Source organism: Actinotignum sp. usb-actsch-rep-73, assembly GCF_059082735.1.
This window is the reverse complement of the sequence record NZ_JBHNPV010000084.1, coordinates 1-57,671: the sequence shown is the minus strand read 5'-3', so window position 1 is coordinate 57,671 and position 57,671 is coordinate 1. Positions and strand designations below refer to the sequence as shown.

At 56.1% G+C, this 57,671-nt stretch carries 51 protein-coding genes and 5 tRNA genes (1 of these 56 running past the window's edge); 52 read left to right on the top strand and 4 right to left on the bottom strand.

Features of this window, described 5'->3' with window-relative positions; translation table 11 throughout:
* Positions 1-12: the 5' end (the start) of a DUF3000 domain-containing protein gene (locus AC5RE1_RS08670; RefSeq protein ID WP_219585867.1), read on the bottom strand. 522 nt of this gene lie to the left of the window's left edge; 12 of the gene's 534 nt are visible here — the first part of the coding sequence; it begins with the start codon at positions 10-12; its stop codon lies beyond the left edge, outside the window.
* A gap of 419 nt (positions 13-431) precedes the next feature.
* On the opposite strand from AC5RE1_RS08670, the gene AC5RE1_RS08665 reads away from it, so the two are divergent.
* The 12 genes from AC5RE1_RS08665 (at position 432) to AC5RE1_RS08610 (ending at position 8,602) form a co-directional block, all read left to right on the top strand.
* Positions 432-504 (top strand) — tRNA-Gly (locus AC5RE1_RS08665).
* Between the two features lies 1 nt (position 505).
* Positions 506-577 (top strand) — tRNA-Val (locus AC5RE1_RS08660).
* Between the two features lie 70 nt (positions 578-647).
* A tRNA-Gly gene (locus AC5RE1_RS08655) sits at positions 648-720 on the top strand.
* A gap of 40 nt (positions 721-760) precedes the next feature.
* A tRNA-Cys gene (locus AC5RE1_RS08650) sits at positions 761-831 on the top strand.
* 1 nt (position 832) lies between these two features.
* Positions 833-904, top strand: a tRNA-Val gene (locus AC5RE1_RS08645).
* 141 nt (positions 905-1,045) lie between these two features.
* Positions 1,046-2,293 carry a carboxylate--amine ligase gene (locus tag AC5RE1_RS08640; protein ID WP_285084233.1) on the top strand — a complete coding sequence of 416 codons (1,248 nt, stop codon included), beginning with the start codon at positions 1,046-1,048 and terminating at the stop codon, positions 2,291-2,293.
* A gap of 43 nt (positions 2,294-2,336) precedes the next feature.
* Complete coding sequence (locus AC5RE1_RS08635; RefSeq protein ID WP_285084234.1) at positions 2,337-3,374, top strand: lipid II:glycine glycyltransferase FemX; 1,038 nt, start codon at positions 2,337-2,339, stop codon at positions 3,372-3,374.
* Between the two features lie 146 nt (positions 3,375-3,520).
* Positions 3,521-5,548, top strand: a complete 2,028-nt coding sequence (gene thrS / locus AC5RE1_RS08630; RefSeq protein ID WP_006681126.1) for a threonine--tRNA ligase — start codon at positions 3,521-3,523, stop codon at positions 5,546-5,548.
* Positions 5,549-5,553: 5 nt separating this feature from the next.
* On the top strand, positions 5,554-6,114 hold the full coding sequence (locus tag AC5RE1_RS08625) for an HIT family protein (RefSeq protein WP_006681125.1): 561 nt from the start codon (positions 5,554-5,556) through the stop codon (positions 6,112-6,114).
* Complete coding sequence (gene pgsA, locus AC5RE1_RS08620; protein WP_285084235.1) at positions 6,114-6,746, top strand: phosphatidylinositol phosphate synthase; 633 nt, start codon at positions 6,114-6,116, stop codon at positions 6,744-6,746. Before AC5RE1_RS08625 ends, pgsA begins: the two co-directional genes overlap by 1 nt.
* 38 nt (positions 6,747-6,784) lie before the next feature.
* Positions 6,785-8,041: a PrsW family intramembrane metalloprotease gene (locus tag AC5RE1_RS08615; RefSeq protein WP_285084236.1), complete on the top strand. Its 1,257-nt coding sequence runs from the start codon at positions 6,785-6,787 to the stop codon at positions 8,039-8,041.
* Between the two features lie 3 nt (positions 8,042-8,044).
* Positions 8,045-8,602: an NUDIX hydrolase gene (locus tag AC5RE1_RS08610; protein WP_006681122.1), complete on the top strand. Its 558-nt coding sequence runs from the start codon at positions 8,045-8,047 to the stop codon at positions 8,600-8,602.
* An 89-nt stretch (positions 8,603-8,691) separates the two neighbouring features.
* Here AC5RE1_RS08610 and serB read toward each other — a convergent pair whose 3' ends face one another.
* Both serB and glgC read right to left on the bottom strand, forming a co-directional pair.
* The gene (gene serB / locus AC5RE1_RS08605) at positions 8,692-9,402 is read right to left on the bottom strand and encodes a phosphoserine phosphatase SerB (protein ID WP_465245946.1); all 711 of its coding nucleotides are present in this window, start codon (positions 9,400-9,402) and stop codon (positions 8,692-8,694) included.
* Entirely contained in the window at positions 9,399-10,637 is a 1,239-nt protein-coding gene (gene glgC, locus AC5RE1_RS08600) for a glucose-1-phosphate adenylyltransferase (RefSeq protein WP_285084237.1), read from the bottom strand. The genes serB and glgC overlap by 4 nt, the downstream gene beginning before the upstream one ends.
* A 176-nt stretch (positions 10,638-10,813) precedes the next feature.
* Between glgC and glgA the strand changes: the two genes are divergently transcribed.
* The 23 genes from glgA (at position 10,814) to AC5RE1_RS08485 (ending at position 37,596) form a co-directional block, all read left to right on the top strand.
* The gene (gene glgA, locus AC5RE1_RS08595; protein WP_285084238.1) at positions 10,814-12,037 is read left to right on the top strand and encodes a glycogen synthase; all 1,224 of its coding nucleotides are present in this window, start codon (positions 10,814-10,816) and stop codon (positions 12,035-12,037) included.
* Positions 12,038-12,079: 42 nt separating this feature from the next.
* Positions 12,080-12,865, top strand: a complete 786-nt coding sequence (locus AC5RE1_RS08590; protein WP_006681118.1) for an ABC transporter ATP-binding protein — start codon at positions 12,080-12,082, stop codon at positions 12,863-12,865.
* A gap of 49 nt (positions 12,866-12,914) precedes the next feature.
* Positions 12,915-13,379 carry an NfeD family protein gene (locus AC5RE1_RS08585; protein ID WP_006681117.1) on the top strand — a complete coding sequence of 155 codons (465 nt, stop codon included), beginning with the start codon at positions 12,915-12,917 and terminating at the stop codon, positions 13,377-13,379.
* A gap of 14 nt (positions 13,380-13,393) precedes the next feature.
* Positions 13,394-14,266: an SPFH domain-containing protein gene (locus AC5RE1_RS08580; RefSeq protein WP_040318606.1), complete on the top strand. Its 873-nt coding sequence runs from the start codon at positions 13,394-13,396 to the stop codon at positions 14,264-14,266.
* 71 nt (positions 14,267-14,337) lie between these two features.
* Complete coding sequence (locus AC5RE1_RS08575; RefSeq protein WP_103632571.1) at positions 14,338-15,672, top strand: glutamine synthetase family protein; 1,335 nt, start codon at positions 14,338-14,340, stop codon at positions 15,670-15,672.
* Positions 15,672-18,611, top strand: coding sequence for a bifunctional [glutamine synthetase] adenylyltransferase/[glutamine synthetase]-adenylyl-L-tyrosine phosphorylase (locus tag AC5RE1_RS08570; protein ID WP_493938669.1), 2,940 nt, complete (start codon positions 15,672-15,674; stop codon positions 18,609-18,611). Before AC5RE1_RS08575 ends, AC5RE1_RS08570 begins: the two co-directional genes overlap by 1 nt.
* A gap of 47 nt (positions 18,612-18,658) precedes the next feature.
* Positions 18,659-19,348, top strand: coding sequence for a histidine phosphatase family protein (locus AC5RE1_RS08565; RefSeq protein ID WP_103632573.1), 690 nt, complete (start codon positions 18,659-18,661; stop codon positions 19,346-19,348).
* A gap of 224 nt (positions 19,349-19,572) precedes the next feature.
* Positions 19,573-20,067, top strand: coding sequence for a SixA phosphatase family protein (locus AC5RE1_RS08560; RefSeq protein WP_103632575.1), 495 nt, complete (start codon positions 19,573-19,575; stop codon positions 20,065-20,067).
* A 134-nt stretch (positions 20,068-20,201) separates the two neighbouring features.
* On the top strand, positions 20,202-20,963 hold the full coding sequence (locus AC5RE1_RS08555; protein ID WP_006681110.1) for a YebC/PmpR family DNA-binding transcriptional regulator: 762 nt from the start codon (positions 20,202-20,204) through the stop codon (positions 20,961-20,963).
* 2 nt (positions 20,964-20,965) lie between these two features.
* Positions 20,966-21,868, top strand: a complete 903-nt coding sequence (gene pdxS / locus AC5RE1_RS08550) for a pyridoxal 5'-phosphate synthase lyase subunit PdxS (protein WP_103632576.1) — start codon at positions 20,966-20,968, stop codon at positions 21,866-21,868.
* Complete coding sequence (gene pdxT, locus AC5RE1_RS08545) at positions 21,862-22,455, top strand: pyridoxal 5'-phosphate synthase glutaminase subunit PdxT (RefSeq protein WP_006681108.1); 594 nt, start codon at positions 21,862-21,864, stop codon at positions 22,453-22,455. The genes pdxS and pdxT overlap by 7 nt, the downstream gene beginning before the upstream one ends.
* A 3-nt stretch (positions 22,456-22,458) precedes the next feature.
* Positions 22,459-23,088 carry a crossover junction endodeoxyribonuclease RuvC gene (gene ruvC / locus AC5RE1_RS08540; RefSeq protein ID WP_006681107.1) on the top strand — a complete coding sequence of 210 codons (630 nt, stop codon included), beginning with the start codon at positions 22,459-22,461 and terminating at the stop codon, positions 23,086-23,088.
* A gap of 57 nt (positions 23,089-23,145) precedes the next feature.
* Positions 23,146-23,745: a Holliday junction branch migration protein RuvA gene (gene ruvA, locus AC5RE1_RS08535; RefSeq protein ID WP_103632577.1), complete on the top strand. Its 600-nt coding sequence runs from the start codon at positions 23,146-23,148 to the stop codon at positions 23,743-23,745.
* 25 nt (positions 23,746-23,770) lie between these two features.
* Positions 23,771-24,781 (top strand): Holliday junction branch migration DNA helicase RuvB, encoded by a 1,011-nt coding sequence (gene ruvB / locus AC5RE1_RS08530; RefSeq protein WP_103632618.1) that lies wholly within the window; start codon positions 23,771-23,773, stop codon positions 24,779-24,781.
* A 139-nt stretch (positions 24,782-24,920) separates the two neighbouring features.
* A complete protein-coding gene (gene yajC / locus AC5RE1_RS08525; RefSeq protein ID WP_257878402.1) occupies positions 24,921-25,295 on the top strand; it encodes a preprotein translocase subunit YajC in 375 nt (124 codons plus the stop codon).
* A 33-nt stretch (positions 25,296-25,328) separates the two neighbouring features.
* Positions 25,329-27,338, top strand: coding sequence for a protein translocase subunit SecD (gene secD / locus AC5RE1_RS08520; RefSeq protein WP_493938665.1), 2,010 nt, complete (start codon positions 25,329-25,331; stop codon positions 27,336-27,338).
* Positions 27,335-28,423, top strand: coding sequence for a protein translocase subunit SecF (gene secF / locus AC5RE1_RS08515; RefSeq protein ID WP_103632580.1), 1,089 nt, complete (start codon positions 27,335-27,337; stop codon positions 28,421-28,423). The genes secD and secF overlap by 4 nt, the downstream gene beginning before the upstream one ends.
* Positions 28,420-28,965, top strand: coding sequence for an adenine phosphoribosyltransferase (locus tag AC5RE1_RS08510; RefSeq protein ID WP_103632581.1), 546 nt, complete (start codon positions 28,420-28,422; stop codon positions 28,963-28,965). Before secF ends, AC5RE1_RS08510 begins: the two co-directional genes overlap by 4 nt.
* Positions 28,966-29,031: 66 nt before the next feature.
* On the top strand, positions 29,032-31,323 hold the full coding sequence (locus tag AC5RE1_RS08505; protein WP_006681100.1) for a RelA/SpoT family protein: 2,292 nt from the start codon (positions 29,032-29,034) through the stop codon (positions 31,321-31,323).
* A 197-nt stretch (positions 31,324-31,520) separates the two neighbouring features.
* Positions 31,521-32,858, top strand: a complete 1,338-nt coding sequence (locus AC5RE1_RS08500) for a DUF349 domain-containing protein (RefSeq protein WP_006681099.1) — start codon at positions 31,521-31,523, stop codon at positions 32,856-32,858.
* A gap of 3 nt (positions 32,859-32,861) precedes the next feature.
* On the top strand, positions 32,862-33,578 hold the full coding sequence (locus tag AC5RE1_RS08495; protein WP_006681098.1) for an MBL fold metallo-hydrolase: 717 nt from the start codon (positions 32,862-32,864) through the stop codon (positions 33,576-33,578).
* Positions 33,579-33,740: 162 nt separating this feature from the next.
* The gene (gene hisS / locus AC5RE1_RS08490; RefSeq protein ID WP_006681097.1) at positions 33,741-35,093 is read left to right on the top strand and encodes a histidine--tRNA ligase; all 1,353 of its coding nucleotides are present in this window, start codon (positions 33,741-33,743) and stop codon (positions 35,091-35,093) included.
* Positions 35,094-35,334: 241 nt separating this feature from the next.
* A complete protein-coding gene (locus tag AC5RE1_RS08485; protein ID WP_006681095.1) occupies positions 35,335-37,596 on the top strand; it encodes a DEAD/DEAH box helicase in 2,262 nt (753 codons plus the stop codon).
* Positions 37,597-37,745: 149 nt separating this feature from the next.
* Here AC5RE1_RS08485 and AC5RE1_RS08480 read toward each other — a convergent pair whose 3' ends face one another.
* Entirely contained in the window at positions 37,746-39,122 is a 1,377-nt protein-coding gene (locus tag AC5RE1_RS08480; protein WP_006681094.1) for an MFS transporter, read from the bottom strand.
* 121 nt (positions 39,123-39,243) lie between these two features.
* Here AC5RE1_RS08480 and aspS point away from each other — a divergent pair, with 121 nt between their 5' ends.
* The 17 genes from aspS to AC5RE1_RS08395 all read left to right on the top strand — a co-directional run bounded on the left by aspS (position 39,244) and on the right by AC5RE1_RS08395 (position 57,623).
* On the top strand, positions 39,244-41,061 hold the full coding sequence (gene aspS, locus AC5RE1_RS08475; RefSeq protein WP_493938659.1) for an aspartate--tRNA ligase: 1,818 nt from the start codon (positions 39,244-39,246) through the stop codon (positions 41,059-41,061).
* Between the two features lie 221 nt (positions 41,062-41,282).
* On the top strand, positions 41,283-41,900 hold the full coding sequence (locus tag AC5RE1_RS08470) for an L-threonylcarbamoyladenylate synthase (protein WP_103632586.1): 618 nt from the start codon (positions 41,283-41,285) through the stop codon (positions 41,898-41,900).
* Between the two features lie 72 nt (positions 41,901-41,972).
* Positions 41,973-42,992, top strand: coding sequence for a hypothetical protein (locus AC5RE1_RS08465; protein WP_480939147.1), 1,020 nt, complete (start codon positions 41,973-41,975; stop codon positions 42,990-42,992).
* A 5-nt stretch (positions 42,993-42,997) separates the two neighbouring features.
* The gene (locus AC5RE1_RS08460; protein WP_493938656.1) at positions 42,998-44,341 is read left to right on the top strand and encodes a replication-associated recombination protein A; all 1,344 of its coding nucleotides are present in this window, start codon (positions 42,998-43,000) and stop codon (positions 44,339-44,341) included.
* Between the two features lie 123 nt (positions 44,342-44,464).
* The gene (rpsD, locus tag AC5RE1_RS08455; protein WP_040318548.1) at positions 44,465-45,088 is read left to right on the top strand and encodes a 30S ribosomal protein S4; all 624 of its coding nucleotides are present in this window, start codon (positions 44,465-44,467) and stop codon (positions 45,086-45,088) included.
* A 107-nt stretch (positions 45,089-45,195) separates the two neighbouring features.
* Complete coding sequence (gene alaS, locus AC5RE1_RS08450; protein WP_493938653.1) at positions 45,196-47,898, top strand: alanine--tRNA ligase; 2,703 nt, start codon at positions 45,196-45,198, stop codon at positions 47,896-47,898.
* The gene (gene ruvX, locus AC5RE1_RS08445) at positions 47,895-48,377 is read left to right on the top strand and encodes a Holliday junction resolvase RuvX (protein WP_103632589.1); all 483 of its coding nucleotides are present in this window, start codon (positions 47,895-47,897) and stop codon (positions 48,375-48,377) included. The genes alaS and ruvX overlap by 4 nt, the downstream gene beginning before the upstream one ends.
* Positions 48,374-49,651 carry an endolytic transglycosylase MltG gene (mltG, locus tag AC5RE1_RS08440; RefSeq protein ID WP_103632590.1) on the top strand — a complete coding sequence of 426 codons (1,278 nt, stop codon included), beginning with the start codon at positions 48,374-48,376 and terminating at the stop codon, positions 49,649-49,651. Before ruvX ends, mltG begins: the two co-directional genes overlap by 4 nt.
* Positions 49,652-49,655: 4 nt before the next feature.
* Positions 49,656-50,483 carry a shikimate dehydrogenase gene (locus AC5RE1_RS08435; protein ID WP_006681085.1) on the top strand — a complete coding sequence of 276 codons (828 nt, stop codon included), beginning with the start codon at positions 49,656-49,658 and terminating at the stop codon, positions 50,481-50,483.
* On the top strand, positions 50,480-51,187 hold the full coding sequence (locus AC5RE1_RS08430; protein ID WP_006681084.1) for a prepilin peptidase: 708 nt from the start codon (positions 50,480-50,482) through the stop codon (positions 51,185-51,187). The genes AC5RE1_RS08435 and AC5RE1_RS08430 overlap by 4 nt, the downstream gene beginning before the upstream one ends.
* Positions 51,188-51,323: 136 nt before the next feature.
* Positions 51,324-51,689: a phosphoribosyl-AMP cyclohydrolase gene (hisI, locus tag AC5RE1_RS08425; RefSeq protein ID WP_103632591.1), complete on the top strand. Its 366-nt coding sequence runs from the start codon at positions 51,324-51,326 to the stop codon at positions 51,687-51,689.
* Between the two features lie 84 nt (positions 51,690-51,773).
* Entirely contained in the window at positions 51,774-52,619 is an 846-nt protein-coding gene (gene trpC / locus AC5RE1_RS08420; protein WP_103632592.1) for an indole-3-glycerol phosphate synthase TrpC, read from the top strand.
* Position 52,620: 1 nt separating this feature from the next.
* Positions 52,621-53,922 (top strand): tryptophan synthase subunit beta, encoded by a 1,302-nt coding sequence (gene trpB / locus AC5RE1_RS08415; protein WP_103632593.1) that lies wholly within the window; start codon positions 52,621-52,623, stop codon positions 53,920-53,922.
* Positions 53,919-54,728 carry a tryptophan synthase subunit alpha gene (gene trpA, locus AC5RE1_RS08410; RefSeq protein WP_006681080.1) on the top strand — a complete coding sequence of 270 codons (810 nt, stop codon included), beginning with the start codon at positions 53,919-53,921 and terminating at the stop codon, positions 54,726-54,728. Before trpB ends, trpA begins: the two co-directional genes overlap by 4 nt.
* The gene (gene lgt, locus AC5RE1_RS08405; RefSeq protein WP_103632594.1) at positions 54,725-55,654 is read left to right on the top strand and encodes a prolipoprotein diacylglyceryl transferase; all 930 of its coding nucleotides are present in this window, start codon (positions 54,725-54,727) and stop codon (positions 55,652-55,654) included. Before trpA ends, lgt begins: the two co-directional genes overlap by 4 nt.
* Positions 55,655-55,663: 9 nt before the next feature.
* Positions 55,664-57,109, top strand: a complete 1,446-nt coding sequence (gene pyk / locus AC5RE1_RS08400) for a pyruvate kinase (RefSeq protein ID WP_006681078.1) — start codon at positions 55,664-55,666, stop codon at positions 57,107-57,109.
* Positions 57,110-57,407: 298 nt separating this feature from the next.
* Complete coding sequence (locus AC5RE1_RS08395) at positions 57,408-57,623, top strand: hypothetical protein (RefSeq protein WP_006681077.1); 216 nt, start codon at positions 57,408-57,410, stop codon at positions 57,621-57,623.
* Positions 57,624-57,671: the final 48 nt, after the last annotated feature.

Genomic DNA, 57,671 nt, shown 5'->3' with positions numbered 1-57,671 from the left:
GAACTCTTCCATGCCAGCGCGATTATCCACGCACTTAGGCTAAGTGAGTGAAAGCAACCCCTTTGCTGGGCACGCCGTCCACTGCGAAAATGACCCGCCACGATTCACGTCACACTGAGCAATGACGTTGTTTTTCTTCACGCATCGCATCCGATAGTAGTTCTGTCACTTATAGAGTAAAAACATGCACATTCGGAAAAGATACTGCCCACCTCTTCGCGGGGCGTATCGATGAGGAACTCGTTGCTGGTCCATCGTGCGTATCTAAGGAAGCCTGTACGCTCACCGAGGCTCTGAGTAATCTTTTCGCAAAATACTGCGGAAAACAGTGGCTGTGACGCGCGCAACGTTCGTTCGATTTCGCTTTTTGCGTGATTCCCTGTTAGTGTTTTCCCTGTTCGAAATGAACGCGTAAGTGTTCGAAGAGATACGCGGATGTGGCTCAGTTGGTAGAGCATCACCTTGCCAAGGTGAGGGTCGCGGGTTCGAGTCCCGTCATCCGCTCGGGCGATTGGCGCAGCGGGAGCGCGCTTCCCTGACACGGAAGAGGTCACTGGTTCGATCCCAGTATCGCCCACTCATTGTCTCTCAATACTTTTTGGGACACGACGGGTAAATCCCAGTTCCAGATCAGTTGGGACAAGTTCGCGGATGTGGCTCAGTTGGTAGAGCATCACCTTGCCAAGGTGAGGGTCGCGGGTTCGAGTCCCGTCATCCGCTCGTTGAGCCCCGGATTCAACCTTTCCGATGGGTCAAGCGTGGTGGGTTGGCCGAGAGGCGAGGCAGCGGCCTGCAAAGCCGTATACACGGGTTCGAATCCCGTACCCACCTCGGGCGATTGGCGCAGGGGTAGCGCGCTTCCTTCACACGGAAGAGGTCACTGGTTCGATCCCAGTATCGCCCACTCAATGATTTCGTCTTTCCTGCGGGAAAGACGTTTTTTGTTACCTCGTGGCAGGTCACCCAGTAATGAGGGTTTCCCTTATATCCTTGAAAGAGCAAAACAGGTAGGCTGATCGGGCGCGCACAAAGGTGGTTTGAATTCATGGTCTCTTCTCGCTCACGAGTGATTCTTCCCGTGATCTTGGGTGGCGATTTTGGTGTTTACGGAATCGGTCGCTCTTTCAACGAGGCCTTTGGATGTCGATGCCTGTGCGTATCAAACGAGCCCACCGTGTCCATCACGGGCTCGAACTTCTTCGACGTTCATCACATCGAAGCAGACGCATCTGACGACGTTCTTCTTCACGAACTTTGTGCAATTGCCAAAGAAAACGCTGATAAAGCATTGATTCTGATGGCAAACCATGACCTGCATTCAACCTTCATTGCTCGCAACTACGACCAGCTCGGCGAATACTACGCGCTCCCGTTCCCATCCCTGGAAACGATTGAGCTTCTTACAGACAAAGTCGCTTTTGCGCAGGCATGTGAAGACGCTGGCATTGATGCGCCTCGAGGCATCGGCGTCGACATGTCTGACTATTCCGATCAGTGGGTTGCACCTTCGATTCCCTTCGACTTCCCGATTGTTGCCAAGGCTGCCAGAGCAGATGCCTACGATCGTCTGCACTTTGAAGGCAAACGCAAGATTTGGTTCCTCGAAGATGAGGTCGAATTGGCGCAGATGTGGAGAACGCTCGGAGAAGCCGGATTCCGCGATCTTTTTCTTGTCCAGGAACTGATCCCTGGCGACAACACCGCAATGCGTTCCATCACCGCATACGTCGATAGCCACGGCGAGGTGACGTTGATCGGCTCGGCGCGAGTGCTTCTTGAAGATCATGCACCGACCATGATCGGTAATCCGGTTGCCATGATCACCGAAGAATTCCCTGAACTGTGGCAACAAGCTGAACGCCTGCTGACACGTGCCGGATATCGCGGTTTTGCCAACTTTGACGTGAAGATCGATCCACGTGATAACCGCGCCGTATTCTTCGAAGTGAATCCTCGAATTGGACGCAACAATTGGTACATGACCGCAGGTGGAGCCAATCCGATGCTCGTCATGGTAGGCGATTTGATCGATGGGAAGCGCATGGAACACAAGCGCATTTCGCGTGAAATTCTCTATTCGATGGTTCCAGACCGACTGCTGTTGCGATACTTGCGAGATGAACCTTTGAAGAAGCGCGTGAAATCGTTGATCAAGAACCATCGTCGCTTTGATCCGCTGATCAATCCGCACGAGGACAATGCAAAGCGGAACATAATTGTTCGCTTGCAACGTTTGAACCACTTCCGAAAATTTGCTCGCTACTATCCGCGACCGACTGACCGCTCATTCTGAGCCCGTGACTACTTGCTGGGTGAACAGAGACGAAAGGCTTTACATGACTTCCACGAGTCTGCGACCGATTAGCGCACGCGACATGCAACATGCTGTTTCCGGCGTGGGTGGACTGCCCATCGAACAGTCGCAGCAGTGGGAAGAGTTTTCAGCTGCACAAGGACATCCTCTCTGGGCGGGGGAGCTCGGTCGCCTTGCTTGGTATGAGAACGACAAATGCATCGCTGTCATCGCGCTGTTTGAATACAAGCTTCGCGCGTTGCGCTACTTGTGGGCAAAATCAGGTCCCGTCTGGATCCGCGAGGCCACTCCTGAACGCGAAGAACGCCTGCGCCAGGACCTACTGAAGTTTGTTCGCAGTCGCGATCGCGGAATTGTCTTCATCCGTCTGCATTCGTGGTTTGCCGCCAAGGATCTTGAAGAACCGTTGCAGATCGTGACATATGACCGCACCGTCATCATCGAAACCGGACGCGGGGATCGCGATGCAGTGCTCGAATCATTGACCAATGATGGCAGGCGCACGCTTCGTCGTTCAACGAAGAAAGCCGATGAGTTCGGCGTTCAGATCCACGAGGAAACCGAGGCTGCATCAGTTGATTTTTCACCGTACTACGAGGTCCTGAAGCAAACAGCGGAGCGTGATGGATTCCGTCCACACCCCATCGGCTATTACCAGTCTCTGTTGCGCATCCTAGGGTCACAGCACGCTCGCGTATTCACTGCTCGTACGCAGGACAACGAGATCCTCTGTTGGGATCTGGTGTTGCTGAACGGTAAGAATGCTCAAGCTGAGTACGGCGCTTCTTCGGATCGCGGTCGCCGCTTGGGAAGTCCTGCGTTCTTGGATGTTGAGGTTGCACTCCTCCTTGGTAGCGAAGGATTTAAAGGGTTCGATCTTCGAGGCATTCATTCTCCGCGTAATTCAACGCTGTTCCACGTTGGCCGCTACAAGCTTGCTTTCGCGACTTCATACACGGATGTTGCTGGCGCTTGGGATTTGCCTGTGTCGCGCCCGCAGTACATCACGGTGCGTTCGTTGCTGAATGTGAAACGAAAGTTGCGTCGAGTTTCCCGTTAGTCACCTCTTTCGTCTCCGTCAGATGTACGCACGTGCGTCGAGATTTGTCCGTTGGTTGGTTCACTGAGGGGGTCGGGTGCGGTGATGAGGCGACTGGGCGAGTAGACTGTCAGCGGTATATTCATCGTTTGATCAAGGAGACATTCGTGTCCAGCATCGACCTCGTCATCGACCAAGAGAAGCAGACCGTGGAAAGTGGAACCACGGGTACTACTTGGTATGAGCAGCGTCGTGAGGTTGTTGCCCTCATGATTGACGGCACTCCTCGCGACCTGTTCACTGAATTTAAAGAGGGAATGACGGTCGAGGCAATCACTATTGATTCGCCCGCTGGCTTGGACATTCTTCGCCACAGCGCCACTCACGTGCTGGCTCAGGCAGTTCAGGACACCTTCCCGGATGTCAACCTTGGTATTGGCCCGTTCATTACCGATGGCTTCTATTACGACTTCGGCAATATCGATTCGGTGACCCCCGAACTGATGCGTGAACTCGAAAAGAAGATGAAGCGCATCGTGAAGGAAGGCCAGTCGTTCGTCCGTCGCGTCATTTCTGAGGACGAGGCGCGTGTTGAGCTCGCAGACCAGCCGTACAAGCTGGAACTTGTCACCACGAAGGGCTCGGGTGCAGAAGGTGCTTCAGTTGAGGTCGGTGGCCACGAGCTCACCATGTACGACAACGTTCGCAGAGACGGCACCGTTGCATGGAAAGACCTCTGTCGCGGACCACACCTGCCGAACACCCGCCTGATCGGCAACGGCTTTGCGCTCACCAAGGCATCAGCCGCCTATTGGAAGGGCGACCAGTCCGGAGATCACCTGCAGCGTATCTACGGCACTGCGTGGGCCTCGAAGGACGATCTCGTCGCCTACCAGGAGCGTATCAAGGAAGCCGAACGCCGCGATCACCGTCGCCTGGGCGCAGAACTTGATCTGTTCTCCTTCCCGGAGGAAATTGGCCCCGGCCTTGTCGTCTTCCACCCCAAGGGGGGCATCCTGCGTCACGAGATTGAGAAGTATGTGATCGAACGCCACGAGCAGTTTGGCTTCGATTTCGTTCACACCCCCGAGATCTCTAAGGGCGGCCTGTTCCACACTTCCGGCCACCTGCCGTACTACGCGGACACGATGTTCCCACCCATGCAGGTTGACGAGGAACGCGACGAAGAAGGCAACATCACGAAGGCTGGCCAGGAGTACTACCTCAAGGCCATGAACTGCCCGATGCACAACCTGATCTTCCGCTCACGCGGTCGTTCCTACCGTGAACTTCCCGCACGATTCTTCGAGATGGGCCACGATTACCGCTACGAGAAGAGCGGTGTTGTCCACGGCCTGACCCGTATGCGTGGCTTCACTCAGGATGACTCGCACACGTACTGCACGCCCGAGCAGGCAGGCGAAGAAATTCGCTCGCAGATCAATTTCTTCCTGTCCATCTTGGAAGCATTTGGACTGAATGACTTCTATCTTGAACTGTCGACGCGCGACGAAGACGGCAAGAAGAAGGACAAGTTCATCGGTTCCGATGAAGACTGGGCGAACGCCACGAAGGCTCTTGAAGACGCCTGCTCGGCAACCGGTCTGCAACTGGTTCCAGATCCGGGTGGCGCAGCATTCTACGGTCCGAAGGTTTCCGTGCAGGTCAAGGATGCTATCGGCCGTACGTGGCAGATGTCGACCATTCAGTACGACTTCAACCAGCCCGAGCGTTTCGACCTCGAATACACGGCTGCTGATGGCTCACGCCAGCGCCCGGTCATGATTCACTCGGCGAAGCTTGGCTCCGTCGAACGCTTCATCGGTGTTCTGACCGAGCACTACGCGGGTGCATTCCCAGCATGGCTTGCTCCAGTCCAGGTGAAGATTATCCCGGTTGCCGAGGCGTTTGCTGACTATGTCGACCAGGTCGCCGCCAAGCTCAAGGCCGAAGGCATCCGCGTAGAGGTTGACCACTCCGACGATCGTTTCGGTAAGAAGATCCGAAACGCATCGAAGGAAAAGGTTCCCTTCACCCTGATTGCTGGTGGCGAAGATGTTGAAGCCGGTGCGGTGTCCTTCCGTTTCCGTGACGGCTCGCAGGACAACGGCGTGGCCATCGACGATGCTGTTGCCCGCATCGTGAACCATGTCCGTAGGCGCAACAACTCGGACCTTTTTGTCGAGCAGGACTGAACACCATGAGTGACGTTGAGCCACTGGTTGAAGATTCCCGTGAAATAGCGGGCGCTCCGGATGCCTTCAAACGTTTTTGGACGCCGTACCGCATGGCGTATATCAATGGCGAAGGCAAACCATCAGACTCAACGGATCACACCTGCCCGTTCTGCGCAGCTCCATCGAAGAGCGATGAGGACGCCTTGATCGTCTATCGCGGTCGCCGTGCGTTCGTGCTGATGAACCTGTTCCCTTACAATTCTGGGCACCTTCTGGTCTGTCCGTACCGTCACGTCGCTGACTACACGGATTTAACCGATGAAGAGCGCATTGAAGTGGGGGAGCTGACGGCTACCTCTATGCGAGTTCTTCGCGCTACTAGTGGGCCGCAGGGCTTTAACCTGGGGATGAATCAGGGTGATGTCGCCGGAGCGGGAATTGCTGCTCACCTGCATCAACACATCGTTCCGCGCTGGCTTGGGGATGCTAACTTCCTGCCGATTATTGCTCAGACGAAAGCTGTTCCCCAGCTTTTATCAGATGCGCGCCACATGCTCGCTGACGCCTGGCCGAAGGAATCCTGATGCTTGGAAATCACGGTCGTTCAATAACGAAGACGATCTTTACACCGCTTGCACGCCTCCTCGCCAAACTTGGGGTCAGTGCGAATACGGTGACGATCATCGGAACAATTGCCAGCGTTGGTGTCGCGTGCGCGACTATTCCATTCGGCTACGTCTGGCAAGGTGGCATTGCGCTGGGCCTCGTTCTTTTCGCAGACTCAGTTGACGGCACACTGGCACGTATGACGACAGGGGGGTCGCGCTTTGGCGCCTTCCTTGACTCAACGCTGGACCGTATTTCCGACGGCGCAGTATTCGCATCCGTGTGCGCGTGGTTGATCTTCGGATGGGAGCCCTCAACCGCACGCACGGTTGGACTGGTTGGAGGACTCATCGCCATCGTCGGTACCGGAGCCGTTCCCTACGCTCGAGCACGCGCCGAATCCATCGGAGTTCTAGCCAAAGTTGGTATCGCGGAACGAACCGATCGGTTGATCGTTGTCCTCGTCGGGGCGGCTTTGACCGACTGGGGATGTGGACAGTGGTGGGCCGTCGCAGGCCTCATCTGGGTCGCCTTCGCCTCTCTATTCACCGTCGGTCAGCGAATCGCATTTACTGCCGGTGCACTGAAGAAGGTCGACGGCCATATCTGAGAAGCCCCGCGTCTACGTAGGCAACTAACGGAGAATCAGTGACATACGAAAGTGCATCATCCGGTCCTGGAGAACAGTTCCGACTTTCGCGTATTCGCCCCGACGTGCCCAGAGCAAACATGGTTTCTCCGACGACGCATTATTCAGCGCCAATGTGGGATGTACCCCAGCCTCAACATTTTCGCCTTCCGCGCTTCGAAACGTCAATCATTGCTGTCTCAGCGATCTGTATCGCGCTGAGCATTTACGGATACATTTCGCTGAGCGACGTATCAACCACCGCCTACTTAGCATTCCTTGCATCCTTCCCTCTGATCGTTGTTCTGGGGTTCTTCATTCACTTGGATCGTCATGAGCCAGAACCCTTGTGGACGAAAATCGTTGCTTTCGTCTGGGGTGCGGGCGTCGCCATTGTTGGGGCATCCATGCTGAACTCTGCACTGCTCCTCAACGCCACGCTGGTATTTGGCGACGAAATGGAAGCAATGCGGTGGACAGCCGTATATGTTGCCCCTCCGGTCGAAGAAACACTCAAAGCACTCGGTGTTCTGTTCATCATCCTCGCCCGTAGAAGCACCATTCACTCCCTGATTGACGGTATTGTCTATGCCGGCTTTTCCGGCGCAGGCTTCGCTTTTATCGAGAACATTCAATACTTCCTGCAGGCAAGCCAAGAAGGATCAGCGGCCCTGACCGTCACTGTCATCCTTCGTGGGGTTTTCAGCCCATTCCTGCACCCGATGGCCACATCATTCACCGGCCTTGCTCTCGCTTGTGCGCTGATTCGCCTACGCTCCTGGCTACCCCGTACCATCGTCAGCCTTCTGGGATTAAGCATCGCAATGTACGTTCACGGATTGTGGAATTATGCGGGAACCTCAGAAGCTGCCAGTTTTATTACCAACTATCTCTTTGTCGAGATTCCACTGTTCGTCGGCTGGATGATTGTGCTGACTTGGATTTCACGACGCGAATTGAAGACCGTTCGTGAAGGGCTCATTCCCTACGTCCAAGCCGGATGGGTCCTTCCCGCCGAGGTGGTCATGGTCAGTGAGAAAGCCGGTCGCAGAACTGCGATGAACTGGGTGAAGCCTGCGGGCAAGGACGCGCAAAAAGCAATGAGACGATTCCTTTCTCATCTTGCCGCCCTGGGGCTTGATCAAAAGCTCCAAGAACGTTTGGGTGCGGATGATTCTCGCATCGAACTCGACCGACAGTTGGTTGCTCAGGTCAGTCAAGATCGTCAGTTCTTCCTCAATGCGATGACACAGACGACATTGAATAACGCGAGGTAATCCATGTCTGGTCTTGATGAAAACGAATGGCCTGTGGATGCAGACGGCTACCCGCACCGACAAGCGGCTCGCGTGATCCTTTTTGATGAGAATGGCAGATTGCTCCTTGCCAAAGGACACGATCGTGATCAGCCGGAACGCCAGTGGTGGTTCACCATCGGTGGTGGAATCATGGAGGGGGAGAATCCCGCAGAAGCAGCCTGTCGAGAGCTCTTTGAAGAAACGGGAATTGTCTTAGAACCCGATGCTCTTGTTGGCCCCGTGATCTATCGTGAAGCAACCTTCGACTTTTTATCCATTACCGCCAAACAGGACGAGTGGTTCTTCATCGCTCACACTCAACGTGTCACGCTGAACAATGATGGGTGGACCGACCTAGAACGCGACGTGATCGACGAACAGCGCTGGTGGGATCTCGATGAGCTTGCTCAACGGGCGCTAAACGGCGAGGTCTACCCCCTCAATCTTGCGAATCTTGCCCAATCATGGGTGAACGGTTGGGACGGTCAGCTTCACCGTATTCGTGAATCAAGCGCCTGCCAAGGAAGCGCTGAAGAGTGAACGTATCGGATCGGATGACCATTTCCGATCCGATACGACTTTAATCAGAAGCTCCGACAATTGAGAATTTGTTGGTACTCAGTGTGCGCCTAGGTGCGAGGAGCCCCAGATAGTCCCAATGGCTCAATCAAGAGATCCAGTTGTGCAACGTTCAGCGAATACTTCACTTGCTCACGAACTGTGGGCTTCGCGCAGAAAGCAATTCCCAAGCCTGCCCGTTGGAGCATTGGAATATCGTTTGCTCCATCTCCGATGGCGACTGTCTGGTTAACATCCAGTCCGTGCAATAGACGCCACCCTTCCAACGCCTGCACCTTGGCGTCCGCGGTCACGATTGCCCCCAGGACCTTACCCGTCAAGAAGCCGTTGGTGACCTCAAGTCGGTTAGCCAAGTAATGATCGATGTTCAGCTGGTGACAAAGAGGAGCAACAACTTCCTCGAAGCCACCTGAGACCACACCGAAAAAACCACCGTGGGCATGAACCGCATCAATCAGATCGCACACACCGGGGGTGGGAGTGATCGAATGAAGAACCTCGTCGAACACCGTAGCGGGAACGCCCGCCAAGGTGGAGACACGGAGGCGCAAAGATTCGGCGAAGTCTATCTCGCCGTTCATTGCCCGCGCGGTGATGTCAGCAACCTGCCCGCGCGTCCCAGCGAAATGCGCCAACTCTTCGATGACTTCTTGGGCGATCAAAGTCGAATCAACATCGGTGACGATCAGGCGAGGCAGGGGTGAAAATGCGTCTCTCCCGAACGCTGAAGCGTCCGGGAGAGAACGGGGTGTATTACTCAACGGGTAACAACCGTTCCTTTGGGGACAACGGTGATACCGGAATCCGTAACGGTGAAGCCACGTTCCCGGTCGCGCGTGTGGTCAAGACCAATGACAGCGCCTTCTTCAAGAACAACGTTCTTGTCGAGGATTGACTTGGATACCACTGCGTGGCGACCAATACGGCACCCATCCATGACAACCGAGTCAGTGACTTGAGCCCAGGAGTGTATGTAGCAACCGGGGGAGATAACCGAGTGGTAGACCTCGCCACCGGAAATGATGACCCCGGGGGAGACGAAGGAATCAACAGCGTGACCCATTCGCGAGTGCTCTTCACCGTACACGAACTTAGCCGGTGGCAAGGAACCATCGATCATCGTCATCGTCGGCCACTTGCGGTTGTACAGGTTGAACACGGGGTGGACTGAAATCAGGTCCATGTTGGCATCGTAGTAGGCATCGAGGGTACCAACGTCGCGCCAGTAGTTACGGTCGCGGTCGGTCGAACCCGGGACGTCGTTGTCTTGGAAGTCGTATACACCGCACTCGCCACGCTCGACGAACCACGGGATGATGTTGCCACCCATATCGTGCTTGGACTCGGGGTTGTGTGCGTCCTCGCGGAGAGCCTTGATCAGGTCCTTCGTGGTGAACACGTAGTTGCCCATGGAAGCGAGCACCTTGGTGGGATCGTCGGCAAGGCCGGCAGCGTTCTTCGGCTTTTCGAGGAACTGGTTGATCTTGCCGTCTGCCGAGTCGATCACGCCGAGAGCGGAAGCAAGTTCGATCGGCTGACGGATGCCTGCGACCGTGGCCGGGAGTCCAGAATCGATGTGGTGCTGCACCATCTGAGAGAAGTCCATACGGTAGATGTTGTCGGCACCAATGATGACGATGTAGTCGGGTTGCTCATCATCGACGATGTTCAGGGACTGGTAGATAGCGTCAGCGCTACCCAAGTACCAGTGAGGCCCGCGACGCTGCTGAGCCGGAACAGGGGCGATGAAGTTACCGAGAAGGGGAGATGTGTACCAGGTCTTGGTGACGTGGCGGTCAAGCGAGTGGGACTTGTACTGGGTCAACACGATGATCTTCAGATAACCGGAGTTCACGATGTTGGACAGAGCAAAGTCGATCAAACGATAGTGTCCGCCGAAGGGAACAGCGGGCTTAGCGCGGTCGTCGGTCAGCGGCATCAGTCGCTTCCCCTCACCACCTGCAAGAACAATTGCGAGAACATGATTTTTGGCCATGGGCTAAGCCTATGAGAGTCAGTGTGATCCTGCACGCATATTCCACTGTGTGGCGCCCATCACATATGGTCATTGAATGCGCAACTGTGTGCACGCATGCGGGGATTCGTCGGTGAGTGCTCTGTGCCCGCGATAGGCTAGCTCAAGAAGTTTGTGCCTTCCCTGAAAGGACCATCATGCGCGTTGACCTGCTGACCCGCGAGTATCCGCCCTTTGTTTATGGAGGTGCAGGTGTTCACGTTACTGAACTTGCTAAAGTTCTGCGTCCCCGCCTCGACGAGGTTCGCGTTCACGCGTTTGACGGGCCTCGTGAACCCGGAACCGAAGGAGCCGAAACTGGAGTCGTCGGCCACGCTGACCTGGCGGAACTGGCAGGAGCGAACGCGGCACTGAAGACACTCGGGGTAGATCTTTCCATCGCGGCCCAGACCGAAGGCGCAGACTTGGTTCACTCGCACACCTGGTACGCAAACTTTGCCGGCCATCTTTCGGCTCTGCTTCACGACATTCCGCACGTCATTTCAGCACACTCTCTGGAGCCCTTGCGCCCCTGGAAAGCCGAGCAGCTGGGTGGTGGCTACCGCATTTCTTCCTACATTGAGAAGACATCGTACGAGGCCGCGGCCGGCATTGTTGCAGTTTCGAACGGTATGAAGGCCGACATTGTGCGCTCCTACCCGAACGTTGATGACGCGAAAGTTCACGTCATTCACAACGGCATTGATCTGGCGAAGTGGCGTGCTCCGTCTACCGACGCTGAACGCGAGAACCAAGAACGCGTTCTGAAGACGTATTCGATTGATCCGACCAAGCGAACCGTTGTGTTCGTTGGACGCATTACGCGTCAAAAGGGTCTGCCCCATTTCCTGCGCGCAGCGAACCTGCTTCCCGATGACGTTCAGATTGTTTTGTGCGCGGGTGCTCCCGATACTCCGCAGATTGCAGCCGAAGTCGACGCGCTTGTGAAGGACCTGCAGGCGAAGCGTCAGGGCGTCATCCTCATCTCTGAGATGCTCCCGCAGCCCGACATTGCAGCAATTCTGGATGCGTCGACCGTGTTCATCACCCCGTCGGTCTACGAGCCACTCGGCATCGTGAACCTCGAAGCGATGGCGCTGGGCCTGCCCGTTGTTGGTACGGCAACTGGCGGTATTCCCGATGTCATCGTCGACGGCGAGACCGGCTATCTGGTTCCGATCGAACAAATGAATGACGGCACTGGCACTCCTCTGAAGCCCGATACCTTCGTTCATGATATGGCCGAGCGCCTGATCGCAGTCCTCGATAACCCTCAGGGCGCCAAGACGATGGGAGTGGCAGGCCTGACGCGTGCTCGCGACCACTTCTCTTGGGATGCCATCGGCCAGAAGACCGCGGATCTGTATCGCACACTGGTGTGAGTCAGCCGATCATATTTCGGTGACAAAGGTAGGCTTATAGGTATGACTTATGTCCTTGAATGTGTGGATGCAACTGTAAGCAAACGTGGAACTGCGATTCTTGATTCGGTGTCTTTTAGCACCGAGCAAGGCCAGCATTGGGTGATTCTTGGCCCGAATGGCGCGGGTAAGACAACTCTTATCCGAGCGCTAGCCGGTCGTGAAGCATTGGCGCAGGGCACCGTGAAACTTGATGGCGAAGACATTTTTGCTCTCGACCGTCAAGAACTTGCTTCCCGCGTTGCACTTGTTTCGAAGTCGCTTGCCCCCTCCATTCGTGCACACCAAACTGTTCGCGACCTTGTTCGCACGGCAGCGTGGGGTATCGCAATTCATCGCGACGAAGAATACGAAGCTCAAGATGATGCGCGTTGCGACAATCTGCTTGTTGCTTTCGGTATTGATCATTTGGCGGATCGTCAGTTTGGAACTCTCTCTGAGGGCGAAGCACAACGTGTGTTGCTCGCTCGAAGCCTGATGACAGACCCGGAGGTCCTGATTCTTGATGAGCCCACCGCTGGCTTGGATCTTGGCGCCCGCGAACTATTGATCGGAGCTCTTGAAGAGATCATTTCCGGTCCGCATGCTCCGCAGGTCATTTTGGTTACACACCAGGTGGAAGAAATTCCCAGCGGAATGACGCACGCGGTCTTGATGGACGGAGCAAAGGTCGTCCAGTCGGGTGTCATTGATTCCGTCATCACCGGAGTGAATCTGTCAGCGACGTATTGTCTGCCTCTGAGCGCCGGTAACGACAACGGACGCTGGTGGGCTCGCGCCGTCAGGTAAGTCTCTTCATAGGTATCACCGTGGACACGTCGGACAAAGGGGAGTGTGTATGACGCACGCTTTGTGGTGGGTGATTGTTGCCATCGTTCTTGGACTGATTGAGATGGCAACGGTTGACCTTGTGTTCCTCATGCTTGCCATCGGTGGTTTAGCAGCGGCGTTAACCTCTCTTGTTGTCCCTGGGCTCTGGCCCGAAGTCGGCGTTTTTGTGGTCTGCTCGCTGGTCTTTCTTTGTGCGCTTCGTCCGTGGCTGAAAATGCGTATGCTCTGGTCGCAAACGAACGTGAAAACCAATGTGCACGCCTTGATTGGGCGACAGGTCGATGTGATTGAAACCGTGAACGCCAGCAGTGGTCGCGTGAAACTTGATGGCGAAGTCTGGTCTGCCCGCACAATCGACGAGAAGCCCCTTCTTGTGGGCGAGCATGCGTATGTGTGCGAGATCGACGGTGCTACGGCGGTTGTTACATCCGTCGAGAACCGTAGTAAAACATTCGAAGAACAGAAAGGGTGAGTGTCGCCGTGGAGATGAGTATTGGTCCCTTCGTTGCTGGGCTCCTGTTGATCCTTGTTGTGGTCATCCTTGCCAAGAGCGTCCAGATTGTTCCCCAGCCTCGCGCGTTGGTGATCGAGCGCCTCGGTCGTTTTCACACGGTAATGTACGGTGGTTTGCATGTGCTGATTCCGTTCTTTGACCGTATTGCAGCGCGCGTTGACCTGCGTGAACAGGTCACCAGCTTCCCTCCACAGCCGGTGATTACCGCCGATAACGTCGTGGTTTCCATCGACTCGGTGATTTACTACCAGGTCACGGATCCAATGCACGCGACCTACGAGATTGCGAACTTCATTCAGGCAATCGAACAGCTGACGGTGACGACGCTCCGTAATGTCATTGGCTCGCTCGACCTCGAGCAGACGCTGACGAGTCGCGACTCGATCAACACTCAGCTTCGTGGTGTTCTTGATGAAGCAACGGGACGCTGGGGTATCCGCGTGAATCGCGTTGAGTTGAAGGCAATTGATCCGCCACCGTCGATTCAGCAGGCCATGGAACAGCAGTTGCGAGCCGAACGTGATAAACGTGCAGCGATTCTGACTGCTGAAGGTGTCCGTCAGTCGCAGATCCTTCAGGCTGAGGGTGAAAAGCAGTCCGCCATCTTGAAGGCTGAAGGACAAGCTCAGGCGGCTGTCACTCGCGCCCGCGGTCAAGCAGAAGCTATCGGTACCGTCTTCCAGTCGATCCACGAGGGCAATCCAACGCCTGATCTGCTGAGCTACCAGTACTTGCAGATGCTTCCGGAACTTGCCAAGGGGGATTCGTCGAAGGTGTGGGTTGTTCCCACCGAACTGACGGCTGCTCTGGATTCCATTGCGAAGGGTTTTAACCCGAACAAGTAAAACTGTCCGGTGTGGACGACGTGTTCTTGACCATCCCCCTCACCATCGCCCCCGATTGAAAGAAGAGACTCGTGGACTCCATCCAGGAAAAGGTTCTGCGCGAGGTTGCTGCCCGCGACATTCGCTTTATTCGCCTGTGGTTTACAGATGTCGCTGGTGTCTTGAAGTCTGTAGCAATTGACCCGGGCGAGTTGGAAGATGCTTTCGCTGAAGGTATCGGTTTCGACGGTTCGGTGATTGAAGGCATGACCCGCGTGCACGAGTCCGACATGTTGCTGCGTCCGGATGCTTCGACATTCCAGATGTTGCCGTGGCGAGGGGAAGAAGATCCCGTTGCTCGAATGTTCTGCGACGTGTTGACCCCCGATGGTCAGGCTGCACGTAGTGACCCTCGCGGCGTGTTGGAACGCGTTGTTGAACGAGCCCAAGAGCGCGGCTTCACTGTGATGGTTCACCCTGAGATTGAGTTCTATCTGCTCCAACAGCCGATCAGTGTCGACAACTTGAAGCCTGTTGATTCTGCGGGGTATTTCGATCATGTTGCGCGTGGGCATTCGAATGATTTCCGTCGTCGCGCGGTTCGTATGCTCGAAGATATGGGCATTGCGGTCGAATTCTCTCACCACGAAGGTGGCCCCGGTCAAAATGAAATCGACCTGCGTGCAGTCGATGCGGTGAGTGCTGCCGACAACATCATGACCGCTCGAACCGTCATCGAAGAGGTCGCGTTGCGCGAGAACCTTGCCGCACTGTTTATGCCCAAGCCCTTTATTGACCATCCGGGTTCGGGTATGCATACGCACCTTTCACTGCTCGAAGGTGAAGAAAATGCCTTCTACGATCCGTCAGGTGACTATCAGCTGTCACGCACGGGGCGCCACTTCATTGCGGGGCTCTTGGAACATGCTCGCGAGATCGCTGCTGTCACCAATCAGCACGTGAACTCCTATAAGCGCCTCTGGGGTGGGGGCGAGGCTCCGTCTTACGTGTGCTGGGGTCATAACAATCGCTCCGCGTTGATTCGAGTCCCGCTGTACAAGCCTGAAAAGCGTACGGCAGCACGCATTGAGTACCGTGCCTTGGATCCGGCTGCGAACCCGTATCTTGCACTCGCCGTTCTGATCACTGCAGGTCTTGACGGCATTGAACGTCGCCTCGAACTTGTCCCCGAAGCTGAGGACAATGTTTGGGATCTGACGGATCGCGAACGCCAGGTGATGGGGATCGAGGCTCTGCCGACGTCATTGGCTTCCGCGGTTCGTTTGATGCGCGAATCTGACTTGGTTGCCGGTGCTCTTGGTGAAGAGGTCTTCGACTACGTTGTGCGCAACAAGGAAAAGGAATGGCGTGAGTACCGCCAGCAGGTGACGCCTCAGGAGATTCGCCAGTTCCTCAAGGTCTACTGATGGAGGTTGTCCCTAAGGACCTCCGCGGTAGCGGTTTCTTGGATCCGGTGCGAGCAGCGTCATTTTTGGCTGACCTACCCGGCGAGCTAGGCGAGTGGCTACCGCTGTTCAACGCCTGCGCCGATCCAGATTCCGCGCTGGTAACCTGCCTGCGTTTTCACGAGGCCGCCCCTACTCAATTAGCCGCAATCGCTGAACACGGGGGCAATGGGCTTCGGCGCCTGGTCGCGGTTTTTGGTGCATCTTCCTGGTGGGGCGATTACCTGATTGCTGACCCTTCACGCATTGATGGCTTGCTTGTTGAACCCGATGAACCGTTGACGGAGCTCCTTCAAGCAGTGGGGGCTGATCCAGCGTCGCAGATGCCCGTTGCGGGTCCCGGCTACAACGGCGACGATGTGCGTCGTGCGTATCGCAGAGTTTTGTTGGACCTCGTTGCTGACGATGCTACGCACCCGAACCCACCCGATTATATGCCGGAAGTCGGTGTGCGCCTTGCGGCGCTTGCTGACGCTGCACTCGAAGCTGCCCTCGCACTGGCACGACGAGATATTGATCCGCAGGGTAATGCTCGTCTTTCGATTATTGCGATGGGAAAAACAGGCGCTCAAGAACTTAACTACATTTCCGACGTTGACGTGATGTACGTTGTTGCCCCGGCTGAGGGTGTTGATGAGCGTAGTGCCATCGAACTGGGTACGCGCATGGCAGCGCTTTCGGCTCAGGTATGTTCGGGGCCGGGTAATGAACAGCCACTCTGGAGCGTGGATGCGAATCTGCGTCCCGAAGGGCGTCATGGTGCGCTTGTGCGAACACTTGACTCGTTCACACAGTATTGGGATAAGTGGGCTGAAACGTGGGAGTTCCAGGCTCTTCTTAAAGCTCGCCCGGCAGCTGGCGATATGGAGCTTGGTCAGGCCTTTTTTCGTGTTGCTTCTCCGTACATTTGGAATGCTACGGGGCGTGATGGCTTTGTTGAAAATGCTCGAGCAATGCGACGTCGCGTTGAAAACACGATTCCCCGTCGTGAAGCTGACCGTGAACTGAAGCTCGGGCGAGGTGGCCTGCGTGATGTCGAGTTCACCGTGCAGCTGTTGCAACTGGTCCACGGTCGTACCGATGATTCGCTTCACGCCAGATCAACGTTGGATGCGCTGTCTCGCCTTAGCGACGGTGGTTATGTGGCGCGTAGCGATGCTCAAGAATTGCGTGAATGCTACTGCTTCCTGCGTGCTGTTGAACACCGTATTCAGCTTCAACGCATGCGTCGCACCCACCTGATCCCTACGTCAGCGAACGAACTTCGAGCGGTGGGCAGGGGAGTTGATCTTGAGCATTGTGGTAGTTCTGAGGCTCTGGCGAAGGAACTGAAACGCATTCGAGATCGCGTTCGAATGCTCCATGAGGACGTGTTCTATCGTCCGATTGTTCAGGCAACTGCGGGCCTTAGCCCAGATGAAGCTACGTTGGATTCCGATGGTGCTCAGGCTCGTCTTCAAGCCATCGGCTATCGCGATCCCCGAGGAGCTCTTGCCCACATCACGGCCCTCTCGCAGGGCACAAGCAGGCGTGCGAAGATCCAGCGTCATCTTCTGCCCGTTTTTATTTCGTGGCTTTCCAACGGTGCAGATCCAGACCTTGGCTTGCTGAACTTTAGAGCTCTATCGGAGCAAATCGGTGATTCTCACTGGTATTTGGCTCTCCTGCGTGATTCCGGAGTTGCCGCATCCAGGCTCTGCGAGATGCTCCCGAACTCGAAGTGGATCGCTGAGGCTCTGTCACATCGCCCCGAAGCAGTCGCCTGGCTGGATCTTGATAAAGACCTCGCCCCTCGTGAAGCTGAGGTTTTGAAAGTCGAGGCGGCCTCGTTGATTGACCGCCACGCAGATTCGGATAAGGCCGCATATCGCGTGCGAGCCATGCGTTCGCGTGAACTTACTCGTGCTGCGATGAGCGATTTGGTGACTGGAATCGGAGCCAGGCGGCAGGCAATCTCCGATGCTACGGACGCAGCAGTTGTCGGCGCATTAGCGATTGCAACACGCGAAGAAGAACTCAAGAACGGTCACCGCGTCGACGTTGGGTTCGTGGCGATGGGACGTTACGGTGGGCGTGAATCAAACTATGCCTCCGACGCTGATGTCATGGCTTTTCATCGCGCGACCAATGGCGTGAGCGAGAGCGACGCTGTGAACGCTGCAACGACAATCATCAACCGCGTGAAAGCATTGCTGGGGACGGTCACAGCGCAGATGAGTGTCAGCGTTGACCTAGACCTACGTCCAGAAGGACGCAACGGACCGATGTCCAGAACCGTCGAATCGTACGCGGAGTATTACGACAAGTGGGCATCGACCTGGGAACGCCAAGCGCTCCTTCGGGCGCGCGTATTCGCCGGCCCCGATGATCTGATGCGTTCGATGGGGGAGTTAATCGACCGCGTGCGCTATGGCAGCGCGATTGACGAGGCCCAGATCAGAGACATTCGTCTGCTCAAAGCAAGAATGGAAAGCGAACGCCTGCCTCGTGGCATCGAACCCACGCGTCACGTGAAATTGGGGCCGGGTGGCCTGTCAGACGTCGAATGGATTGTTCAGCTTCTTCAGCTGAAACATGCTCATGCCGATGACTCTTTACGCACCTCGTCAACGATTGATGCTCTGCGCGCATTAACTCGTTCGGGATGGATTGCTCCTCATGATGCGAAGACGTTGGAAAATGCGTGGAGCCTCGCATCACAAATCCGGGCGGCGAACGTGCTGACAACCGGGCGAATGTCGGGAGTTAAACTCGATACCGTTCCCAGAGACTCGAAGGACCTTATCCCGCTGGCACGCGTTCTTGGATATGGTGCGGCAAGCGAGTGTGAGCTGGAAGAAGAATGGCTTCGTCGATCGCGCAAAGCACGCGCATTGATGGATACCTACTTCTGGAACTGAATACTGCCTTGCACACCAAGGCACGAAGAAGAAACGGAAACACAGTTGTGAAAATCGTCCTCGTGCGTCACGGACAGACCTACGCCAATGAAGCGCACGCTCTTGACACCTCTAGGCCTGGACTACCGCTAACCGCCGATGGGTTGGCTCAAGCCACCGATCTTGCTTCGCGCTGGGAATCTGAAGTCGGGCAGGCTCCAACAGTGGTTGCTGTTTCACCTCTTTTTCGCACTCGCCAAACCTGCGCACCCCTATGCGCTAAGTATGCCCTGACTCCGCTGGTGAGACCAGGAATTCGTGAATTACGCTCAGGTGACGTTGAGATGAACGCTGACCCGTTCTCAGACTCCGTTTACGTTGAAGGAACGGGAAACTGGTCGCACGGTGCAACTCACATTCGTATGTCTGGCGCTGAAACGGGGGAGGACGCGCTTGCCCGTGCGTTGCCCGTTATCGCCGAAGTGGCTGGCCTCGTACTTGAGGAAGATCCGGACGGCGTGGGTGTGATCGTCGCTCATGGAGCCCTACTGCGCCTGCTGGCATCGACGCTTGCGCACAACATCTCCGGCACTCTTGTGATGACTCACTTCATGTCGAATACGGGAACCGTCATCTTGCAGTGGCCCACCGAACGATTCGGCACCTCCGTTCCTCACAACCCCGACGATCTGCGAGGTGCCTTCACTGGTCTGACGTGGAATAACCGTCCAGTTGATCAGTGGGATCTAGAGGATTGATCTCAAAGGGGAAACCCCGGTATCGCATGTAATCGGACAGAAATTCGCGGTGTTCATTGCATGACAGCCACGTCTTGGAATCCGCCCACGGGATTTTCGGGTTTGACCAGGTGATGATCCACACCGCCTGCGCATTACACTCGCGTGCCTGACACACACCGTCAGCGCGGCCTCGTCCCAATGCCATTGAACCTCCTCGATCCCTCACACTGTAATCTTTTCGCATGAGTCAATGCACGCTGATCCTTGTTCGCCACTCTGACCCGGAGTATTTCGCGCTGTCGGATCACTCGCGACCGTTGACCGATCTTGGTCTCCGTCGGGCGCACGAGCTTGGCATCAAACTGCAAGCCGAAGTTGGAGACATCGAACTAGGGGTCAGTTCAACAGCAGTGCGCGCATGGCAGACCTTCGACGAGATCGCGAAGAACCTGCCAATGAGGACCACGTACAAGGATCGTTCAATCTACGATGCAGGGGCAGAGTCACTCATCGAAACGATTAACTCCCTGCCTGGAGAATCCGCACTGATTGTCGGACATCAGCCAACAATCGGCCATGTTGGATACCTGATCGGAGACGATAGTGCGAAAGCCGATCTTGGCACTGGCGTCGGTAAAGCGACTGCTCTGATCATTCAAAGCGAAGGAAGTTTCGCTGATTTTCGTCCCGGCGCGAACCTGCCAGTACGGATTGTCACCGTCCCACGCGTGCTGTAATCGCAGAGTTCAAGGCTGACGGGCATTGGCATCGAACGTTTACTGTGTCCCATAGCCCACCTTTGAAGACGCTGACCTTTTACTAATCCCGCTAAGATATACGGGTACGCAATCCACCCTTCAAGGGAGCAGTAATGTCGGGACACTCTAAATGGGCGACCACCAAGCACAAGAAGGCCGCCATTGACGCGAAGCGCGGAAAGCTCTTCGCTCGTCTGATCAAGAATATTGAAGTTGCAGCACGCACCGGCGGCGGCGATCCCGCAGGTAACCCGACCCTGTATGACGCCATCCAGAAGGCAAAGAAGAATTCCGTTCCCGCTGACAACATCGATCGTGCTGTCAAGCGTGGCTCCGGTGCAGAAGCCGGTGGCGCGAACTACGAAACCATCATGTACGAAGGCTACGGCCCGAACGGCGTTGCATTCCTCGTCGAATGTCTGACCGACAACCGTAACCGTGCAGCTTCCGACGTCCGCCTTGGCTTTACCCGTCAGGGAGGCTCGCTGGCGGACCCGGGTTCGGTTTCCTACCTCTTCTCCCGTCGTGGCATTGTCGAGGTGGGCGCAGCAGACGGCGTTGACGAGGACACGATCATGGAAGCCGTTCTGGATGCGGGTGCTGAAGAAGTGACCGACACCGGTGATGGATTCGTCATCGAATCCGCAGCCTCCGATGTTGTCGAGGTCCGTAAGGCGCTCCAGTCAGCAGGTATCGATTACGATTCCGCTGAAGTTCAATTCGTCGCATCGACCGACGTTGAGGTTGACCTTGAAGGCGCACTGAAGGTTCAGAAACTGATCGACGCTCTAGAAGAATCTGACGACGTTCAGAACATCTACAACAACATGACGTACTCGGATGAGGTCCGCGCGCAGCTGGAAGAAGGGGAGTGACGATGGCTGACTTCACGTCGACTCGCGAAGTTGGTACCCCGCAGGTTAAGCGCGGTATGGCTCAGATGCTCAAGGGTGGCGTCATCATGGACGTCGTTACTCCAGAGCAAGCAAAGATCGCCGAAGATGCGGGCGCAGTTGCCGTCATGGCGCTCGAGCGCGTTCCTGCGGACATTCGCGCACAGGGTGGCGTTGCCCGTATGTCTGACCCGGATCTGATCGATGGCATCATCAACGCTGTCTCCATCCCGGTCATGGCAAAGGCTCGCATCGGCCACTTCGTTGAAGCTCAGGTTCTGCAGTCCCTCGGCGTCGACTACATCGACGAATCCGAGGTTCTCACCCCGGCCGATTACACCAATCACATCGACAAGTGGAACTTCACCGTTCCCTTTGTCTGCGGTGCAACCAACCTGGGTGAGGCGCTCCGTCGCATCACCGAAGGTGCAGCAATGATTCGCTCCAAGGGCGAAGCTGGTACCGGCGACGTTTCCAACGCGACGACGCACATGCGTAAGATCCGCGACCAGATCCGTCACCTCACCTCGCTTCCCGAAGATGAGCTCTACGTTGCTGCCAAGGAACTCCAGGCTCCCTACGAGCTGGTCGCCGAGGTCGCTCGCGAAGGTAAGCTTCCTGTCGTTCTGTTCACCGCCGGTGGCATTGCTACCCCGGCGGACGCTGCAATGATGATGCAGCTCGGTGCTGAGGGTGTTTTCGTTGGATCCGGTATCTTCAAGTCCGGCGATCCGGCGAAGCGTGCAGCTGCCATCGTTAAGGCAACCACCTTCTACGATGATCCGTCCGTTATTGCTGAGGTTTCGCGTGGCCTTGGTGAAGCAATGGTCGGTATCAACGTTGACGACCTTCCGGTTTCTCACCGTCTTGCGGAGCGCGGATGGTGACGATCGGCGTTCTCGCCCTTCAGGGTGACGTTGACGAACATGTGCGGGCGCTAGAGAATTCTGGCGCCCGCGCCGTTAAGGTGCGTCGTCCCTGCGAGTTGGCGAAAGTGGATGGTCTGATCATCCCCGGCGGCGAGTCAACGACCATGTCGAATCTGTTGGCCTCCTTCGACATGTTTGAACCTCTGAAAGACCGTCTTGATGCTGGACTTCCCGCGTGGGGCACATGCGCTGGCATGATTATGCTCTCGTCTACGATCCTTGATGGTCGCGATGATCAGAAGTGCTTCGCCACCCTCGACATGGTTGTTCGACGTAATGCCTTTGGGCGTCAGGTTGATTCCTACGAAGAAGACCTCGTGATTGACGGCATCGAAGGCGACGATTTCCGCGCTGTCTTTATCCGCGCACCGTGGGTTGAGTCCGTTGGCGACACCGTGTCTGTGATTGCGCGCGCCGGAAACGCTGAAGATGGTCCGATCGTGGCCGTACGTCAAGGTAACGTCATGGCAACCAGCTTCCACCCCGAGGTTGGTGGCGATGACCGCCTGCATGAACTGTTCGTTTCAATGGTGGAGAACCGCTGACCCATGCGAGTCATGGGAATTGACCCCGGCATTACACGATGCGGTTTGGGTGTTGTTGACGTTGATGAGTCAAGGCGTGCCACGCTCGTGTATGTCGGGGTTGCTCGTTCTAACAAAGACATTGCGACGCATTTTAGGCTTCGGACGATTGCAGATGCGATTGATAGTGTGATCGCGCAGTATCAGCCTGAAGTTGTGGCGATTGAGCGAGTCTTCGCCCAAGACAACTTGCAGTCAGTGACGACGACGATGCAGGTCATGGGTGCTGCCATGACGTGCGTGGCGCGTGCTGGTCTGCCGATGGCGGTTCATACCCCGTCAGAAGTGAAGTCTGCTGTTTCTGGAAACGGCAATGCGGATAAAGCGCAGGTTCAGGCGATGGTGTCGCGTATTCTTCGCTTGTCGAAGCCTCCGAAGCCCGCGGATGCTGCAGATGCGCTTGCAATCGCAATTTGTCATGCGTGGCGGGGGACAGGTCTACTGGGTGTTGGCGATGATTCATCAGTTTCTGTTTCTATCTCTGGTCGCTTGACTTCCAAAGGGTCAATGACACCCGCGCAACGTGCGTGGGCGGAAGCTCAAGCTGCGCAACGCCGGACAGGTGCTGTTGATCCGCGACTGCGTCGCAAGTAAAATAGAACAGGTGTTCGCATTGGGTGTGGGCGCTATCGATCCAATACAGGAGAACAATTGATCGCACAGTTGAGTGGAACAGTGGCCTCAGTTGGTTTGGATTCAATTGTCGTGGTTGTCTCCGGCGTTGGTTTCGATGTGAAGGTCGTGCCCACATACGCTCAGCAGGTGCGCGTCGGTGACGAGCTCACTGTTGCAACATCGCTTATTGTTCGCGAGGATTCCCTGACACTCATGGGCTTTGAAACGGCTGATCAGCGTGATGTATTCACCATCTTGCAGACCGTGTCCGGTATTGGACCTCGTATTGCCCTTGGTGCGCTTGGCGTTCTTAGCCCCGATGATCTTCGTCGTGCCGTTCGTGATCATGATCTTTCAACCCTGGGCAAGATCCCCGGTGTTGGAAAGAAATCAGCGCAACGCATGGTGTTGGAGCTAGGGGAGAAACTCGGTCAGCCCGCACATCTTGGAAAGGCGGGAACCGGAGCCGCACTCGCCATGGGCGCTGTCGAAGAAGATGTTGTGGCAGCTTTGGTTTCGATGGGATGGAAGCAATCCCAGGCACAAGCGGCAATCGATACGCTGGGTGGACAGGGCTTGGGGGCGTCTGATTTGCTCCGTGCCGCTTTGCTGAAGTTGGGAGGCTCTCGTGGCTGATTCTTTCGATTCTCCCGCAGAGGCAATGCGTATTGTTGCTCCTGATGCCGGTGAGCTTGAACGTGCTGCAGAAGCAGCTCTGCGTCCCAAGCGCCTCACTGAATTCGTCGGACAAGAAACTGTTCGTGAACAGCTTCAGCTTGTTCTCGATGCGGCACGTGGCCGTGGCGTGAGTCCCGACCATGTTCTTCTTGCCGGTCCTCCCGGGTTGGGTAAGACCACTTTGGCAATGATTATTGCCGCCGAAATGGGGACATCGCTCCGCCTGACCTCCGGTCCGGCAATCCAGCATTCGGGTGACCTTGCTGCGATCCTTTCAGGGCTTCAAGAAGGCGACATTCTTTTTATTGACGAAATCCATCGTCTTGCTCGCACCGCAGAAGAAATGCTGTATCTGGCAATGGAAGACTTCCGCGTCGACGTTGTCGTGGGTAAGGGGCCCGGCGCAACCTCGATTCCGCTGACGCTTCCGCCTTTTACCGTTGTCGGTGCGACTACGCGCACGGGCCTGCTACCGGCTCCTCTGCGTGACCGTTTCGGTTTTACCGCTCACCTTGAGTTCTACGAGACACACGAACTTGAAGCAGTCGTCACGCGTTCCGCTGACCTTCTTGGCGCCCCCTTGGACGCTCAGGCGGCTCACGAAATCGCCTCCCGGTCAAGAGGCACCCCGCGTATTGCCAATCGCCTTCTTCGTCGCGTCGTCGACTATGCCCAAGTACGTGGAAGCGGCGCTTTGGATCTTGAAGCTGCCCAGGGCGCACTCACCCTGTTCGAGGTTGATCGCTACGGTCTCGATCGTCTTGACAGAGCAGTACTCGACGCAGTCTGTCGGCGTTTTGCTGGGGGACCGGTTGGATTGACCACTCTTGCGGTCACGGTAGGTGAAGAAGCAGAGACGGTCGAAACCGTCGCTGAGCCCTACTTGGTTCGTGAAGGATTCCTTGTTAGAACCAACCGCGGACGTGCCGCCACGCCCAAAGCTTTCCAACATTTGGGGCTGACACCGCCCGCCGAATCTATGCTGTTTAGCTGAATCACAGTGTTATTCGCCTGATTTGACCGCCTTTTTCGCTAAGAGAGCCTTCTTCGCATTAGACTGACCAGGGTGCGCTCTACGCGCGTTCATGACTAGAAAGAGGCAATCCGTGGGTAACTTCCTCCAGGGCGGCAACATGACCTTTATCCTACTTGCGCTCATCCTGATCGCGATGATGTGGTACTCAAGCCGTGGTCGCAAGAAGATGGCTGAGCGTCAGGCTCAAATGGAACGAGATATGAACGAGAAACTCGTTCCCGGTGCTTGGGTGAAGACCGCTGTTGGATTCTGGGGTCGCTTTGTCGATCAGGACGGCGACATCGTCGTACTCGAGACGATTGATGGTACAGAGATGTACTGGGATCGTCAGATGATCCGTTCCGTTGGGGACGAACCGCCTTTCGCTTCAGATGAGCCCGCTGTCGAACTGGCCGAAGAAGAACCGCAAGAACCGATTCTTGGCCTCGATGATCCCGCTACGGATGATGCATCGACCGACGAAAAGAACTGAGTATCCCGAGCTAGGGACTGGGAGTAGTTAAAAGTGTCTACACGTAAACGCCGACCTGTGCGTTCACTTGTCACCCTCATTGTTGCAATGGTGGTGGCAGCGGCCGGACTGGTGATTGGCAACGTCACCAAGGGGACCTCGTTGGTTCCCTCGCTCGCCCTCGATCTTCAGGGCGGCACCCAACTGATCTTGACGCCGAAGTCGACCGAAGAAGGCGACCGAGCGATCACTGAAGACGACATCACGCAGGCGATTTCAATTATTCGTAATCGTATTGATGCCTCCGGTGTTGCCGAATCAGAGATCACTTCGATGGGCTCGGATAACATTGTTGTTTCAATCCCAGGTACGCCTTCACAGGAAACTCTCGACCTGATTCGTTCGTCCTCGCAGATGAACTTCCGACCTGTTCTCCGTATCGGTCTGGCTTCCCAGAAAGTTGCGACCTCCTCAACCGCCGAGGCTTCAGACAAAGATTCTGAACAGTCAGCTCAGTCTGCTGATAAAACTCAATCAGCGACAGAACAGGCTTCGGCTGATGGCGCCCAGTCAGCAGACGGTGCTCAGTCGGTTCAGCAGGTGTCGACCGCACTGGATGAAGAATCCGCGATGAAGGTCGCTGATCTGAATCAAGACGGTGTTCTCTCAGACCAGCCGAATTCGACTCCTGCTAATGGAACGGATCTTGCATGGATCACAGAGCAGGTTCTCTACGACTTCTCCGTGCTTGACTGCACCAACTCCGAAGCTCGCCAGCAGACCGAAGGTGCTGCAGACAAGCCCTACGCTGCCTGCGATAGCGATGGTCAGCTGAAGTACATCCTTGGTCCGGTTTCGGTTGCCGGTTCGAACCTTTCGAACGCAACTGCCGGCCAAGTCACCAACTCGACCGGTCAGGCAACCGGCGCGTGGGGTGTCGACCTGCAGTTCGATTCTGAAGGTACGAAGGCATTCGCAGATTCTTCCGAACTGCTCTACTCCTACAAGGATTCTGACGCCGAAGGAAAGAGCTTCTTCGACTCGCCGGATCGCAACCACTTTGCCGTTGTTCTTGACGGTTCGGTGATTACTGCTCCTTCAATGAATGCTGTCATCTCTGATGGTCGTGCTCAGATCACCGGTAACTTCACCGCGAAGTCAGCCACCGCGTTGGCAAACCAGCTCAGCTTCGGTTCGCTTCCCCTGAACTTTGAAGTTGAGTCCGAACAGCGTATTTCCGCCACACTGGGTTCTGATCACCTGCAGAAGGGCATGTTGGCTGGCGCCATCGGCTTCCTGCTGGTCATCCTGTACCTGATCTGGCAATACCGTGGTCTGGCGCTTATTTCTGCCGGTTCGCTATTTGTTGCAGCAGCACTCACCTACATCGTGATCGCGCTTCTGTCGGCGACGATGGGATATCGTTTGTCGCTCGCAGGCGTTGCAGGCTTGATTATGGCGGTCGGCGTCACCGCTGACTCGTTCATCGTCTACTTCGAACGCGTGCGTGACGAGGTCCGTGACGGTCGCCCGCTTGCTGCCGCAGTCGACGAGGGCTGGGATCGCGCTAAGCGCACGATCCTCGTCTCCGATGCCGTGAACCTGGTTGCAGCTATCGTCCTCTACCTGCTGGCAGTCGGTGGCGTGCAGGGCTTCGCGTTCACTCTCGGTGTGACAACCGTGATCGATATTGCTGTCATCTTCCTGTTCACTCACCCGATGATGGAACTGCTGATTCGTACCAAATTCTTCGGCGAGGGACATCGTCTTTCCGGTCTTGATCCCGAGCACCTCGGTGCAAAGAACTCGCTGATTTACGCCGGTCGTGGTCGTGTTGTTATGCCGAAGCAAAAGCAGGGCAAGGGTGCGACGGCTCAGCCTGTGACTGAAGGCAAAGGGGTGAGCCTTGCTCAGCGTCGTCGCGCGCAGCGTCTTGCTGAAGCTAAAGCTGAAGCTGAAGCGCAAGTGGAAGAAGCTCGCGCATCTGCGGATAGTGAAGCGACGAAGGCTGAGGGTAGCGCAGTCGATGGTGAGGCTGCCGAGCAGAAAGGGGACGCGAAATGATGTCGTTCGCCCAGTGGGGTAATGCTCTGTACTCGGGGGATAAGTCCTACCCGGTTGTCCCTAAGCGCAAGGTTTTTGTTGGTCTTGCTGCAGCCTTGATTGGCGTTGCTTTTGTTCTTTCAGCAGCCATCGGCCTCAATGCTTCCATTGAGTTCACAGGCGGTGCGCAGTTTGATGTGACCCGAGTCAGCGATCAGTCTGAGGAAAAGGCCTCGGATATCGTGACTGGCACCGGAATTGTTTCCACCGCGAAGGTGACGAAGGTTGGTACGGATTCTGTTCGTATTCAGACTGAATCTGTTGATTCGCAGCAGGCGGCGACGATTCGTGATGCGTTGACCAGCGCGTACGGTGTTGATCCGGCCGATGTTCAGTCGTCAACGATCGGCCCGTCCTGGGGTGCTTCGGTGACTTCGAAGGCTACTCAGTCGCTTGTCATCTTCATGTTGCTCGTCGCGATCTTGATGACCCTGTACTTCAGGTCATGGACTATGGCGCTGGCCGCTCTGCTGGCACTTGTCCACGATATTGCCCTCACGCTTGGTGTTTTCGTTATCACCCAGGTTGAGGTTTCGCCTGCAACGGTCATCGGCTTCCTGACGATTCTTGGTTACTCTCTGTACGACACGGTCGTTGTATTCGACAAGGTCCGTGAGTTGACGAAGGGCATCTACGACCAGAAGCGTTTCACTTTTGCCGAATATGTGAACTTAGCCGTCAACCAGACCATGGTTCGTTCGATTAACACGTCGGTTGTTGCATTGCTTCCGGTCGGTTCGATTCTGATTATCGGTGCTTTGCTTCTTGGTACCGGTACTCTGACCGATATTTCGCTGGCGCTGTTCGTCGGTATGATAGCCGGCACCTACTCGTCGATCTTCATTGCGTCCCCGCTTCTTGTTCTGCTTCAAGAACGTTTGAAGAAGACGAAGGCGCACACGGAGTCGGTCGAAAAGGATCGTGCGCGTCATGTGGCTGTGGGCAAGGGTGACGAGGGTGCCTCCACTGTGAAGGTTGCTCCTGTTCGTCCGGGGCAGCGCCTCTCGAATGCTCACCAGCCGAAGAGGAAGAAAGAGCATCGATGAGTGGTGAACTTGGCGCGCATATCGGTGAACTTGTTGACTCGAATCTCGGTCTTGTTCAAGATTTCCCGGAGCCCGGTGTTCTGTTTCGCGATATCACTCCGCTGATTGCAAACGGTCCGGCGTTTAAAGAGCTCATTGAGATGCTCGCCGAGCGCTATAAGGGGAGTGTCGACGCAATTGCAGGTCTGGAGTCGCGTGGCTTCATTCTTGGAGCGCCACTTGCCGCTGAACTCGGTGTCGGTATGCTGACCATCCGTAAAGCAGGCAAGCTTCCCGGTCACGTTATCGGTGTCGACTATGACCTTGAATACGGTAGCGCTCGCATGGAGATCCGACCCGAGTCGGTGACTCCAGGGTCGCGTGTGCTGGTCATCGATGACGTTCTTGCAACAGGAGGCACTGCTGCTGCGTCGGTTGATCTGCTCCGTCAGTGCGGAGCACACGTGAGCACCGTTGCTGTTCTTCTGGAGCTTGAGGCTTTCGACGGGCGCGAAAAGCTTGCCGAACATGATGTCGTCACCGAATCAGCATTGGTAGTCTGACCTGCGGTTCCTCGTTTAGTTGCGGTCAAATATGTTTGACACGTCACAGGTGCGTATCATAGGAGCATGACTGACCAGGCTAACTCCGCTCACTCAAAACCAGGCGTGGCCGGATCTCGTGTGAGGTCCGGCCTCGTATGGTTTGGCGCACGCACGCGCCCGACGATTCCTGAGATCGAACCGTTGGTTCGAGCACTGCGTGCGAACCATCCGAAAGCCGATGTGAGCATGATCGAGCGTGCCTATCGCACGGCCGAATTGCATCACCGGGGGCAGGTTCGTAAATCGGGTGAGCCGTATATTACTCACCCAGTTGCGGTGGCAACGATTCTTGCTGAAATGGGTATGACTACCCCGACACTGGTGGCTGCTCTTCTGCATGACACGGTTGAAGATACGGACTACACGGTTGAAGAGCTAGCAGCGGAATATGGTGAGCCGATTGCGGCGCTCGTTGACGGTGTGACGAAGCTGGACAAGGTGCGCTACGGCGAATTTGCTCAATCTGAAACACTGCGCAAGATGCTTGTTGCGATGAGCCGCGATATTCGAGTTCTTCTCATTAAGCTTGCTGACCGTCTTCATAATGCGCGCACGTGGCGTTTCGTCCCCCCGTCGTCAGCGAAGAACAAGGCGCGAGAAACGCTTGAGATTTATGCGCCTCTTGCTCATCGTCTGGGCATGAACATGGTGAAGTGGGAACTCGAAGAGCTCTCCTTTAAGACTCTGTACCCTCAGATTTATGAAGAGATCGATCGCTTGGTTGCAGAGCGGGCTCCCCAGCGCGATGTGTATCTGCGAGATGTGATTGGTCAGATTGAAGAGGATCTTCGTCGTTCAGGGACGAAGGGCACTGTCTCTGGTCGCCCCAAGAACCATTATTCGATCTATCAGAAGATGATCGTCCGTGGTAAAGCATTCGATGAGATCTTCGATCTGGTGGCCGTTCGTGTCCTCGTAGAGTCAGTGAAGGATTGCTACGGCGTTCTGGGTTCTTTGCATGCTCGGTGGAATCCGATTCCTGGGCGTTTCAAGGACTATATCGCTATGCCGAAGTTCAATCTGTACCAGTCGTTGCACACGACGGTAATTGGACCCGGTGGTAAGCCTGTCGAAATCCAGATTCGTACTTTTGAAATGCACGAGCGTGCCGAACACGGTGTTGCCGCGCACTGGAAGTACAAGCAGAATCCGAATGCGACTGGCGTCGATACAGATCGAATGAGCAACGATGAACAAGCCAACTGGCTTCGCTCCCTTGTCGAGATGGAACGTGAAACGGGTGACCCTGAAGAGTTCCTCGATTCTTTGCGCTATGAGATCGCCGGCGACGAAGTTTATGTTTTTACGCCGAAGGGGCAAGTTGTTGTTCTGCCAGCGCATGCCACACCTGTTGATTTCGCCTATGCGGTGCACACTGAGGTTGGGCACCATACGGTTGGTGCGAAAGTGAATGGGCGCCTCGTTTCGCTTGATACTCAGCTTGAGTCTGGCGAAACGGTTGAGGTTGTGACCTCGAAGTCCGACAAGGCTGGTCCGTCACGCGACTGGCTTGCTTTTGTGGCATCTCCGCGTGCGCGTTCGAAAATTAAATCGTGGTTCTCTAAAGAACGTCGCGAAGAAGCGATTGAAGAGGGCAAGGAAGCGCTTGCGAAGGCAATGCGTAAGCAGAATCTTCCTCTTCAACGCTTGATGAGTCATGAGACGATCCTGTCGGTGGCAACGTCGTTGGGCTATTCCGATGTGTCCAGCCTGTATGCGGCTGTCGGTGAGAGCCAGGTTTCGCCTCAGAACGTTGTGTCAAAACTTGTCGAGAATCTGGGTGGAGGAGACGGCACCGAAGAAACTCTGTCCGAAGGAGTGACTCCGGGTGCAACTCGGATTCGCACTCAATCGGGTTCGTCCGATGCGGGTATCACCGTTGCCGGTATGGAGTCCAAAGATATTTGGGTGAAGCTGGCAAAGTGCTGTACCCCGGTTCCGGGCGATGATGTTGTTGGTTTTATTACTCGCGGTCAGGGCGTGTCCGTCCACATTGCTTCGTGCCATAACGCTGTTCGACTGAAGGAATTGCAACCTGAGCGCTTTGTCGACGTTTCTTGGGCACGGGGAGTCAGCGGACAGGTGTTCCGTGTTCAGATCCAGGTCAAGGCTTTGGATCGTGCGGGATTGCTGTCGGATCTGACGAAGGTGATGTCGGACTATCGCGTCAACATTGTGTCTGCGTCAACGAAGACGACGTCCGATCAGGTTTCGCTTGCTCGATTCTCGTTTGAGTTGGCAGATATGGCGCATTTGAATGCGGTTCTTTCCGCTCTGCGTCGCGTCGATGGGGTGTTCGAGGCCGTTCGCGTGTGACATCTCTGCGCGTTAAAGGACGGGGCAATCGGGGCAAAACAGCCGTAATCGTCCATGTCGTAAACGCCAGTTTATGAAATGGGGGCCAAGGACGTAGACTGACAGGGGTGCACCACATCGGTGCACTGAGAACCACGCTCCGTGGAGACTCTTCCACGCATCGGCGCATAGCGCCCTCGCCATGAAAGGCAATGATTGTGACAACGACGCCGACCCCCAAGCCTGCTCCCTCTTCTGACGAGCAGAACATCACCCCTTCGGCTCCGGCCAAGGAAACTCCCGTGTCCGCGTCGAGTACGCCACTCACTCACGAGTTCGGTCGTATCGATGAAAACGGCACCGTTTACGTTGTCGATAACGGCACTGAGCGTGTTATTGGTGGCTACCCCGAAGGTGTGCCTGCAGAGCCTTTCGCCCTTTACGAGCGTCGTTTTGCGGATATTGAGGCAACCGTCAAGCTGTTCGAACATCGCCTTGCAACCTTGGCTCCCAAGGATATTGATCTGACTCTTGCGACGATCACCGAAGCTCTTGAATCTCCGAATGCTCTGGGTAACCTTGCTGCGTTGCGCGAACGTGTTGAGAGCGTGAAGGTGCGTGCTGAAGAGCGTAAGGAAGTAGCAAAGATTGAACGCCAAGCTGCTCGTGAGGAAGCTTTGAAAGCTCGTAGGGCAGTCGTTGAGGCTGCTGAAGCCATCATCGCTCAGGCTCCTGAGCGTATTCACTGGAAGCAGTCTGGTCAGAAGCTCCGTGATCTGCTCGACGAATGGAAGTCGTTGCAGCGCAAGGGACCGCGCATCGAAAAGGCTGTTGAAGATGAGCTCTGGAAGCGTTTCTCTTCGGCGCGTACTCAGTTTGATCGTCAGCGTCGCCAGTATTTCTCTGCTCTCGATCAGGCACAGTCTGAGGCGAAGCGAGTGAAGGAAGCCATTATCGCCGAGGCTGAAGCTTTGCAGACCTCGACCGATTGGGGCGCCACTTCGGGTGCATACCGTGAGCTGATGAATCGTTGGAAGGCGGCTCCTCGCGCATCCCGTAAGGAAGATGATGCTCTGTGGGCACGTTTCCGTGCGGCACAGCAGGTCTTCTTCGACGCACGTCGCGCGAAGGACGAGGCCACTGATTCTGAGTACCGCGAGAATCTTGCTGCCAAGGAAGCACTTGCCGACGAAGCAGAGAAGATCCTGCCTGTGGAGGATCTTGAAGCTGCGAAGACCGCCCTGCGTTCGGTTCAGGATCGCTGGGAAGAAATTGGTCGAGTTCCTTCCTCTGACTTGCATCGCATTGAAGGTCGTCTGCGTGCGGTTGAATCTGCAATCCGTGAGGCAGAAGAAAACGAATGGCGTCGTACCAACCCTGAAACACGTGCACGTGCTCAGGGTATGCTCGGCCAGCTCGAGGCTCAGGTTGAGTCCCTCGAATCGGATCTTAGCGTTGCCAAGGCGAAGGGTGACGAAAAGAAGGTCAAGTCCCTTACTGAGGCTCTGGAGACAAAGCGCACCTGGCTTGCTCAGATTCGCACCTCTATGGAGTGATCAGTGAAAATCACTGTTATTCCAACGCCGTACTACGCAGCCAACTGCGTGGTGCTGGTTGCCGATGGCGAGCCGGCGGCGCTGGTCGTCGATCCGTCAGCGGGAGTGCAGGATAAGATTCGCGAGGTCTTGGTCGCGTCTCAGGCTCATGTCGGAGCTGTTCTTGCAACTCACGGTCATCCTGATCATGTCTGGGATTGTGCCGAGGTTGCCTCGTGGGCGCCTGAGACTTCTGCCCCTACGTGGATCCCGGCTCCTGATCGATACCGAATGGATGATCCGGCATCGCATATTCCGATGCCCGTGCCCCCGAGCATCGGCCCGTGGGTGAAGCCCGCCGATCTGCGCGATTTTCCGGGTGGTAGCGTTGAGGTGCTTCCCGGTATCTGGATGAAGATGGTTCCAGCTCCAGGTCACTCTGAAGGTTCTGCCGTGTTTATCGGTCACTGCGATATTGAGGTTGAGATGAAGGGACAGAGTGTCTTCTCGTCTTCAACCCCGGTTCCATGGGCTCTATCTGCTGATGTGCTTTTTGCTGGTTCGGTCGGTCGTACGGATCTTGCCGGTGGCGATGAGACTCAGATGCGCCATTCGCTACGCACTATTTCACATGCTTTGGATCCTGCAACCCTCTTGATCCCGGGGCACGGTCCAACGACGGTTTTGTCGCATGAGATTGAGACAAATCCGTATTTGAGGCGGGCTCGTACACTCGGCTGATACCTATCAAGAACTAACGGTGGCCTTGGGGATTCCCAAGGCCAACGTGTTTTTCGGCTAGCGGTTTTTTTAATGTCTGCAGGGCTCGACCTTAACGGGGATCAGAGCCCGAATATCGTTGCCCGTTTTAGGCAATACGCCTAGGCGTGGAACAATAGAGCCATGGCACGTACATCTCTTTCCGGTTTCCCCGAATGGCTCCCTGAAGGTCGAATCATCGAACAATATGTTCTTGACCATATTCGTCAGGTCTTTGAGTTGCATGGTTTCTCTGGGATTGAGACTCGTGCGGTTGAAACGCTTGAGCAGCTTGAGGCAAAGGGGGAGACCTCGAAAGAGGTTTATGTCCTTGACCGCCTGCAAGCGATGAAGGATGCCGAAGCTGGTCGTCATTCGTCTAAGGAACGCAAGATGGGTCTGCACTTTGACCTGACGGTTCCTTTTGCTCGGTACGTCATCGAGAATGCGAACGAGCTTGATTTCCCATTCAAGCGCTACCAGATCCAGAAGGTCTGGCGTGGTGAGCGTCCGCAGGAAGGGCGTTTCCGTGAGTTCACTCAAGCTGACATCGATGTTGTTGGCAACGGTGATCTTCCTTTCCACTTCGAGGTCGATCTTCCTCTTGTGATGGCCGAAGCTCTTGCAACGCTTCCGATCCCGACAGTGCACGTGCTCGTGAACAACCGCAAGGTCGTTCAGGGCGTGTGCGAATCTCTCGGTGTTACCGACGTTGAGGCTGCATTGCGTGGCCTCGACAAACTGGACAAGATTGGTCCCGAGGGCGTTACCGCAGAACTCGCATGCTCGAATATCAATGGCGAGCAGGCCGAGAAGCTTCTCAAGATGGCCCAGATCCGTAGCAATGATCCCGATGAGATCCGTTCTAGAATTGCTGGACTCGGTTGCGAAGGCGAGCTTCTTGCCGAAGGCTTGAATCAGCTGTGTGCGCTCCTCGAGGAAGCTCATCGTCGTATGCCCGGCGCTGTCATCGCTGATCTGAAGATCGCGCGCGGCCTGGATTACTACACCGGCTCCGTTTACGAATCGGTGATTGAAGGCCACGAGGACCTCGGCTCCATTTGCTCCGGTGGGCGTTACGATTCGCTGGCAAAGGATGGGAAACGCACCTACCCGGGCGTTGGTCTCTCGATTGGCGTCTCGCGTCTGGTTTCCCGCATGATTTCAGCACCGATGGTTCAAGCTACCCGCAAGGTTCCTGCCGCGGTCGTTGTTGCTGTCATCGACGAGACAGATCGCGCTCGCTCGGAAGATATCGCAATGCAGTTGCGTAGCCGTGGAATTAGCACCGATGTTGCACCGAGCGCGGCCAAGTTCGGCAAGCAGATTAAGTTCGCTGATAAACGAGGTATCCCATTCGTCTGGTTCCCGGGAATGGAAGGTGAAGCCGACACGGTCAAAGACATTCGAAGTGGAGAACAAATCGAAGCTGACGCTTCGACGTGGACTCCGTCTGCTCAGGACTTGAAGCCGCGTGTCATCTCGGTCGGAGCGTGATTGTCGAAACGGGTCGTAGCTGATGCTTTTGGGGGCGGTGAGTGATCTCACCGCCCCCAAAAGCATCGTTTCGTGAAGGAGCAACGTAGGCTTGTTTGAGCGATGAGGCGCGCCTTGAATGAAAGTGATGGGCACCGCTAAGCGGTGGATGTTGTGGGATGAGGTTGCGCCGAAGGCCCCACAGTGGCCCGGCTTGATAGAAATCAGCCTCGAATGAAACACACAATCCGATAGGAATACTGTGCCTGAAAAACAGGAAATGAACCTCAACACCGTCGACGAATTGAACGAACCTGCCGAAACGACTGGCGCCGTTGAAGAGCTTCCGGCCGAAGAAAACGACACCCTGGACTTAGAATCCGGCCTCGTCGATGATGAACTCGAGAACGCCGAAGATGGCGGCGAACGTGAAGACGACGAAGAAGAGCCTTCCATCACCTTTGCTGACCTTGGTCTTCCCAATGAGATCCTCGATGCTGTCACCCAGATGGGGTTTGTGACACCGACTCCAATTCAGGAAAAGGCGATCCCGTCCCTGCTCGAATTGAATGACGTTGTCGGTATTGCCCAGACCGGTACCGGTAAGACCGCCGCTTTCGGTCTGCCTATGCTCGCGATCGTGGATGCCGATGAGAAGCTCGTCCAGTCCCTCGTGCTTGCTCCAACCCGCGAACTTGCCATGCAGTCCGCGCAGGCCATTGAGGATTTCGCAGCCCGTACACGTGGCCTTGATGTTGTTTCCGTCTACGGTGGTTCACCCTATGGCCCGCAGATCAACGCTCTGAAGAAGGGGGCGCAGGTCGTCGTCGGCACCCCTGGGCGTGTCATCGACCTTATTGAAAAAGGTGCGCTAGATCTGTCCGGCGTGCGCATGCTTGTCCTCGACGAGGCCGACGAAATGCTGCGCATGGGCTTCGCTGAAGACGTCGAAACGATTACCTCGTCCGTGCCTAAAGACCGCCTGACCGCACTGTTTTCCGCCACGATGCCCCAGGCGATTGAACGCATTGCGAACACTCACCTGTTTAACCCCGTGAAGATCGCTGTCTCGGAAGAATCTTCGACTGTTGACACGATCCACCAGACCTACGCTGTCGTGCCGTTCAAGCACAAGATCGGCGCCTTGTCTCGCGTGCTCGCGACGCGTGCCCAGCACATCGCTGCCGGCCAGGAAGACGCCGATGCCGCGATTGTGTTCGTGCGTACCCGCGCCGACGTTGAAGAGGTTTCCCTCGAAATGTCAGCACGAGGTTTCCGCGCAGCCGGTATCTCCGGTGACGTCGCGCAGACTGAGCGTGAACGCATGGTTGCACGTCTGCGTGCCGGCACGCTCGACGTGCTGATCGCAACCGACGTTGCGGCCCGTGGCCTCGACGTTGAGCGCATCTCCCTTGTCGTGAACTTCGATGTTCCCCGTGAACCGGAAGCCTACGTGCACCGCATCGGTCGTACCGGTCGCGCCGGTCGCGAAGGTCGCTCGCTTACTTTCTTTACTCCACGTGAACACGGTCGCCTGCGTCGCATCGAGAAGCTGACCGGCACCCCGATGGAAGAGATCCAGATTCCGTCGCCCGCAGCAGTCTCTGAGTTCCGTTCGCGTCGCATGCTCGAAGGTCTCAACGCTCGCATCGAACGCGGTCGTCTTGAAATGTACAAGAACCTGCTGACCGAGGTTCAAGAAACGTCTGAAACCGACATTATGGACATCGCTGCCGCGCTCATGGCGAACGCTGTTGGTGACGAGGGTCCGGCTTTGCGCGTTGAAAAGGATCGCCGTGGCAAGGGCAAGATCCGTAACGAAGAAGAAATCGACGAGTCCGGAGAATTCGTTGGTGCTTCATTCGAGGGCGGTCGTGATAAGGATCGTCCGCTGAAGCCAGGCCACCAACGCGGTCGTGGTCGCAAGGCATCCTTTGGTGTCGGTACCCGATACCGCGTTGAGGTTGGCAAGAAAGACCGCGTGAAGCCCGGTTCGATTGTCGGAGCGATTGCTGGTGAAGGTGGCGTTGACGGCCGCGACATTGGCAATATTGAAATCTTCCCGACCTTCTCGCTGGTCGAAATCTCCGGCGACCTGACCGACGATCAGTTGCGCCGCATTGGCAAGGGCTACGTTCAGGGTCGTCCGTTACGCATTCGCGTGGACCAGGGCCCCGGTAAGGGCGGGCACCGCTCTGACCGCGAACGTAGCTTCGACAAGGCTAAGAAGTTCGATCGTTCGGGACGCCCCGAACGCGACCGTGGCGAACGCGAATATGCGCGTCGTTACGAACGCGATGACAAGCCACGTCGTGCGCACAAGGACCGCAACGACCGCTTTGATCATCATGCGCACCACGAGTCGTCCGACCGTCGCTCATCGCTACGTGCCGCGAAGCGTTCCGGCTCTTCTGATCGTTTTCGCGCGAGTGGCCGTGGCAAGTCCTCCGATCGTTTCGACCGCGGTGGCAAGTCAGGTTCAAAGGGCACGAGGTCCTTTGGTTCTCACCGTCACTCACGCTGAATGTAGCGGTGGCGCGATCTGACACAGGGGGTTGACGAGGCCCAGAACGAAGCGCTTAAACGCAAAGGGATGGCGGATGAAATCATCTGCCATCCCTTTGGTGTATCTGCCTACGGGCTCGTGATGAGCCTCGTCAAACGGCGAAATAACTACGAAGCTGAAGGGGCATCGCCACCCTTGATTCGCAATGATGCGACAAGAGCGACCACGGTGACGATCAGGGTGATAACGGGGGAGGCCAAGTAGGAGAGGGGCCCTACTGGCATGACCAGCGCGAAGAGAGCGAAGGCAATCGACACTAACGCGAGTTCGATTGATGCACCTGCGGCGTCGGCGACCTGAAGCCACGATGCAACTTTACCGTGCTCCGAAGTATCGGTAAGCCCCAGTGTCAGCACTGAGAGTGTCGAGTGCATGAGTCCCGTGCCAAACCCGGCAACAAACCAGCCGACGAGCGCCGGCCACACGGGCCACGACGCAATCACAAGGAACAGAATCGGGACAAGACCAAGCGTCAGCAGAGCCATGCCAATCGCGGGCAACTGCATGCGACGGTCGGGGTCGTGGACTCGAGCTTGGTAAGTCGCACCGGCAGACCACGAGATCGTACCGATGGTGACAGCGAGAGCGGCATGATCTGCATCCCACATGTGAACGCGTTGCAAGACAAGTGGCAGGAATGCCGACGCACCGGCCTGAGCGCCCATGGCAAGCAGGCGCGTCATAATCGCCGCGGGCATCCCACGCTTCAAACGCATCGCGCCCTTGGGGAGAAGCTGGGGGAGAGCCCAGCCGGTGAGCACAAGCCCCACAATGATCAAAATGATCAGTTCAATGCCACCGAGAGCCCCCGACAGCTGAAGCATCAGAACACCGGTGCCCGCGACCACAGCGAGCAATCCCAAGTGCTTCAGATTCTTCACCGGGTGCGTTGTGGACGAACCGAGCTGGCGAAGAACAGAAATCAGGGGAAGAACGGCAAGAAGAGCCAAGAACGGAACCGCCCAAAAGACCGGGCGCCAGCCGAAGTACTGCGCGACATACCCAGCAATCGCGGGACCAACGAGGCCCGGCAGAACCCATGACAGAGAGAACGCGGCGAAGAAGAAAGGTCGATGATGAACGTGGGCAATCGAACCAATGAAGACATACAGCGGAACAATAATGAGTCCGCCACCCAAGCCCTGGATCAGACGACCGACAACGAAAATCGCAATGTGAGGAGCGAACGCTGACGTGAGCAGACCGGCGACAAAACAGGTAAAGCCTGCAAGAAGAACCGTCCGAGGCCCTTTTGAATCCGCCAGCGCTCCTGCGATGACGGTCGCGCTGAGCTGAGCTGCGAGAGCTGCGCCAGAAGCGACTGAGAACCACGCTTCGGAATCCAGATCCGCAACGACATTCGGCATGATCGTTGTTGTGGCAAGCCCCTCAAACGCTGCAAGCGTAATCAAAAGAACTGAGCCTACGAGCAAAGAAATCTCAATAGGTTGCCATTTGAGGCGTGTGGAATCTTCAGCAGTCACCTGCGAATCTTCCCACTCCTAGAGCCCCGCGAGCAAAGCAAGCGAACAAGAGCGCATAAAGGGGAGTAAAATCGCGGTGCCGCCGCCCGTCTCGCGGATGGCCACAATGAAAGGAAGACACGTGCTGCGCACTCATAACATTGGCACCCTCAATACCGACCTTGTCGGTCAGACCGTTACTCTGACCGGTTGGGTGGATCGCCGCCGTGATCACGGCGGCGTTGCATTCGTCGATCTCCGCGATGCATCCGGTATTGCACAGGTTGTCGTCCGCGACGAATCCGTCGCCCACGAGCTCCGCTCCGAATTCGTCCTCAAAGTCACCGGCGAGGTGTGTGCTCGCCCCGAGGGTAACGAGAACCCTCACTTGCCCACCGGCGCCATCGAAGTGATGGGCGACGACATTGAAATCCTCAATACGTCCGCACCTCTTCCTTTCCAGGTCTCTGCGCACGCAGAAGACTCCGGCAACGTTGGCGAAGAAACTCGCCTGAAGTACCGTTACCTCGACCTTCGTCGCGAACCGGAACAGTACGCGCTGCGTCTTCGTTCCCAGGTGTCGCGCGCCGCTCGTGACACTCTCTACACGCACGACTTTGTCGAAATCGAAACCCCGACCCTGACGCGTTCGACCCCCGAAGGTGCTCGCGACTTCATCGTCCCGGCTCGTTTGTCGCCCGGCTCTTGGTACGCACTTCCACAGTCCCCGCAGCTGTTCAAGCAGATGCTCATGGTTGCCGGTATGGAACGCTACTTCCAGATCGCACGTTGCTACCGTGACGAGGACTTCCGCGCTGACCGTCAGCCAGAATTCACCCAGCTCGACATCGAAATGAGCTTCGTTGACCAAGATGACGTCATTGCCGTTGCCGAAGATGTCATGATGAACGTCTGGAAGCTCATCGGCTACGACCTGCCTACCCCGCTTCCTCGAATGACCTACAAGGACGCGATGGAAAAGTACGGCTCTGACAAGCCCGACCTTCGTTTCGGCCTCGAGCTGGTTGACCTGACCGAATACTTCAAAGACACCACGTTCCGCGTCTTCCAAGCTCCCTACGTCGGCGCAGTCGTCATGCCCGGCGGTGCTTCCCAGCCGCGTCGCACCTTTGACAAGTGGCAGGAATGGGCGAAGGCACGCGGTGCAAAGGGCCTCGCCTACGTCACCATTGGTGAAGACGGCGCCCTCGGTGGCCCCGTTGCCAAGAACATCACCGATGCTGAGCGCGAAGGACTGGCGGAAGCAACCGGTGCTCAGCCCGGCGACTGCATCTTCTTCGGTGCGGGTAAACCGACCGCCTCGCGCGAATTGCTCGGCGCGGCGCGCCTCGAAATTGGCAAGCGTTGCGATCTGATTGACCCCGACGCATGGGCATTCACCTGGGTAGTTGATGCTCCGCTGTTCAAGCCCACCGGCGACGCAGAAGCAGAAGGCGACGTTGCACTTGGCCACTCCGCATGGACCGCTGTGCACCACGCATTTACTTCCCCAAAGCCCGAATGGCTGGACTCCTTCGACAAGGACCCGGGCAATGCACTTGCCTACGCCTACGACATCGTCTGCAACGGCAACGAAATTGGTGGCGGATCAATCCGTATCCACCGCCGTGACATCCAGAACCGCGTCTTCAATGTCATGGGTATTGGCGACGAAGAAGCCCAGGAGCAGTTTGGCTTCCTGCTGGATGCCTTCAAGTTCGGCGCTCCGCCACACGGTGGCATTGCATTTGGTTGGGACCGCATCGTTTCGTTGCTCACCAAGTCCGAGTCGATCCGCGACGTCATCGCCTTCCCGAAGTCGGGTGGTGGCTACGATCCGCTGACCGAAGCTCCCGCTCCGATTACGCCTCAGCAGCGTAAGGAAGCTGGTGTTGATGCCCAGCCGAAGAAGCGTGGCGAAGAGGAAACCTCCAAAAAAGAGGCCGGTGAATCAAAGTGATAGCGCGCGTCCAATGACGCCCCCTATCGTTCGCGTGGAAATTTCATCTCCGGTGAACACCTGAGCGCAGAGGGCGGTACTGAAGACTGAGCTCTTCGGTACCGCCCTCTGATTTATCCCATGGATTTCATCTGTGTCACCAGACTTCTTGCATGGCAGATTCGTCAGGTGGTAGGTCTGTTTCACCTGCATGAGTGCGTGATTTAGGGCACACTGTATGTATGTCGTACGTAGAAATGCACCCAGAGAATCCACAAGTTCGTTTCGTGAACAAAGCTGTCGAGATCTTGAACAACGACGGCGTGATCGCGCTTCCGACTGATTCGGGATACGCGATTGCCTGCAAGCTCGGCAACAAGGCTGGCATGGATACGATTCGTTCGATTCGTCGTTTGGACGAGAAACACAACTTCTCGCTCTTGTGCCATTCTTTTGCGCAACTGGGTGAACTTGTCATCGTCGATAACTCTCAGTTCCGTACGATCAAAGCTCTGACTCCGGGTGCCTACACTTTCATTTTGCCTGGAACTAAAGAGATTCCTCGCATGACGCTGAACAAAAAGAAGCACACAGTTGGTGTCCGCATTCCCGATCATGTCATTACCCAAGAGATCGTTGCAGCGCTTGGCGAACCGCTTCTGTGTTCGACACTGATTTTGCCCGGTGAGAGCGAACCGATGATCGACGGGTTCGAGGTGGATGATCGCATCGGTAAGTTGATTGACCTAGTGATCGTTGCTCCCGTCGGTGGTGACGAGGCCACAACCGTGATCGACTTCACCCAGGGTGCTGGAGTGGTCGCGCGTGCTGGTGCGGGGGATACCTCACTTTTTGAGTAAGTACTTCGTATGACCTTCTCACTTCTCTCCTGATAGGCTCAATGGAGCATATTGAGTAAAGGGGAGGGAAGAATGGCGCTACAACGCCATCTTGGTGCTGTTCGTGCGCATTTCGCGCGTATTCTTGCACTCCTTTTTGTGCTGGTTGGATTTGTTTTAGCCTGTGCTACCCCGTCGTTTGCGCAGGGCGATGGAAAGAGCGCGAACAGCCCTTTTTTAAAGGACTCTCTCTCAGACACGTTCACGGTCCTTTCAAGTTGTAGTGGACTTGACGCAACGCACCTTATTGCCGTCTACCTTGACGGTAACGGAACCCTTTTGCAACGTAGTGAAGCACTGGCAAACCCGCTGACCGGCGAAAAGCTTGACGCGAAGGTGTGGGCAGTTGGTACCTATGACGCGCAGAAAGAGCGTTTCGTGGCACCCGTTGAGATCCCTAACGGCACGAATAATGCTGACGGTACTTTGTGGGAAGCTAACGCCGCTCATCAACTCACTGTCTTCTATCTGACCAAGGATGGTCACAGTGCAGGAGAGGCTTGCGGGTTCACGCGCTGGGTCGGCATTACGCAAAAGGCAATCCCGATTACTCCAGTCGATCCCGTTGAACCTGCTACTCCCGTTCAACCGGTAGATCCAGTGATTCCCAGTGAGCCTGAAAAGCCCGTAACCCCCGGTGCCCCGGTTGTTCCTGAGCCCGTTACTCCTTCAGCGCCGGCTGCACTGTTGCCTGATGCCATTTCTGCGCAGACGAACACGGCGGCCGCCCGGAGTGCTTCGAATCCAGCTGTTCAGGTTCCTGCCCAGCAAACGACGCTTGCTTCTCCCGTTCCAAGCGAAGCAAGCTCAACGGAAGACCAATCTGCCCAGCCAACAGTGAAGCTTCTTTCCTCCCAATCAAGCGAGTCGTCGGCGTCTTCCCTGTCGGCGGAAGCCATTCTTGCTGCGCACGAAGCTAACGCCGACAACGGTGCTGCAATGAACGCGGCGATGGCTTTGTCCGCATCAGCCTTCGCGGCCGGTGGTGGCATGGTGTTAATCGCTGGTGGCGTCGTTGCACATCTACTGTCCGCCTCAGCGCCCACTCAGTGAACCTCGTGGACCTTTTTAGTTCCGACTCTTTAACTGCCGACGGAGTTCCGCAGTTTAACTCGCATGCTCCTCTTGCGGTGCGTATGCGTCCAACATCTCTCGACGAAGTCATTGGGCAACGCCATCTTCTCTCAGAAGGTTCGCCTCTTCGACGGTTGCTCGCTCCGGTTAAACCGGGTGCTCCTCAGGTTTCTTCCGTGATCTTGTGGGGCCCACCGGGCACTGGTAAAACCACACTTGCCTACCTTGTTGCTCAATCATCCGGTCGTCATTTTGAAGAATTGTCCGCGGTCTCAGCTGGCGTAAAAGATATTCGAGACGTTGTTGTCAGCGCGAAGAGGCGTACCGCGTCAACCGGTGAAGGAACCGTTCTTTTCATCGACGAAGTTCATCGTTTCTCGAAGTCTCAGCAGGATGCTCTTCTCCCAGCTGTCGAAAATCAGTGGGTAACCCTCGTTGCTGCAACAACCGAGAATCCATCGTTTTCGGTGATCTCGCCGTTGCTCTCACGTTCGATCTTGCTGGTGCTCGAGCCACTCGAAGAAGAGGCGATTGAGCTCTTAATCCGTCGTGCTCTCGATGATGAACGAGGTCTGAATGGCGCTTACACACTGGATGATGACGCGATGGGGGGCCTCGTACGCCTTGCTGGCTGCGATGCACGAAAGTCACTGACTCTGCTGGAAGCTGCCGCTGGAGCAGCCGACGACCAACAGTCCCAAGCGATCACCCTTGATCACGTGCAGACCGCCGCGAACCAAGCGCTTGTCCGCTGGGACCAGGATCAGCACTACGACGTTGCTTCGGCGTTCATTAAATCGATGCGAGGTTCTGACGTTGATGCGGCGTTGCACTATCTGGCGCGAATGCTAGAAGCGGGGGAGGATCCTCGTTTTATTGCGAGGCGCGTCATGATCGCTGCCTCGGAAGATGTGGGTATGGCAGCTCCCGAGGTCCTATCTACAACCGTTGCTGCGGCTCAAGCAGTGGCAATGATCGGCATGCCGGAGGCGCGCATTATTTTGGCCGAAGCGGTCATTGCTGTCGCAACCGCGCCGAAGTCGAACGCTGCCTACCTTGGTATTGACAGGGCGATTGCGGACCTGAGAGCTGGAAAGAGCGGACCTGTTCCCATGCATCTGCGCGATGCTCATTACGGGGGAGCGAAACGACTGGGCCACGGCCAAGAGTACATTTATGCGCACGACGAACCGCATCACGTTGCTACCCAGCAGTATCTTCCCGACAATCTTGAGGGTGCACGCTACTATGAGCCAACCACGAACGGGCATGAGAAACTCATCACTGAACGCCTGTCCGTGATTAGGAAACTACTGAAACTACGGTAGTCTTGACGGGTTGCCTGTATGGCACACCTGGGGTCTTAGCCGAAAGAAGCAATTCTGGGAGTTGACCCCGTGACCAACGGATAGTCCGTGGTCATGACACAAGAAACAGGAAAGATAGAGGAAATGGCACAGAACCGTTCCCGCAAGCAGGTGCGCGAATCCCGCGCCCTCGGCATTGCACTCACCCCGAAGGCAGTCCGCTACTTCGAGAAGCGCCCCTACGGCCCCGGCGAGCACGGTCGCTCCCGTCGTCGTCAAGAATCCGACTACGCCGTTCGTCTGAAGGAAAAGCAACGTCTGCGCGCTCAGTACGGCATCCGCGAATCCCAGATGCGTCGCGCCTTCGAAGAAGCACGTCGTACCGCTGGCCTGACCGGTGAAAACCTGGTTGAGCTTCTCGAAACGCGTCTTGACGCCCTGGTTCTGCGTGCAGGCTTCGCCCGCACCATCCAGCAGGCACGTCAGGTCGTCGTTCACCGTCACATCCTGGTTGACGGTAAGATCGTTGACCGTCCGTCTTTCCGTGTGAAGCCGGGGCAGACCATCCAGGTCAAGCCGAAGTCGCAGACCACCGTTCCGTTCGAAATTGCTGCTCAGGGCATCCACCGTGACGTTCTGCCGGCAGTTCCCGAATATCTGGACGTCGAGCTTGAGCGCCTCAAGGCCACTTTGGTTCGTCGCCCGAAGCGCGCTGAAGTCCCCGTGACCTGTGACGTCCAGATGGTCGTTGAACACTACTCACGCTGATCACACTTTTGCAGAGCCCCGAGATTTTTCTCGGGGCTCTGTTGTTTTCTTTCACCCCGTTGGTCAGATGTGCTTTATCTGGCCCTCACCTATTACGATAGGGAACCATGCGCACCTCTGAAATTCGTTCACGTTGGCTCGACTTCTTCGAATCCAAAGGCCACCATATTTCGCCTTCGGTTTCGTTGATCTCTCCGGAGCCTTCCATTCTGTTCACCGTCGCGGGCATGGTGCCGTTTATTCCCTACATTCTGGGAACAGAGCCGGCTCCGTGGCCGACCGCAGCATCGGTGCAGAAGTGCATTCGTACGAATGATATTGACAATGTTGGTAAGACCACGCGGCACGGTACGTTCTTCCAGATGAACGGTAACTTCTCCTTTGGCGATTACTTCAAGGAAGGCGCTATCAGCCACGCGTGGGAACTGCTGACAACTCCGCAGGATAAGGGCGGTTACGGCCTTGACGGCGACCGCTTGTGGATGACCATCTGGGAAAAAGACGAGGTTTCCTTCGACTACTGGACGAAGACGATCGGCCTGCCCGCAGAGCGCATCCAGCGTCTTCCGTTTGAAGAGATCTCCTGGTCGACCGGTCAGCCGGGTCCTGCTGGCGCATGCTGTGAAATCCACTACGACCGTGGTCCTGAGTTTGGCCCCGATGGCGGTCCCGTCGCCGACGTTGCTGGCGACCGCTTCCTTGAAATCTGGAACCTCGTCTTCGACGAATTTGTTCGAGGCGAAGGTGAAGGCCACGACTTCGAACTCGTTGGCAAGCTTGACCAGACCGCAATTGATACGGGTGCTGGCCTTGAGCGTCTTGCATTCATTATGCAGGACAAGCCGAACATGTACGAGATCGACGAAGTCTTCCCGGTCATTGATGTCGCACAGCAGATGTCGGGCAAGAAGTACGGCTTGGGTGCCTCAGGCCCCAGCGCGGGTGTCGCTTATGACGATGATGTGCGTATGCGCGTTGTCGCAGATCATGTGCGTTCTGCGCTCATGCTGATCAATGACGGCGTGCGTCCGGGCAACGATGGACGAGGCTACGTGTTGCGTCGTCTGATCCGCCGTGCGGTGCGTTCGATGCGTCTTTTGGGCGTCGACGAGGCCACGATGCCGAGTCTGCTGACAGCTTCGAAGAACGTCATGTCCCTGTCCTACCCGGAACTCAACGAGAATTGGGCAACCATTCAGGACGTCGCATACGCCGAAGAGGACGCATTTCGTCGCACGCTGAGCGCCGGCACTACGATTCTTGACGCCGCCGTTCGTGATGCGAAGAAGGCTGGATCTCACGTTCTGTCCGGCGAATCAGCATTCTCACTGCATGACACCTACGGATTCCCGATTGACTTGACGCTTGAAATGGCAAGCGAGCAGGGCCTGAAGGTTGACGAGGATGCTTTCAAGACTCTCATGCAGGAGCAGAAGGACCGTGCACGCGCCGATGCTCGCGCAAAGAAGACCGGCCACACCGACGTTCGCCTCTTCCAAGATATTGAGAAGCAGATGGGTGGTGGCTCGACCTTCCTCGGCTACACAGATCTTGGCTCCGAAGCGACGATCACCGCTCTTCTCGTTGATTCCGTTCCCGCTCCCGTCGCGCAGGCGCCTGCTGAGGTCGAGGTCGTCCTTGACCGCACTCCGTTCTACGCTGAGATGGGTGGTCAGCTCGCTGACCACGGTCAGATTCGCCTTGCAGACGGTGGCATTATCGAGGTCCACGATGTCCAGGCTCCGATTAAGGGGCTGTCGGTTCACCGTGGCACGCTGACTGAAGGCGTAGTGACGGTTGGTGCGAAGGCATGGGCAGAGGTTGACTCTGAGCGTCGTCTGGCGATTGCTCGCGCTCACACCGCAACCCATATGGTCTATGCGGGTCTGCGTCGAATCGTTGCCGAAGACGCCGATCAGGCTGGTTCTGAGAACTCACCGTCACGTCTACGCTTCGACTTCCGTCACTCCTCGGCTCTCGAGGGTTCGCAGATTAACGACATTGAAGCCCTCATCAATGAAAAGCTTGCCGAGGACCTCGTGGTCAAGACTGACGTGATGTCGATCGAAGAGGCCCGCCTTTCCGGCGCGATTGCACTTTTCGGCGAAAAGTATGGTGCTGAGGTCCGTGTTGTCACCATCGGTGACGGCTTCGATAAGGAACTCTGCGGTGGCACCCATGTTCCTACGACCGGCCACATTGGTCGTATCGCGATCGTGGGTGAAGGATCCATTGGTTCGGGCGTGCGACGCATTGATGCGCTTGTCGGCAATGGCGCGTATTCGTTCCAGGCAAAGGAACATGCTTTGGTTTCCCAGCTGTCGACCATGGTGGGGGGCCGTAGCGAAGAGCTTCCGGATCGTATTGCTTCGTTGCTTGCTCGAGTGAAGGAATCTGAGAAGGAACTCGAGCGCATGCGCACTGAGCAAGCACTGGCTCAGGCGCAGACGTTTGCTGATACGGCACAGTCGCTCAATGGCATTGCTGTAGTCGCCAATGATGCAGGCGTTATGCCGTCCGCTGACGCGTTGCGCACTCTGGCTCTTGAAGTTCGTGATCGTCTTGGCGATGCGAATCCGGTTGTTGTCGCTCTCATCGGCCGAGTGAACGACAAGCCCTCGATCGTCGTTGTGACAAACGAGAAGGCACGCGAGCGCAAGGCTAAGGCAGGCGCATTTGTTCGCGCTGTCGCCCAGCACCTTGGTGGTGGCGGCGGTGGCCGTGATGACATCGCACAGGGCGGTGGCACCAAGCTCGACGCGATCAAGGAAGCGCTTGACGCGATCCGTCGCGAGGTTGCTCATTCGTGAGTCTTCGTCGCGGAACGCGCATCGGTGTTGATGTTGGAACTGTCCGGGTTGGAGTGAGTCGCTGCGACCCGGACGGCATACTCACAATGCCCGTTGAAACTGTTATCCGAGCTGATGACGGTTCTGACGTTGAGCGTATCTGCTCAATCATCGACGAATACGATGCCTTAGAAGTCATCGTAGGCCTGCCGAAACATCTCAAAGGTGGAGAGGGAATTTCAGCAAAAGGCGCTCGGCGCTACGGCAGACGAATTAAGCTAGCTAGGCCACATGTTCGTGTCGCATTGGTTGATGAGAGGCTATCCTCAAATCAAGCGCATGCGCGCTTACGACAGTCAGGCGTTCCAGAGAGGGAACACCGAGCGGTTGTCGATCAGGTGGCTGCTCAAATCATTCTTGAGCAAGCACTTGAAGCGGAACGAATGAGCGATCGAGCCCCAGGGCTTGAGATCATCATTGAAGGGAAGGATCTTTCGTGACGACGCCCAACTCGCAACGCCCTCCATTTCCTCGACGACGAGATATGCAGGGACGAGCAGGCACTCAGGCTTCGCACCAGCGCGCGCAGACACCGCCCGCAACGCCACAGTCGAATGATCTTCCTCTTTTTGAAACCGTGAGTAGTGAAACGACCGGCATGCGTTCTCGACGCCTAGAACTAGAACGTCGTCAAGCCCGCCGTCGTAAGCGTAATCGTCGTATCCGCGCGTTCATTATCCTGGCAATCGTTATTGCTCTCATTGGCGGTGCAGCAGTGTATGCCGTACGCCAACTGACCGCGCCTTCATCTTCCTTCTCGCAATTGGACGATGACTATCCAGGTCCAGGTTCAGGCTCTGTTGAAGTGACGATCGATGTCGGCGAAACAGGTGCCGAAATCGGTCAGTCACTGGTTGATGCTGACGTCGTCAAGAGCGTTGCAGCCTTTATCCGCTCGTATGACGCGAATAAAGCAGCCACAATGATCCGTCCGGGCACATACACGCTGAAAATGCAGATGAGGGCGTCTGATGCGGTTGCCGCATTGCTTGATGACGCTAATAGGTCTGATAACACGGTGACTGTCACTCCGGGTCAAACCAAGGCAGAAATTGCCGAGCGTATTTCATCTGTCACCGATTTCAGCTTTGATGATGTCACCGCAGCATTTGAAGATGCCAGCGCTATTGGTTTGCCCGATGTGGCTGGGGGAAACGTTGAGGGGTGGCTTGCTCCGGGTTCATACGAAGTGGCGTCTTCGGATACTCCGGTGACTCTGGTTGCCCAGATGGTTGCCACTACGATTTCCACGCTCGATAGTGCCGGTGTCGCTGAAGACCAGCGCGAAATTGTTTTGAACAAGGCTTCAATTCTCGAACGTGAAGTGAATCTCGACGAGTACCTGCCCAAGGTCGCTCGAGTGATTGAAAATCGCCTTGCTGATACTGAAAACGAGACTCGTGGCTTGCTCCAAATGGACTCAACGGTTCTTTACGGAGTTGGTAAAACCGGTGGCGTACCAACTGCTTCCGATCTGCTGGATGAGAACCCGTACAACACATACCTTCATAAGGGGATTCCTCCGAGCCCGATCGCTCAGCCCAGTGAAGCAGCAATCAAGGCCGTGATGCATCCTGCGGATGGCGACTGGCTGTACTATGTGACCATTGATTTGGATACGGGTGAGACGGTGTTTGCTTCAACGCTGGCCGATCACGAAGCCAATCAGAAGAAATTCAAGGACTACTGCGAAGCTCACCCCGGGAAGTGCTGACACAATGAGTTGGGCTGGCGTAATCGGCTCACCCATTGAGCACTCACTATCGCCTCTTTTGCACAGGGCAGCGTGGGATTCTGTCGGCGTGGGTTCTGATTGGACGTACCGCACAATCGAGGTCACGAAAGAAACGTTGCCGTCTTTCCTGTCCTCGCTCGATTCAGGGTGCCTCGGTCTTTCCGTGACCATGCCGTGCAAACAGGACATCATGTCTTTGATTGATGTCTGCGATCCTTTGGCCCAAGCGGTTGGAAGTGTGAATACCGTTGTCCCATCGGCAGGCGTGTTGACCGGTTTTAACACCGATGTGCACGGGATCGTGATGGCTATCGATCAGGCTCGAGCGCGCAGGGGGTGTGATGCGCCGCATTCTGCAGTGATCTTGGGCAGTGGAGCGACGGCGGCCTCGTCCCTTGCAGCCTTGGGCACGCTTGGTATCACTCGCACAACTGTGATCGCGCGTCGTTTTGGCGGACCGGGTTCGATTGTTGTGGCAGCAACGCGGTTGGGTGTTGAGATTGACCAGGTTCTTTTCAGCGATCATGAACGAGTGATGCATGAGATCGCTTCGGCAGACATCCTCATCTCTACGTTGCCCGCACATATTGGCGATGATATTGCCAAGCAATTGAGCCCGAGAACCGATCAGTGTCTGCTTGATGTCATTTATTCGCCTCGTGACACGCAGCTTGTACAGGTGTATGAAGCCAATGGCGCGTGCGTTGTCTACGGTGTCGAGATGCTTCTTCATCAAGCGCATCTTCAGGTTCAGCTAATGACGGGGAAGAACGCTGATGTGGAGGCGATGCGTCAGGTGATTCCTCAATGAGCGATTTTTTAAGTCTTCTGCGCGTCCGTGAAGCAACAACGGTCCAGGACTTGTCGCTTGCGTTAGCACTCGCAACATGGCTGATCATCATCTATTGGCTGTGGCGCTACGGCTGGCGCGTCCAACGCCGATATTTCATTGAAGCGACGCTGACACCGTATAAGCGCACGGGTATCGTGTGGACCTCCGCTTTGTTTGGGGCTGCAACGATTGTGACGCTGCAACTGAAACCGTCGGCACCGGCTATTGTGTCGGTTGCGATGATTGGGGCGCTCTCTGCTTTGGTTGATGCTCGAACGCACAAGCTTCCCAACGCATACACGGCTACGATGGCGATCGGCGTGACCTTCGGTGCGCTGGGCATGATTTTTCACTCGGAAACGCCCGTGAAAGTGATCGTGCGTATTGTCCTGTCGATGGCAATTTGGGCGGTTCCCTTGTGGATCCTTTCTAGGATCCCGGGCGGTGTCGGTTTTGGCGACGTGAAGATTGCTCCTGTCCTTGGAGCGTTGCTTGGGTGCGTTGGTATCCAAGCTGCCTACGGTGGTTTGATTATTTCCTTCGTTTTGGCCGGTGGCGCCGCGTTGTGGCGATTGGTCGTCGGCAATGCGGGGACCGGGGCGCGGATACCTCTTGGACCGTGGCTGATTCTTGGTGCTGCCGGTGGGTATATCGGCTGGGGTGCGATTCTTCAGTGGCAGTAGGCGGTTCTTTCGCCTACGCAGTTGACTGCATTCTTTTTGAGGGTACGAGGCCGGTCGCTTCGATGTGTGCGATGGCGTTATAGCCGGAGAATGAACGGCAGAGGTCGTGTTGACCTGTTCGTGTCAAGATAGATGAATGACTTTAGATCCTTCGATTGCTCAGCGTTTAAAGCGTAATTCTGCCGGTCTTGTTGCTGCTGTCGTTCAGCAGTGGGATACCCGTGAAGTTTTAATGCTTGGGTGGATGGATGACGAGGCTCTTCATCGGACGCTGACGACAGGGCGAGTGACCTTCTGGTCGCGAAGTCGCCAAGAGTATTGGCGCAAAGGTGATACGTCCGGACACCTCCAGTTTGTGAAGGCTGTCAGTCTTGATTGTGACGGCGATGCGTTGCTCATCGAAGTGGACCAGGTTGGGGTTGCCTGTCACACGGGGAAGCGTTCCTGTTTCGAAGAAGGCGGTGACCTTGGTGCAGTCATCGGTCAGCGAGGTGACGTATGAGCACACATGATGAGCCCATTTCAGTATCTCTGCTAGTACCCACTAGCATCGAATTGACGACGGTAGTGGCGAAGGAGCGCAATCATGACAGTCTTAGATGACATCATCGCAGGTGTCCGTGAAGATCTTGCCTTGCGCGAGGCCCACGTCCCCATGGACGAAATCAAGCGACGTGCACTGCGTGCCCCCGATGCCCATGACGCATTCGCAGCCTTCAAGGAACGCGAAGGCGCCGTATCGATTATTTCCGAAGTGAAGCGTTCCTCTCCGTCAAGGGGCGCTCTTGCTGATATTCCTGATCCTGCGCGTCTTGCGTCGATCTACGAAGAAGGTGGCGCAACCGCCATTTCTGTTCTAACGGAAAAACGTCGTTTCTCTGGCTCCCTCGCTGACCTTGATGCAGTGCGTGCCGCAGTGGATATTCCAGTGCTCCGCAAGGATTTTATTGTTACTCCGTATCAGATTCACGAGGCGCGGGCACATGGAGCGGACCTCGTCCTCTTGATTGTCGCCGCACTTGAACAGCCGGCACTTGTCTCGCTTCTGGAACGCGTCCATTCGCTGGGGATGAATGCTCTGGTTGAAACGCATTCGCGTCTTGAGGCGTTGCGAGCGCTCGAAGCGGGAGCACGGATTATCGGGGTCAATGCTCGAGATCTGAAGACCCTTGAAGTTGACCGCGACACCGTTAACCAGGTGATTGATGTGATTCCAGCTGACGTTGTCGCCGTCGCGGAGTCAGGTGTACGAGGCCCCCACGACGTTTTCGAATACGCCAAGTGGGGTGCTGATGCTGTTCTCGTCGGAGAGGCTCTGGTGACCAGCGGTGATCCGTTGTCCTCCATTCGTGACATGGTATGTGCCGGCTCTCATCCGGCTCTCCTGACCGACCGTAAGGCGCGCGTTCGCGCCGCTCTAGAGGAGAAGTAACGTGGCACTGTCAAACGTTCAAGGCCCCTACTTTGGCCAATTCGGTGGACGGTTTGTCGCCGAATCATTGATGGGACCACTCGAGGTTATTGAACGTGAGTGGAAGCGCTTATGGCCCGATCCTGCGTTCCAGAAGCGTCTTCGTGACCTGTTTGTTGGGTATGCGGGTCGTCCGTCTTTGCTGACCGAGGCGCCTCGTTTCTCCCGCGAGCTTGGGGGAGTGCGCGTCTTTTTGAAGCGCGAAGACTTGAATCATACGGGCTCGCACAAGATCAACAACGTGCTTGGCCAAGCTCTTTTGACGAAGGAACTGGGCAAAACCCGAGTCATCGCTGAAACCGGTGCCGGGCAACACGGTGTTGCGACCGCCACTGCAGCGGCGCTTCTTGGCTTGGAGTGCACCGTCTACATGGGCGAAGAAGATACTCGACGTCAAGCACTGAATGTTGCTCGAATGCAGATGCTTGGGGCGGAAGTTGTCGCCGTAGCATCCGGTTCGAAGACTCTGAAGGATGCAATCAATGAAGCATTCCGCGATTGGGTGACGAACGAAGCTACAACCAACTACATCTTCGGTACCGCGGCTGGTCCTCATCCATTCCCGGAACTTGTTCGTGATTTACAGCGAGTGATTGGTGATGAGGCTCGAGCACAGCTTCTGGCAATGGAAGGCCGTTTGCCGGACATCGTCTGCGCATGTATCGGTGGTGGTTCGAACGCAATCGGTACTTTCACCGCATTCCTCGACGATCCCGATGTCGAACTACTCGGGTGCGAAGCTGGTGGAGACGGGGTTGAGACCGGTCGCCATGCCGCTTCGATTACCGCGAATGAAACCGGTGTTCTTCACGGAGCCCGCACGTACCTGCTTCAAGAACGAGACGGTCAAACGAAGGAATCACATTCGATTTCGGCGGGTCTCGACTACCCGGGTGTTGGCCCCGAACATTCGTGGCTCGCTGCGATCGGTCGCGCTCGCTACATTCCCATCAACGATGCCGATGCGATGGATGCTTTCCGGTTGCTATCGCGCACCGAGGGTATTATTCCCGCAATTGAGTCTTCGCATGCTCTTGCAGGTATCCGCCAGTGGGCCGCGCAGAAGGTTTGCGAAAACGGCGGTCCCTTTGCTGAAGGTGAAGGTCCGATTGCCATTGTCACTGTGTCGGGACGCGGAGATAAAGACGTGGACACGGCATCGAAGTGGTTCAACTTGGGTCATGCGACTCGTCAAGTGATTGACCCCAGTGCCGGTTCGACTGGCATTTCCCAGTTGGACGATGATGAAGAGGCGGGCAAGTGAGCAAAGAATTGAAAGCTGGGCATCGCATCGACGAAGCTCATTCACGAGGCGACGCAGCTCTCATCGGATACCTTCCCGTTGGTTTTCCGTCGGTTGATAATTCCATTCGAGCGGGCAAAGTCCTTGCAGATTGTGGTTTTGACGTACTAGAACTGGGCTTCCCCTATTCCGATCCAGGAATGGATGGACCCACGATTCAGAAGGCAACAGTTGCTGCTCTTGAACACGGTACTCACCTTGAAGATCTGTTTCGAGCTGTTGAAGAACTGACCAGTTATGGACTGACCACCGCGGTGATGACCTACTGGAATCCTGTCGAGTGGTGGGGGGTGGAGCGCTTTGCCCGTGATTTTGCTACTGCGGGTGGTTCCGGTCTGATTACCCCCGACCTTCCTCCAGAAGAAGGGGCGCAGTGGGAAGCAAGCGCAGAAGAATACGGCTTGGAGCGCACGTACCTTGTCGCCCCCTCGTCTCCGAGGCGCCGGTTGGAACTGATCAGTGCGCATAGCGAAGGCTGGGTGTACGCTGCCTCGACAATGGGGGTTACCGGTGCTCGCGCATCCGTGGGAGAGCACGTCAAGGACCTCGTTGAACGCACGCGAGATGCCGGGGCTCAGCGCGTGTGCGTTGGTCTTGGTATTTCGAACGGCCAGCAGGCGAAAGAAATCGGTGCGTACGCCGACGGCGTTATCGTGGGCTCCGCACTGGTGAAGACACTGTTTAACGAGCCAATTGACCGCGGCCTTCGTCTTCTTGAAGAACGTGCTCACGACTTGGTTTCAGGAGTGAAAGGAGCCCGATTGTGATCAGCGCCTCCATCCCTTCGCCGTCGCAGGGTGTCTGGTACATCGGTCCGCTACCGCTACGCGCGTACGGATTAATCATCGTTATCGGCATGTTTATCGCCGTCTACTGGACGTCCAAGCGCTACGCACAACGTGGCGGTGACCCTGAACTGATGTATGACGTGGCCCTTTGGGCGATCCCGATCGGTATTATCGGAGCTCGCCTGTACCATGTCTTCACATCACCCGAAGCCTACTTTGGTCCAAACGGTGATCCGGCTCGAATCATTCAAATCTGGGAAGGTGGCTTGGGCATCTGGGGCGGTGTCGCTCTGGGTGCAGTCGGCGCTTGGATTGCAGTGAAACGTTCCGGGAAGCGCCTTGGCCCGCTTGCTGATTCGCTTGCACCAGCATTACTGGTCGCCCAGGCCATTGGTCGCTGGGGGAACTGGTTCAATCAAGAGCTTTTCGGTGGCCCCACGACGTTGCCATGGGGTTTGCAGATCGACGACGCGCATCTGCCCGATGGTTTTGCCTCGGGAACCCTGTTTCACCCAACATTCCTCTATGAGTGCCTGTGGAATTTGACGATGGCAGCAATCATCGTGTGGTGCGATCGTCGTTTCCGTTTCGCCTCTGGACAGGTGTTCGCGCTCTACCTGATCGCATATCCACTTGGACGAAGCTGGATTGAAATGATGCGCATCGACACGGCTCACACCTTCTTCGGAGTGCGCCTGAACGTATGGACATCGCTCGCCATTTTTGCGCTAGGCCTCATTGTCTACTTCGTTGCCGGGAGACTGGGACGATCCACTATCTTGCAGGGCGACGAACGCTTCGTGCCTGCTGAAAGTGGCGAAAACGCTTCTAAAATCGCTGAACATGGGAACGATCACCTTGAAATTGAATCCCAGGATAAGAGTTTTGACGCCCAATCACGGTAGACTTGGGCTATGCGTCGAGCAAAAATTGTATGTACTCTCGGCCCTGCCACTGATTCTTCGGAGCAAGTCCAAGCACTGGTTGACGCCGGTATGGATGTCGCCCGAATCAATCGATCACACGGCACGGCTGCAGAGCACGAAGCTGTTATTGAAAAGGTCCGTCGTGCTTCCGCGACTTCAGGGCGTGCCATTGCAATCCTCGTTGACCTGCAGGGCCCGAAGATTCGCCTGGAGACGTTCGAAGAAGGGCCCCAGGTCCTCGCTGTTGGTGACACGTTCACCATCACAACCCGCGACGTGCCTGGAACTAAGGAACTCGTTGGTACGACCTTCAAAGGTCTGCCTGGTGACTGTGCTCCCGGCGATCGCCTGCTGATTGACGACGGAAACGTCGCAGTCCGCGTTGTCGAGGTCACCGATACCGACGTCATCACCAAGGTTGAGGTCCCCGGCGTAGTTTCCGACCACAAGGGCTTGAACCTTCCCGGCGTCGCAGTGTCCGTTCCTGCTCTTTCCGAGAAGGATAAAGAGGACCTGCGTTGGGCAATGGAAAACGACGCAGACTTCATCGCTCTGTCGTTCGTCCGCAATGCAAAGGATATCAATGATGTCCACGCGATCATGGACGAATACGGTCGTCGTCTTCCGGTGATCGCCAAGATCGAAAAGCCGCAGGCTGTCGAAGCGCTCCAGGAAATCGTCGATGCGTTTGACGCGATCATGGTTGCCCGCGGTGACCTTGGCGTTGAAATGCCGCTCGAGTCCGTTCCGCTGGTTCAGAAGCGCGCCATCGAACTGGCTCGCCGTGCTGCGAAGCCGGTGATCGTCGCAACCCAGGTCATGGATTCCATGATTAAGAATCCTCGACCGACCCGCGCTGAAGCTTCTGACTGTGCAAACGCCATCCTTGACGGTGCCGATGCGGTCATGCTTTCCGGCGAAACTTCAGTGGGTGCGTTCCCGATCGAAGCTGTTCGCACGATGGCTCGTATTATCGAGTCCACCGAAGAAAACGGTGGCGAAATGATCGCCGCACTGACTGGTTTCTTCGTCAACGACCGTGCGGCCGTCATCTGTGAAGCTGCCGCTCAGATTGCTGAGCATCTTGATGCTCGCTACCTGGTGACCTTCACTCAGTCCGGTGCTTCGGCTCGCATGATGTCGCGTCTGCGTCGCCCGATTCCGATGCTCGCATTTACTCCGCTGGAATCAACGCGTCGTCGCCTGGCATTGACGTGGGGTATTCAGACCTACCGCGTTCCTGAGGTCCGTCACACCGATGACATGGTGTGGCAGGTCGACCAGGTTGCGCAGTCGTCGCGCCTCGCTGAAATTGGTGACGAACTCGTGATCGTTGCAGGTATGCCACCGGGGACCGCAGGTTCCTCGAACATGCTTCGCTTGCACAAGGTGGGCGATGAAGTCGACTACTCAATCGGTGGCGGACTTCGCTGACACCAGCATGTGAAAGGTGGCCAGACTGCTTCGGTAGTCTGGCCATTTTTATTCGTGACACGGACGCTTTGATTGTTCGTGATGGACTAGGGACTTCATGGCGTGCAACACGAAGGGGCGCTTCCGATGGCGGACTACGCGAAATCGTGTAGGGTAGTGGGAGTGCCACGGCGAGTAAGAATGCCGATGAGGGTATTTGAGAAAGCTTTCGGCACATACGACCTACCGTATGAGGTTGCCTGCGCGAACAACGCGCATACCTGCATACGGTCTGATGAATGAATGATGGAGAAGAAAAATGAATACGCGTACCCGGACTGTGTCAGTCCATTCTCAGGCACTGAATCGTCAGGCAAACAACCTGGATATCGACCAGCTGGCCAATGCAGTCAAGCCTTGGTTTGACGAAATGATTGATGTGAGTATTGCTCGCGCAATTTCAGATCTTTCCAACCCGCGTTCACGTGGACGCGCAGCTGACTTCCTCGGCCTTGAGCTGATCGAAGCAGCATGATCTGAACGGTGCAGTGGCCTCACTCAAACGGTGATGTAGCTGTGACCA

Bases quoted from the DNA above. Each gene is read 5' to 3' on its own strand.
- ruvC (WP_006681107.1), top strand. From the start codon at position 22,459: ATGCGAGTCATGGGAATTGACCCCGGCATTACACGATGCGGTTTGGGT.
- glgA (WP_285084238.1), top strand. From the start codon at position 10,814: ATGCGCGTTGACCTGCTGACCCGCGAGTATCCGCCCTTTGTTTATGGA.
- AC5RE1_RS08430 (WP_006681084.1), top strand. From the start codon at position 50,480: ATGAGCGATTTTTTAAGTCTTCTGCGCGTCCGTGAAGCAACAACGGTC.
- AC5RE1_RS08570 (WP_493938669.1), top strand. From the start codon at position 15,672: ATGGAGGTTGTCCCTAAGGACCTCCGCGGTAGCGGTTTCTTGGATCCG.
- glgC (WP_285084237.1), bottom strand. From the start codon at position 10,637: ATGGCCAAAAATCATGTTCTCGCAATTGTTCTTGCAGGTGGTGAGGGG.
- pyk (WP_006681078.1), top strand. From the start codon at position 55,664: ATGCGTCGAGCAAAAATTGTATGTACTCTCGGCCCTGCCACTGATTCT.
- AC5RE1_RS08640 (WP_285084233.1), top strand. From the start codon at position 1,046: ATGGTCTCTTCTCGCTCACGAGTGATTCTTCCCGTGATCTTGGGTGGC.
- ruvB (WP_103632618.1), top strand. From the start codon at position 23,771: ATGCGTATTGTTGCTCCTGATGCCGGTGAGCTTGAACGTGCTGCAGAA.
- AC5RE1_RS08610 (WP_006681122.1), top strand. From the start codon at position 8,045: ATGTCTGGTCTTGATGAAAACGAATGGCCTGTGGATGCAGACGGCTAC.
- AC5RE1_RS08625 (WP_006681125.1), top strand. From the start codon at position 5,554: ATGAGTGACGTTGAGCCACTGGTTGAAGATTCCCGTGAAATAGCGGGC.
- AC5RE1_RS08590 (WP_006681118.1), top strand. From the start codon at position 12,080: ATGACTTATGTCCTTGAATGTGTGGATGCAACTGTAAGCAAACGTGGA.
- AC5RE1_RS08465 (WP_480939147.1), top strand. From the start codon at position 41,973: ATGGCGCTACAACGCCATCTTGGTGCTGTTCGTGCGCATTTCGCGCGT.
- AC5RE1_RS08585 (WP_006681117.1), top strand. From the start codon at position 12,915: ATGACGCACGCTTTGTGGTGGGTGATTGTTGCCATCGTTCTTGGACTG.
- AC5RE1_RS08505 (WP_006681100.1), top strand. From the start codon at position 29,032: ATGACTGACCAGGCTAACTCCGCTCACTCAAAACCAGGCGTGGCCGGA.
- AC5RE1_RS08555 (WP_006681110.1), top strand. From the start codon at position 20,202: ATGTCGGGACACTCTAAATGGGCGACCACCAAGCACAAGAAGGCCGCC.
- alaS (WP_493938653.1), top strand. From the start codon at position 45,196: ATGCGCACCTCTGAAATTCGTTCACGTTGGCTCGACTTCTTCGAATCC.
- AC5RE1_RS08560 (WP_103632575.1), top strand. From the start codon at position 19,573: ATGAGTCAATGCACGCTGATCCTTGTTCGCCACTCTGACCCGGAGTAT.
- AC5RE1_RS08580 (WP_040318606.1), top strand. From the start codon at position 13,394: ATGAGTATTGGTCCCTTCGTTGCTGGGCTCCTGTTGATCCTTGTTGTG.
- secF (WP_103632580.1), top strand. From the start codon at position 27,335: ATGATGTCGTTCGCCCAGTGGGGTAATGCTCTGTACTCGGGGGATAAG.
- AC5RE1_RS08435 (WP_006681085.1), top strand. From the start codon at position 49,656: ATGAGTTGGGCTGGCGTAATCGGCTCACCCATTGAGCACTCACTATCG.
- pdxS (WP_103632576.1), top strand. From the start codon at position 20,966: ATGGCTGACTTCACGTCGACTCGCGAAGTTGGTACCCCGCAGGTTAAG.
- pgsA (WP_285084235.1), top strand. From the start codon at position 6,114: ATGCTTGGAAATCACGGTCGTTCAATAACGAAGACGATCTTTACACCG.
- hisS (WP_006681097.1), top strand. From the start codon at position 33,741: ATGGCACGTACATCTCTTTCCGGTTTCCCCGAATGGCTCCCTGAAGGT.
- hisI (WP_103632591.1), top strand. From the start codon at position 51,324: ATGACTTTAGATCCTTCGATTGCTCAGCGTTTAAAGCGTAATTCTGCC.
- AC5RE1_RS08395 (WP_006681077.1), top strand. From the start codon at position 57,408: ATGAATACGCGTACCCGGACTGTGTCAGTCCATTCTCAGGCACTGAAT.
- AC5RE1_RS08635 (WP_285084234.1), top strand. From the start codon at position 2,337: ATGACTTCCACGAGTCTGCGACCGATTAGCGCACGCGACATGCAACAT.
- yajC (WP_257878402.1), top strand. From the start codon at position 24,921: ATGACCTTTATCCTACTTGCGCTCATCCTGATCGCGATGATGTGGTAC.
- trpC (WP_103632592.1), top strand. From the start codon at position 51,774: ATGACAGTCTTAGATGACATCATCGCAGGTGTCCGTGAAGATCTTGCC.
- rpsD (WP_040318548.1), top strand. From the start codon at position 44,465: ATGGCACAGAACCGTTCCCGCAAGCAGGTGCGCGAATCCCGCGCCCTC.
- pdxT (WP_006681108.1), top strand. From the start codon at position 21,862: ATGGTGACGATCGGCGTTCTCGCCCTTCAGGGTGACGTTGACGAACAT.
- AC5RE1_RS08470 (WP_103632586.1), top strand. From the start codon at position 41,283: ATGTCGTACGTAGAAATGCACCCAGAGAATCCACAAGTTCGTTTCGTG.
- AC5RE1_RS08510 (WP_103632581.1), top strand. From the start codon at position 28,420: ATGAGTGGTGAACTTGGCGCGCATATCGGTGAACTTGTTGACTCGAAT.